We start from the raw sequence: 53,965 nt of genomic DNA on the forward strand, positions 1-53,965 counted from the left end.
GGAGATTTATGCGCCCCAGCTGGCCATGCTGGCCGAGCAGGTGGAGCTGGGCTCTGTGCCGACGTTCCGCTTCCATGAACATGACGCGATGAGCCCGCTGCCGCGCGCCTATCAGTGGGCGGACGGCTCTGCCTATATCAATCATGTCGAACTCGTCCGCGCGGCGCGGGGCGACAAGGTGCCCGAGAGTTTCTATTCCGATCCGCTGATGTATCAGGGCGGCTCCGATGGCTTCCTCGGCCCGCGCGACGCTATTCCTCTCAAAGACGTAGCCTGGGGCTGCGATATGGAAGGGGAGATCGCCGTCATCACCGATGATGTGCCCATGGGCGTCAGCGAGGCAGACGCGGCCAAACTCATCCGCCTCGTGATGATCTGTAATGATGTCTCCCTGCGCGGCCTCATCCCGGGTGAACTCGCCAAGGGCTTCGGCTTCTTCCAGGCAAAGCCCGCCAGCGCCTTTTCTCCCGTCGCTGTCACGCCCGATGAGCTGGGCGATGCTTGGAGGGATGGCCTCGTCCATCTCCCCCTGCGGGTGGACCTGAACGGCAAGCCCTTCGGCCGGGCGAATGCGGGTGTGGACGCCACGTTCAGCCTGCCGCGCCTTGTCGCCCATGCCGCGAAAACCCGCGCGCTGGTTGCCGGCTCGATCATCGGGTCGGGCACGGTATCGAACAAGGGCGCCGACGGCGGGGCGGGGAGGCCCGTGGCAGAGGGCGGGCTGGGCTATTCCTGCATCGCGGAAATCCGCATGATCGAGACCATCGCGGACGGAGCGGCGAAAACGCCGTTTATGAAGCCGGGAGACACCGTGCGTATCGAGATGTGCGACACGAGCGGGCATTCGATCTTCGGGGCGATCGAGCAGACGGTTGAAGCGGTCTGATCCGCTTTTCAACAGGTGTTGAAATTTGGCGCGGCCTGAGGCATTCAGGGCGCCGGAAATCATGATAGGGTTTGGCAGCGCCGGGGCATTCCCCCGCGCGGGCAGGCACAAGGGAGTGACGGGCCGGATGGCAAACAAGGTTTACAATTCGGCAGCCGAGGCCCTGGACGGCCTGCTGCATGACGGGATGCTGATCGCGGCGGGCGGCTTTGGCCTCTGCGGGATTCCCGAGCTTTGCATCGCGGCGATCCGCGACAGCGGCGTGAAGAACCTGACCGTCGCCTCCAACAATGCCGGCGTCGATGGCTTTGGCCTTGGCGTGCTGCTGGAGAGCCGGCAGGTGAAGAAGATGATGAGCTCATATGTGGGCGAGAATGCCGAGTTCATGCGGCAGTATCTTTCCGGCGAGCTGGAGCTGGAGTTCAACCCGCAGGGGACGCTTGCCGAGCGGATGCGGGCAGGGGGCGCGGGCATTCCGGGCTTCTACACCAAGACTGGCGTGGGCACCGTGATTGCCGAGGGCAAGGAACACAAGGAGTTCGGCGGGCAGACCTACATCCTCGAAGAGGGGATCTTCGCTGACCTTGCGATCGTGAAAGCCTGGAAGGCGGACACAACGGGCAACGCGATCTTCCGCAAGACGGCACGCAACTTCAACCTGCCGGCCGCGACCTGCGGGAAGGTGTGCGTGATGGAAGTGGAGGAGATCGTGGAGCCGGGGCAGCTTGATGCCGACGCGATCCACCTGCCGGGCATCTATGTGCACCGGCTGGTGCAGGGCAAACACGAGAAGCGGATTGAGCAGCGCACTGTGCGCAAGCGGGAGGCAAGCTGATGCCCTGGACACGCGATGATATGGCGGCGCGGGCCGCGCGGGAGCTGAAGGACGGGATGTATGTGAACCTCGGCATCGGGATTCCGACGCTGGTGGCGAACCATATTCCGGCTGGCGTGAATGTGACGCTTCAGTCCGAGAACGGCATGCTGGGCATGGGGCCGTTTCCCTTCGAGGGCGAGGAAGACCCCGACCTGATCAATGCCGGCAAGCAGACGATTACCGAGCTGCCGCAGACGGCCTATTTCGACAGCGCGACTTCCTTTGCGATGATCCGTGGCGGGAAGATTGCCATGGCGATCCTCGGCGCGATGGAAGTGGCCGAAAATGGCAACCTTGCCAATTGGATGATCCCCGGCAAGCTGGTCAAGGGCATGGGCGGGGCGATGGACCTGGTGGCGGGCGTTGGCCGCGTGGTGGTCGTGATGGACCACGCCAACAAGGCCGGCGAGAGCAAGGTGCTGAAAGAATGCACCCTGCCGCTGACGGGAAAGGGCGTGGTGGACCGGATCATCACCGATCTCTGCGTGATGGATGTGGTGCCGGGCGGGCTGAAGCTGCTCGAACTGGCGCCGGGCGTGACGGAAGACGAAGTTCGGGCGAAGACGGAGGCGACGCTGGTTTAATCGCTCGCGGCTGCTCGCAGGCTGAAGCCTGGGGCCGTCGTACTTTGGCTGTCCGCGTTAAGAAGAAGGCCGCCCGCGGGCGGCCTTTTGCTATTTGCCGCGATGGCCCCGCATCAGGCCGGCGAAGCGGTCGAACAGGTAGAAACTGTCTTGCGGGCCTGGCGAAGCTTCGGGGTGGTGCTGGACCGAGATGATCGGCTTGCCGGTGACCGAGAGGCCCGAATTGGTGCCGTCGAAGAGGGAGCGGTGGCTTTCTTCGACGCCAGCGGGCAGGGTCTCGGGGTCAACGGTGAAGCCGTGGTTCATCGAGACGATCTCGACCTTGCCGGTGGTGAGATCCTTCACGGGATGGTTTGCGCCGTGATGGCCCTGCGCCATTTTCTTGGTCTTCGCGCCGAGCGCCAGGCCGAGCAGCTGGTGGCCCAGGCAGATGCCGAGGATCGGCAGGCCGGAAGCGACGATGGCTCTGATCATCGTGCCGGAGCGCTCATAGGTCGCGGCCGGGTCGCCGGGGCCGTTGGAGAAAACGACGCCATCGGGTTTCAGGGCGAGGATTTGCTCGGCAGTCGCATCGCCATTGACGACCGTTGCGCGGGCGCCGGCATTGGCGAGGTTGCGCAGGATGTTCTTCTTCACGCCGAAATCGACCACGACGACATGGAACTCGGCATTGCTGAGCTTGTCGTGGCCGGTCTGCGGCTTCCAGAGGCCGTCGGTGTTTTCGTAGGCAGCGTCCTGGTCAACGACATCAGCAAGGTCTGCCCCGTCGAGGCCTTCCCAGCTTTTCGCCAGCTCCACGAGGGCGGCAAAGTCGATATTTCCATCTGGCTTGTGGCAGATGGCCGCCTTGGGCATGCCTTTTTCGCGGATGCGCTTGGTCAGCGCGCGCGTATCGACGCCGGAAAGGCCGATGATGCCGCGCTTTGCCAGCCAGCCGCCGAAATCATCGGTGGCGCGCCAGTTGGACGGCGCAGTGATCGGCTCGCGGAAGATGGCGCCGCGGGCCGCGTCGGCCGCAGCAGCGGTGGATTCTTCCTGATCGTCAGCATTTGCGCCGACATTTCCGATATGCGGGAAGGTGAAGAGGATGATCTGCGAGGCGTAGGAGGGGTCTGTCAGGATTTCCTGATACCCTGTAATCGCCGTGTTGAAGCACAGCTCCCCCACCTTGATACCCGTCGCCCCGGCCCCGAAACCCGCGAAAATCGTACCATCTTCAAGGGCCAAGGCACCGGTGGCTGAGTCCATATCTTGATTCCTGCTCATGGAAGATATACCTCTCGCCGCTGGCCTTGCTGGTTGACGCCGTTTTAACCGGTCTGGCTAAAACTCGGCCGCTTATTGGGGCTGACTCTCCGCACCGTCAAGCAAGGCGTTTGTCGCGGGGTGTAGAAAGGCATAGGACCGGCATGGGCCGTGAAGATATGACTGCCTGTATGGGACTCAAGTCCCGCATCCTTCAAGCACTCAAGGACGAATCTGCCCGGACGCAGAGCGAGATGCGGCTGAGTACGCTGCGCCTGGTGGAGTGCGCCATCCGGGACAGGGATGTCTGCGCGCGCGGGCGGGGCGAGGGCGAAGGCTGCCCGGACGCCGATGTGCAGCGCGTGCTGCTGACGATGGTGGCCCAGCGCGAGGAAGCCGCCAGCGAGCATGAAGAGGAAGGCCGCATCGCCGATGCTATCCGCGAACGCGAGGAAGTCGAGATCATCAAGGCTTTCCTGCCCCAGCCGCTGTCGGGCAAGGCGCTGGATATTGCCGTGCGGCAGGTGGTTGAGGATCTGGGCGCGGCCAAGCTGAAGGACCTGGGCCGCTGCGTGACTGAGCTGAAATCGCGCTATCCGGGCCAGATCGAGGCGGCCAGCGCGGGTAAGGCCGTGCGCACCGCGCTCAGCAAGGGCTGAGCGGCCGGCGAGGGCGGCCTCGCCCCATTTCCGCCCTGAGTCTGAAAAGTCGGCAATGTGGGGGAACAACTCTTCGCAGGGTCCGTTGGTGGGACATCTACCCCCATCGAAAGGACAAACCCATGAAGACCCTTCTTGCTACTGCCAGTGCCTCTGTCCTGCTGCTTGGCGCAGCCGCTTGTTCGCCGGCTGAAGGCCCGGCCGCCACCAATGGCTACGAAACCCGCGGTCCGCAGGTTGTCGAGTATGACGACCAGACCATGGACACCGCCAGCGTGAATGAGCGCACCGATCTGGATTCGGTTCGCGCAGAATACCGCCTTGCTCAGGGCGAGATGGAAGCTTCCGACCTGATCGGCGCATCGGTGCGCAATGGTGCTGACGAAGAAATCGCGACGGTTGCCGATGTTTACCTCGGTGAAGATGGGGCTTCGCCTGTGATCCTGATCCGTGATGGCGGCGTTGCCGGCGTCGGCGGTGAGCTGCGCCAGATCGCTTTCAACACCGCGACCGTGACGGCGCCGGCCGATCAGGAGCCTGAAGTGCTGGTCCAGATTGCCGAAGAAACCATCGAAACGCTTCCCGCCTTCGAACAGGACGGCATGAATGACTACCGCCTGGCTTCGGAAATCATGGGCGCCACGACCCCGGTTTCCTTCCGCGAGGATGATGTCCGCATCACCGACCTGATCCTCACCAACTCCGGTGAACTGCGCTATGCCGTGATTTCGCCGAGCCTGGCCTCCACCGACCAGTTCGTGGTGCCGGCCAACGCCATCCGCGTTGCTGAAGGTGACGGCGAAGGCGATGTGATCCTGGACATCGATCAGAGCGAGTTCGACGAAGCGCCGATGTATCGCTGGGAGTAAGATACGTCCTGCCCCGTTGAACCAGGAGGGCCCTGCCGCAAGGCGGGGCCCTTTTCTTTTGGGTGTTGTATTTTGTGGGCGGATGCCAATCTCCGGTGCCCGGCGACGAACAAAGATGGTATTCTGGCCTTTATGTCATCTGCTCCCCCCATTCGCATTCCTGATGGCTTCGTCGAGGAGCTGAAGGCCCGCATCCGGCCTTCGGATGTGATCGGGCGCAAGGTAAAGCTGACCAAGAAGGGCAAGGAGTGGGTGGGGCTGTCCCCGTTCACCGCCGAGAAGACGCCAAGCTTCTATGTCAACGACCAGAAGCGCATCTTCAAATGCTTCTCCTCCGGCATGGGCGGGGATGTGATCAATTTCGTGATGGAGACCGAGCGGCTCTCCTTCATGGAAGCGGTGGAGAAGCTGGCTGAAGAGGCGGGGATGGCGCTGCCCAAGGCGAGCCCGGCAGCGGCAGAGGAATATGACCACCGCAAGCGGCTGCAGGCGGCGTGCGAGGCGGCGGCGGAGTTTTTCGAGGAGCGGCTGCGTGCGCCTGAGGGCAGCGGCGCGCGCGCCTATCTGGAGGGCAGGGGACTCAGCGCTTCAAGCTGGAGCAAATACCGGCTGGGCTATGCCCCCGACGACTGGCGGCGGACACGGGCGCATCTGCACGAAAAGGGCTTTACAGACAGCGAGCTGCTGGAAGCGGGCATCATTAAGGAAAGCGACCGGGGCGGCGAGCCCTATGACATGTTCCGCGGGCGCCTGATGTTTCCCATTCCCGATGCGCGCGGCGGGATCATCGCCTTTGGCGGCCGTGCGCTGCAGCCCGATGCCAAGCCGAAATATCTCAATTCCGGCGACACCCCGCTCTTTCACAAATCGACCGTGCTCTATCGCTACAAGGCGGCGCGCGAGGCGCTTGGCCATGGCGAAGGCGGCGGGCTGATCGTGGCTGAGGGCTATATGGACGTTATCGCCCTCTGCGAGGCGGGGTTTGGCAATGCCGTTGCCCCGCTGGGCACGGCGCTGACCGAAGACCAGCTGCAGCTGATCTGGCGGGCAGGGCCCGAGCCGGTGATGTGTTTTGATGGCGACCGGGCAGGCCTTGGCGCCGCCTATCGCGCGCTCGACCGGGCGTTGCCCTTTGCCGAGCCGGGGCGGTCTGTGTTCTTCGTGCTGCTGCCGGACGGGATGGACCCTGACGATCTGATCCGCGCGAAGGGGGCGGGGGCAATGGCCGAGCAGCTTGCCGCGCGCCTGCCGATGTCGGAACTCCTGTGGCGGCGCGAGCGGGATGCCGAGCCGCTGGATACGCCCGAGCGGCAGGCGGGGCTGGAGGCGCGGCTGATGGCGGCGTGCGGGCATATTCGCCATGCGGGGGTGAAAGCGGCCTATGAGCGGGATCTGAAGTCGCGCCTGCGGGATTATCTCTGGCAGCTGCGCGAGGCCAAGCGCGCGGCGAATTACCAGAAACGCCCCGGAAAGCCGGGACGGCCCGGTTCGGCACAGATTCTCTCCGAAGGCGAGCCCGCCCAGGAAGTGCTCAAGCAGGGCGCGCGGGAGAAGATTGGCGGGCTGAGCCTGGTGCTTCGCGCCATCGATAATCCGGGCCTTCTGGCCATTGGGGCGGAGATGCTTGCCCAATGTGCATTCGCCGATGCGGATGTCGTTCGCCTGCGCGATGCAGTTCTTGACCTGGCAAATGACGGAATCCCCATTGACCGCGGGACAATCACCGCCCATCTAGCGAATTCTGGGAACATACGTGCTGCCGGCTTGCTCAAAGATTATCCCGTAACGCCTCAGATAGCGACCAATGGGTCCGAGGCTCGGGAATGGCTAATCGCTCTGGAGCAATATGTGGCGATGCGGCGTTCCAGCGACCAGGAGACGGGCTTTGGCACGGATAGTGCGAGCGCGGACCCTACGCTGTCCCCGCAAGAATGGCGGAGGCAGCTACAAAAGGTTGCTGAACGACAGGCTCTAAAGGTCCGCATGAACGAGGCATCCAGTAAACGCAGCGATAGCTGAGCGGTAAGGCGAGAGGCACTGGCATGGCGGCCCTGCAGAGGCTGCCGGACCGGACGGGAGATAGCTGAGATATGGCGACAGCCACCAAGAAGAAAAAGAACACTGCCGGCGACGGCGAGGGCGAAGATGACAAGGACAACGAAAGTGGTCTGGTCGATTTTAACGCCACAGACGTCAAAAAGGTTCTGAAGCGCGCCCAGAAGCGCGGCTTCATCACCCATGACGAGATCAACCAGCTGCTGCCGGACTCTGACATGAGCTCTGACCAGATCGAGGACGTGATGTCCCAGATCTCGGAAATGGGCATCGCGGTCGTCGAGACCGAGGAAGAGGCCGAGGAGCAGGGCAAGGCGCTCACCAAGATCGAGGACAAGAAAGTCGTCGCCAAGAAGGGCAATGCCCGTGGCAGCGACCGGACCGACGACCCCGTGCGGATGTATTTGCGCGAGATGGGCGCGGTGGAGCTTCTCTCCCGTGAGGGCGAGATTGCGATTGCCAAGCGCATCGAGGCCGGCCGCGACGCCATGATCCGCGGCCTCTGCGAAAGCCCGCTGACCTTTGAGGCCATGATGGTGTGGCGCGATGAGCTCATGAATGAGCGCATCCTGCTGCGGGACCTGATTGACCTGGAAGCGACCTATGGCGCGGAAAATCCGCCGCCCGAGCCCAAGGTGATCGAGGAAAAGGCGCCCGAGCCGGTTCCCGCCAAGGGCAAGCGCCGCTCTGCCGAAGAGGTGGACGAGGTTGAGGCCGAGCGTCTGCGCCAGCAGCAGCAGGAAGAGGAAGAAGAAGACGACGCGGTTGCGATGTCTATGTCGGCGATGGAAGGGGAGTTGCGCGAAGGCGTGCTCGCCAAGCTCGACGAGATCGCCGAAGCCTTTAGCCGTTTCCGCAAGCTTCAGGACCGCCTGCTGACCCGCCGGATAGAAGGCAAGGACCTGACGCCCAAGGCGCAGCTCGAATATGACGAGCTGTCACTGGCGATCGTGGAAAATCTCAAGACGATCCACATCAACAATGCCCGTATCGAAGCCCTCGTCGAACAGCTCTACGCCATCAACAAGAAGCTGATGGGCCTGGAAGGCAAGCTGATGCGTCTGGCCGATGCACACGGTGTTCCGCGTAAGGAGTTCCTGCAGAACTATATCGGCAGCGAGCTTGAGCCGGACTGGGCCGAGCGTGTGCGCGAGATTTCGGCGAAGTGGAAACGCCTCGTCGATGGCAAGGGCGAAGAAGTCCAGGAAGTGCGCGACGAGATTTCCGAAATCGCGCAGGAGATCGGTATTCCGATCGACGACTTCCGCCGCATCGTGCAGACCGTGCAGAAGGGCGAACGCGAGGCCCGCATCGCGAAGAAGGAGATGGTGGAAGCCAACCTCCGTCTCGTGATCTCGATTGCCAAGAAATATACCAATCGTGGCCTTCAGTTCCTGGATCTGATCCAGGAGGGCAATATCGGTCTGATGAAAGCGGTCGACAAGTTCGAATACCGGCGCGGCTACAAATTCTCGACCTATGCCACCTGGTGGATCCGTCAGGCCATTACCCGCTCCATTGCGGACCAGGCCCGGACAATCCGTATCCCGGTGCACATGATCGAGACGATCAACAAGATCATCCGCACCCAGCGCCAGATGCTGCACGAGATCGGCCGCGAGCCGACCCCGGAAGAACTGGCCGAAAAGCTGGGCCTGCCGCTGGAGAAGATCCGTAAGGTTCTGAAGATCGCGAAAGAGCCGATTTCGCTGGAGACCCCGATCGGGGACGACGAGGATTCAAACCTCGGCGACTTCATCGAGGACAAGATGGCGCTGCTTCCGGTGGACGCGGCCATCCAGTCGAACCTGCGCGAGACGACGACCCGCGTGCTCGCCTCGCTCACTCCGCGTGAGGAGCGTGTTCTGCGGATGCGCTTCGGCATCGGCATGAATACCGACCACACGCTGGAAGAAGTCGGCCAGCAGTTCAGCGTGACCCGCGAACGTATCCGCCAGATCGAGGCGAAGGCTTTGCGGAAGCTGAAGCATCCGAGCCGGTCGAGGAAGCTGCGAAGCTTCCTGGATACCTGATCTGAAATAAAAAGGGCGGCCCCACGGCCGCCCTTTTTGATTCCCGCCCTCTATCTTGTTTTTGGCAAAGTTTGCCATTAACTTAGCTGCACGCCAAGAGGAGCCCCGCCATGGCCACGATGAACATTTCTCTGCCTGATCAGATGAAAGCCTGGGTCGAGGCGCAATCTGCCGATGGCAAATACGCCAATTCCTCCGACTTGATCCGCGACCTCATCCGCCGCGAGCAGATCAAGCAGGAGAAGATCGCGGCGCTGAACGAGAGGATTGAGGAGGCGTATGCGAGCGGCTTCTCAGGCAAGTCCATTGACCAAGTGATGCAGGATGCCTGGAAAGCCGCCCAGTCTTGAACATCGATTTCTCCCGGGAGGCGGAGGCTGATATCGCGGCCATAAACCGTAATGGCATCCGTCTGTTTGGTGTGCAACAAGCTCAGAAGTATGCCACAGAAATGGCGGAAGCATTCCGTTTTATTGCCGAATATCCGCTCGCCAGCCCTGTCAGAAATGAGCTTGATCGTCCGGTCCGCGTTCGGCTATTTGGATCACATGTGATCCTTTATGAGATCAGGGAAGAAGTGGCGTTGATCCTGCGCATCCGCCATGGTCACGAAGATTGGTCTGCGGACTAGTAGGATAGCAGGAGAGCTCCATGCCCCATCCCATTCGTGCCGGTATTGGCGGGTGGAATTATGAGCCCTGGCGGGAGACATTCTATCCGCCGGAGGTGAAGAAGGCGGGAGAGCTCGCCTATGCGAGCAGGCAGGTAACGGCCATTGAGATCAATTCGACCTTTTATCGCGGCCAGAGCGAGGCGACATTTGCAAAGTGGGCGGAAGAAGTGCCCGAAGATTTCCGCTTCACCGTGAAGGCGCACCGGGCGACCACGATCCGCAAGACTGTGGAGGACATGCGCAGCTCGGTCGGCATGTTCATTGAGGGCGGTGTGACGGCGATGGGCGAGAAGCTCGGCGCGATCAACTGGCAGTTTCCCGAAACGCGCAAGTTTGACGACGACTATTTCGGGGCTTTCTGTTCCTGCCTGCCGCCTGAGCATAAAGGCGTGCGCCTGCGCCATGCCATCGAGGTGCGCAATGACACCTTCCGGAATGAGGCGTTTACGGATCTTATGCGCCAGCATGGCTGCGCCGTGGTATTCGCCGATGATCCGGACTGGCCGATGCCGGACATCGAAACGGCAGACTTCGCCTATGCCCGCCTGCAGCAGACGCGCAGCGAGCTTGAGACCGGCTACCCGCCTGCCGAACTGGACGCCTGGGCGAAGACACTCAAGGGCTGGGCGAAGAAGCGCGAGGTATTCGCTTTCTTCATTGCCGGAGCCAAGGAGCGCAACCCGGCAGCGGCCAAGGCACTGATCGAGCGGGTGGGGCGGCCCGGATAGGGCCGCCCTCCGCAAGAAGAAGCTCAGCCCGCTGCGTTCAGGGCTTGGTCAAGGTCTGCGATCAGGTCTTCGGTGCCTTCGATGCCGATGGATAGGCGAACCACATCCGGGGCGGCGCCGGCGGCGACCTTCTGTTCGTCTGTCAGCTGACGATGCGTGGTAGAGGCCGAGTGGATGACGAGGCTGCGCGCGTCGCCAAGGTTTGCCACATGGCTGAAGAGTTTCAGCGCCGCGACAAACTTCGTGCAGGCTTCGTAGCCGCCTTTCAGCTGAACCGTGAAGAGGGCGCCGGGGCCTTTGGGGGTGATGCGTTTGGCGCGCTCGCGATAAGGCGAGGAGGCAAGGCCCGGATAGGTGACGCTGGCAACGGCGGGGTGCTTTTCCAGCCATTCGGCGACCTTCTGGGCATTGGCGATATGCTTTTCCATCCGCAGCGAGAGGGTTTCGATGCCCATCAGAGTATAGTGGGCGCCCTGCGGGTTCATGGTCATGCCAAGATCGCGCAGGCCGATGGCGATGCCATGGAAGGTGAAGGCGGCCGGGCCAAAGGTCTCGTGGAATTTCAGGCCGTGATAGGCCGGCTCAGGCGACGAGAGGGAGGGGAATTTATCCGAGGCTGACCAGTTGAACTTGCCCGAGTCGATGATCGCCCCGCCGGTGACCGTGCCATTGCCGGTCATGTATTTCGTCAGCGAGTGAACGACGAGCGTGGCGCCGTGTTCGATGGGGCGGCAGAGGTAGGGTGTGGCGGTTGTGTTGTCGACGATCAGCGGAATGCCGGCGTCGTCTGCGATTTTCGCCAGCGCGTCGAGGTCGCTGATATAGCCGCCGGGATTGGCGATGGTTTCGCAGAAGATGGCGCGGGTGTTTTCGTCAATCGCGCCTTTGACGGCATCGAGATTTTCCGTGTCGATGAGTTTGGCTGACCAGCCGAAGCGTTTGAAGGTCTGGGTGAACTGGGTGATCGTGCCGCCATAGAGGCGGGAGGAGGCGACGATATTCTTGCCCGGCCCCATCAGCGGAAATAGAGCCATGATCTGGGCGGCATGGCCTGACGAGCAGCAGACCGCGCCCGCGCCGCCTTCCAGCGCGGCAAGCCGGCTCTGCAGCGCGCCGATGGTGGGGTTGGTGAGGCGGGAATAGATGTAGCCGACTTCCTGCAGGCCGAAGAGGGCAGCGGCATGATCTGCGTCGCGGAAGACATAGGCAGTGGTCTGATAGATCGGTACCTGACGCGCGCCGGTGGCGGGGTCTGGCGCTGTGCCGGCATGGATCTGGGCGGTGGCAAAATCTTTATAGGTGCCGTCAGTCATCGACGTACTCCCTTGATGGTTTCTCGTGGTTTAGTCTGATCCGTGGGGGATCAGTTGAATGTGTTGCAGGTGTTCGGATCGCCGCTGTCATAGCCCCGGCGCAGCCAGGTCATGCGTTGTTCGGCGGTGCCATGGGTGAAGTTTTCCGGCGTGACGCGGCCCTGCATGCGTTTCTGGATCATGTCGTCGCCGATGGCGTTGGCGGTTTTGAGGCCTTCTTCCAGGTCGCCGGGTTCGAGCGCGACGGCGCCGCCGGAGGCGCGGGCGGCATTGGCGGCCCAGAAGCCGGCATAGCAATCGGCCTGAAGTTCCAGGGCGATGGAATACTGGTTGGCCTCTTCCTGGCTGCGCGCCTGCTGCTGGGCCTGGCGCACCTGTTGGGAGGCGCCGGTCAGCGTCTGAACATGGTGGCCGAATTCATGCGCGATGACATAGGCGCGGGCAAACTCTGCGCCGGACGCGCCGAGCTGGGTTTCCATGTCCTGCCAGAAGGAGAGGTCGAGATAGACCGTCTGATCGGCGGGGCAGTAGAAAGGCCCCATGGCGGACTGGCCGAAGCCGCAGCCGGTACCCGTGCCCTGCTCATAGAGGACGACGCGGGGCGGGGTGTAGCCTTGCAGCGAGCCCTGCCACACATCGTTGATATTGGCGCCGATGACATCGACGAACTGGCCGGCTTCATCGGCGGGCGTGCCTTCGACGCCGGCCTGCTGCGTGGCGGTGCCCTGCTGCGAGCTGGCCATTTCGGCGATCTGCTGGGGCTCCATCCCGAAGACGAAATAGCCGATCAGCGCGAGGATGATGATGCCGATGCCACCGCCGCCAACGGCTGCGCCGGGGCTCATGCCGCGCCGGTCTTCAATATTGCCGCCCCTGCGTCCGCCTTGCCATTTCATCGTTGATGTCTCCTCGCGGGACTAGCCCCCGGCCTGTTGCCGCATACCCTATAGCCAGGGGGGGCTTCACGCCAGCGCCGGTGCAGCGGCCAGGCTTCAGCGCGGCGTATTTCTTTCCGCTCTGGTTCAGCCCGTTGCAACGAAATCGAGGGTTGCGCGCTTGATGAACTGAGCGCTGCCGGATCGGCGCTCATCCCGTTTCAGCATTTCAGGACGCTTTTCCATGCGCGTGAAGATAGACGCTTCGCTTGCCTATCACTTTGCCCAGCCTGCCGATGTGCTGCTCTCGCTCGAGGCCATCCGGGCCGGGGATCAGCAGATTGTATCTGACCGGTTGATCGTCACGCCGCCGTTCGCGCTGACGCGGGCGGAGGGACCGGAGGACCTTGGCCGCCGGCAATGGATGGCCGCGTCGGGGGATGTGACCATTGCCTATGAAGGGCTGGTGGAGGTGTCGCGCGGGCCGGTCAATCTCGCCGGGCTGCTGGTGCCACCCCGGCCGGAGTTGCCCTATGATGTGATCAGCTACCTGCTGCCGAGCCGGTATTGCGAATCCGACAAGCTGGCCCCGTTTGCCGAGACGACTTTCAGCGGCCTGGAGGGGGGTGACCTTGTGCTGGGCATGGCGGCCTGGATTTATGACAATTTCGAATATGCCCCCGGCGCCAGTAATGCGGCGACAACGGCGACTGATAGCTTTCTGATGCGGCGTGGGGTTTGCCGGGATTTTGCGCATACTCTCATCAGCCTTTGCAGGGCGATGGGCGTGCCCGCGCGGATGGTGTCGGCCTACGCGCCCGCAATCAAGCCGCCTGATTTTCATGCGGTGGTGGAGGTGTGGCTAGGTCATGGCTGGCACCTGATCGACCCGACGCGGCTCTCACGCGAGGAGGTACTGGTGCGCATTGCCATCGGCCGGGACGCGACCGATATCAGCTTCATGACAATCTTTGGCGCAGCTGAGCTGCGCGACCAGCGGGTGGCCGTCGAGCTAGTACCAGGCGAGGGCTGATGCGCCTTTGGCCGGACTGGCGGGTCCATCCGGGCTCGGAGCAGTTCTTGTGGCTCACGAATGGGCGTGGGAGGTGAGGGACTCAGCGCCCGGCGTTCAGGAAAGCGATGATTGCTTCGGAGAAAGCGGGGTCGGCGACGGCGGAGAGGTGAGTGCCGCTGAGTTGCACATAGTCTGCTCCCGGAATGATCTCTGCGAGCTTCGGGCCGGAGCCGTTGTCGAGGTCCTGGTCGCCGGTGAGGACGAGGGTGGGGAGGGCGAAGGTTTCGAGCAGGTCGCGGCCGGTATAGAGGCGGGCGGCAAGGGCGGCGCGGAAGCCTTCGAGGGTACCGCCGGTGGCCTTGGCGCGGGCCTTCATCGCTTTGGCGGCGGGCGTGTCCTCGCCGGCGATGGCCGCATCGAGCGCGGCGCGGAAGGCGGTGTTGCGATCGGTGTTGGCCTCATCGGCCGCCGCGTCTCCGATGCCGCCGAGGATGAGGCGTTCCCCATCACGCGAGAGGAGATGATAGCGCAGGGCGCTGAGCGCGCCCATCGAATAGCCCACCACGCCATAGGGCTTTTGCCCCAGGTGTTTCGCCAGTGCGATCTGGTCGCGGGCGATGGCATCGCGCGGCCAGGGGGCGTCTGGATCTGCCACCGGCGAGGCGCCATGGCCGCGCAGGTCCGGCGCAATCACCATGTATCCGGCGGCGGTGATCTTCTGGGCGATGCCGGGGCCGAACCAGTTCACCTCGGCATTGCCGCTGAAGCCGTGGAGGAGGAGAACGGGCGGGCCTTCGCCGAGCGTCTGGTAGCTGATGACCGTGCCGTCGAACGAGGTGAAAGTGTGGACGGCGGGTTGGGGCATGGACATTTCGGCCTCTGTTTGTGGCGACGCATAGGCTGGTGCAATCAGCGTGGCCGTCAATGCCAGGCTGAGCGCTGCGGCCTTGAGCATGCCGGGCATGTCAACGCTCTTTCGGGTCGAGCGCGTCGCGCAGGCCGTCGCCGATGAAGTTGAGGCAGAGGAGGGCAACCGACATGACGCCCGCCGGGATGAGCAACATCCAGGGCTTGTCTTCCATCATCCGCGCGCCATCGGAAATGAGCACGCCAAGGGAGGTCAGCGGCTCGTTCACGCCGAGGCCGAGGAAGGAGAGGAAGCTCTCTGCCAGGATGACCACGGGGATGGTGAGCGTGACATAGACAGCCACCGGGCCGATGACGTTGGGCAGGATGTGGCGGAAGATGATGCCGCGCCGGGAGACGCCGGCGGCGCGGGCGGCCTCGATGAACTCCTTGCCCTTGATGGCGAGCGTCTGCCCCCGGACGATGCGGCTCATCGTCAGCCATTCGATGGCGCCGATGGCGGCAAAGATCAGCACGATGTTGCGCTCGAACACGGTGAGCAGGAGGATGACGAAGAAGATGAAGGGCAGGGCGTAGAGCACATCGACGAAGCGCATCATCAGATTGTCGATGCGCCCGCCCAGATAGCCTGCCGTGGCGCCCCAGGTGACGCCGATGACGAGGGAGACGGCGGTGGCGACGACACCGACGAGCAGCGAGATGCGCAGGCCGATCATGGTGCGCGCGAAGAGATCGCGGCCCTGAAGGTCTGTGCCGAAGATGTGCCAGTTCTCGAAGGTGGGGTTGATGGTGCGCAGGTCTGAAATCGTGCGGTAGTCATGCACCCAGACCATCGGGCCGAAGATGGCGACGAGGACCAGGAAACCGAGAATCCACATCGAAACAACAGCGGCGCGATTGCGCAGGAGGCGGGCGCGGGCGTCATCCCAGAGGGAGCGGCCCCCGGCAATGGCGGTCTTGACGGCCTCGACGCGGCCGGTCGGGTCAAGGATCGGATCGATATGCGCCATCAGTCGTATTTCACTTTCGGATCGAGCATCGCGTAGAGGATGTCTGCGACGAGGTTGAGTACGATGATCAGGGCGGCGTAGACGATGATCGCGCCCATCACGAGCGTATAGTCGCGATTGAGGGCGCCATCGACGAAATAGCTGCCGAGGCCGGGCAGGCTGAAGATCTTCTCGATCACCACGGAGCCGGTCATGACCCCGGCCATCGCCGGGCCAGCATAGGAGACGAGCGGCAGCAGCGCGGAGGGCAGGGCGTGGCGCACGATTACGTCGCGTTCGGCGAGGCCCTTGGCGCGCGCGGTGCGGATATGGTTGGCGCGCATCGTCTCGATCATCGAGGCGCGCATCAGGCGCGAGATGATGGCGATCTGGGGGAGGGCGAGGGTCAGCACCGGCAGGGTCATATTATGCCAGCTCATCCCAATATTTGGCCAGGTGCCGAGACCCCCGACGGCGAAGATGCCCGCGCCGAGGGAAAGAAGCAGGATCAGGATCGGGCCGGTGACGAAGGTGGGCACCGAGATGCCGAACATGGCAAAGCCCATGACGCCGTAATCGGCCGCCGTGTTCTGCCGGAGGCCCGCGAAGATGCCCAGCGTGGTGCCAACGATCAGGGCGAAGACCATGGTGAGGGCGCCGATGGTCATCGAGATGGGCAGGCCATCGGAGATGAGATCGTTCACGCTCTTGCCGAGGGTTTTGTAAGAGGGGCCGAAATCGCCCTGAAGCACGCCGCCGACATAGCTGAAATATTGCTCGTGAAGCGGCTTATCGAGGCCGAATTTTGCGGCGATGGCGGCCTCGGTGGCCGGAGGCAGCTTGCGCTCCCCGTCGAAGGGGCCGCCCGGCGCGGCCCGCATCATGAGGAAAGCCACCGTGATGATCGCAAGCATCGTAGGGATTGCGATCAGCAGGCGCCGGAGCGTATAGCCCCACGGGATACGTCCAAAGGCGCGCTGAAGCATCGTCACAAGTAAAAAAGCCTCTTGTCACAGTGGGTTGATAAGGCTCAGGCCATCAGCCAGCTTGGCAGGGCCCCCAACACTCCTTAGCTTGTCGGGCAGACCGATCAAGCGATGGCTGCAGGAGCAGGAGAATTTAGAGTATGGCTGACATCCGCCGGGTCACTCCCGACTTTGCCGTTGCGCCGCAGATTTCCGAGGCGGACGTGGAAGAAATTGCCGCTGCCGGCTTCAAGACGATCATCGCCAATCGCCCCGATGGTGAAGGCGGGGTGGACCAGCCGCGCATGGGCCCAATTCGCGTCAAAGCCGAATCTCTGGGGCTGACATTCGCCGCCCTGCCGTTTTCCGGTGCGCCGACGCCAGAAATCGTGGAGCGGATGGCGCAGATCCTCAACGAAGCGCCTCAGCCGGTGCTGGCCTATTGCCGGACGGGCACCCGCTGCGTCACGGCCTGGGCCCTGGTTCATTCCGGGCAGGGCGCGGGGGAGGATATCATTGAGGCCGCCGCCGGGGCGGGCTATGATCTCTCCAGCCTGCGGGAACTGCTGTAATTGCAGGCAGGATCACACTTGTGCCGCAAACCGGGTGTTGATGCCGGGCGTGAGCCGTGCAAGGGCTCTCACCGTTGAGAATCCGCCTGAGAGGCGTGTCAGGAGTAGAGCGTATGTCAGGTCGCCTCTGGACCGATGATTTCAAGCTCGAAGAGGGCGCCATACTCGTCAAGAAGACGGGGCACCGGATTGTTCCTGACCTGGCGCTGGCGCACAGCATCTTTACCTGGTTCTGCTTCTATTTCTTCGTCCAGAACTGGCGCACCTGGCGCCTCCTTACCGGCCATAAACGCCCAACCATGGCGTTCTATCCCGACAAGCCGCGCCCCTGGTATTTCATCTGGTCGGTGATGCATGTGTCCGGCGCCAGGCTGGTGGACGACATCTCTACTGCCGACATTGTGATGCAGTTTGACGATTCCACCGAGACGGCCAATGACGTGCCGGCGGTAAAACCGGGCGCACATGTGCTCAACTTCGGCTGCACCGACATTTCCAAATCCCGCGTATCGGCCGCGTTCGAGAAGGCCAGCGGCGAGTCGCTGGCCGTGAACCCGACGACCTTTGCGGGCCGGATGGTCGAGAAATCTGAATTGAATGCCGCCCATGACGGCCGCATCCTGGAAGGGCCGCTGGACGCGCCGGTGGAAGGCAAGACGTATCAGCGTCTGATCGACAACGAGATTCCCGGCGGGCTGGTGGAAGACCTGCGCTGCTGCCTTGTGGGCGGCAGCCCGGTGATCGTGTTCCGCAAGCGCCGCCCGCTGGAGCGCCGCTTCCTCAACGAGAATGTGCAGGTGCTGCTGGACGAGCCGCGCAACTGCTACTCTCAGGAAGAGATCAAGATGATCGAACGCTTCGCCGCCGAGATCGGTCTCGATTGGGGCGGGGTGGATGTGCTGCGTGACCGCGCGAGCGGCAAGATTTTCATCGTGGACGCGAACAAGACCGATATGGGCCCACCCGTGGCACTGAAGCTGGGCGCCAAGCTGTGCGCCACCCGCCGCATGGCCCGCGCCTTTGCCGAGAAGTTTGCCTCCAAGAAGCGCTGATCCGACCCCAGACCTTTCTGCCGGAGGCCGACATGCCCATTCCTTTCGTCCGTGAGATCAAGTTCGAATACGGACGTGTGGATCAGGTGTCTCCGTTGGTGCGCCGCGTGATCGCGAACAATCCCGGCCCGTTCACCTATACCGGCACGGGCGTATTCATCATTGGCAGAGGCGACGTAGCGGTGATTGATCCGGGGCCGGATCTTGCCGAGCATTTCGAAGCGCTGAAAGCCGCCCTTGAAGGCGAGACGGTTACACATGTGCTCGTCACACATGGCCATTCCGACCACGCCCCGCTTGCCCGCCCGCTGGCGCAGTGGGCCGGCTGCAAGACCTACGCAAAACACCGCGGCATCGAAACTGCCGCTGATGAAGGCGGGGAGGGCGGGGCCGCCTTCGTGCCTGATGTGGAACTGGCGGACGGCGATGTGATTTCTGGTCCCGGCTGGACGCTGGAGACAATCGAGACACCCGGCCACACGGCCAACCATATCTGCTTTGCCCTGCGCGAAGAGAACGCCTGCTTCACCGGCGACCATATCATGGGCTGGTCGACCACGGTGGTCTCCCCGCCCGATGGGGATATGGGCGCCTATATGGAGAGCCTGGAAAAGATCCGTACACGAGGCTTTGAAATGCTGTGGCCGACGCATGGTGAGGGCGTTCGCGGCAAGGCGTTCGTGGACACGTTCATCGGCGAATATGCCGCCCACCGCCGGGCGCGGGAGGCCGCGATCCTCGGCCAGATGAAGGCCGGGCAGACCAGCATTCCGGATATTGTCTCGGTGCTCTATGCCGAGGTGGATAAGCGCCTGCATCCGGCCGCCGCGCTGAGCGTGCTGGGCCATATGATCGACCTGGTGCGCCGCGGCGCCGTCACCACGCCCGACAGCGCCCCGACCACGCGGTCCCGCTTCGAGCTTGTCTGAAAAGCAGTAATTTGCGCGCCTGCCCGTCCTGCAGGGCATGAATAGTGCTGATGCGGGAAAGCTGCGCAGCGCAAATCAAGGCTGCGTGTTCTCTGCCGGTAGGACTTTGCATTTTCGCCTGGGTCTGGCACCAAACCTGACAAGTTCGACAGATTGTCGATGATCAGGTGTTTGAGGAGGTGCCGATGAAAATGAAATCCCTGCTGGCTGGCGCGGCCAGTGCGATCATGGTGGCGGCGCTGGCCGCCTGTGGTGGTGGCGGATCGGGCAGCGATGTGCCGACGCTGCGCCGGGGCATTTCGGCCAAGGTCGACACGCTGGACCCGCACAAATCCTCCGCCGCCTGGGAGAACATTATCATCGGCGACATGATGATCGGCCTGACGACGGATGACGCTGACGGCAAGCCGGTTCCGGGTATGGCGGAGAGCTGGGAGGTCGATGACACGGGCACCGTCTGGACCTTCAAGCTCGGCGACTACACCTGGTCGGACGGCACGCCGGTGACGGCAGAGGACTTTGTGTTTGCCTTCCGCCGCATCCAGGACCCGACGGTTGCTTCCCAATATGCCTCGATGCTGTGGCTGGTGAAGAATGCCGAGAAGGTGAACAATGGCGACCTGCCGCCCGAGGAAATGGGCGTGCGGGCGATCGACGAGAAGACCTTCGAGATCACCCTCGAATATCCCGCGCCCTATCTGCCGGGCCTGCTCTCTCATTACACGACCTTCCCGGTGCCGCGTCAGGCGGTGGAGACCTATGGCGATGCCTGGATCCAGCCGCAGAACATCGTGGTGAACGGCCCCTACAAGCTGGTTTACTGGCGTACGGGCGACCAGCTGGTGGCAGAGAAGAACCCCACCGGCTTTGGCGCGGCTGAGGCCTGCTTTGACCGCGTGGTGTATTTCGAGATCGAGAATGAGGCGGCCTATGAGAACAAGATCTCGGCCGGTGAACTCGACATCAACAATGCCTTCTCCGGCCCGCGCCAGAGCGAGATCGAGGCGAAGTTTCCAGGCTGGGTGCGCACCGGGCCGGGCCTGCTGACCACCTATTGGAGCTATAACCAGCAGCGCGCCCCCTTCAACGATGTGCGCGTGCGCAAGGCGCTCTCCATGGCGCTCGACCGTGAGTTCATGGTGCGCAATGTGATGACGCCCGGCTTCCAGGCGGCCTATTCCTTCGTGCCGCCAGAAATGAGCAATTATGATGTGCCGCGTCCGCATGTTTCCTGGGAGAGCATGCCGCGCGCCGAGCGTCTGGAAGAAGCGCGCCGCCTGCTGCAGGAAGCTGGTTTCGGCCCGTCCAACCCGCTGCGCTTTGAATTCACTCACCGCTCGACCGGTGACAATCCGAAAGTCGCCCCGGTAGCCCAGCAGAACTGGGCGGAGATTGGCGACTGGGTACAGCCCACCATTGTGCGCCAGGATACCAAGGTGCTCTATGCCCGCCTGCGCCAGAATGACTTCCAGGTGTCGGATGGTGCCTGGCTGGCGGACTTCGATGATCCGATCAACTTCCTCTACCTGCTGCAATCGACTACCGGCCAGCAGAACTATGGCCGCTATGCCAATGCCGAATATGACGCGCTGCTGAACCAGTCGAACCTGGAGCTGGACCTGCAGAAGCGCGCAGAAATCTTCGCCCGGGCCGAGGCGCTGATGCTGGAGGAGTATCCGATCACGCCGATGTGGGTGCAGGTGACGCAAAATCTGGTCGACCCCGCCCTGACCGGCTGGGAAGACAACGCCAAAGACATCCACCGCTCGCGCTTCCTCTGCCGCGACGGACTGAAAGCTGACTGATGCCGGGGAGGGGGCCTTGGGGCCCCCTCGCTCATCCGCTTCAAGCCGGGCCTTTCCGGTGAGTGACGTGACCGTCCATGCAACCAACTCTTGCGAACCTGACCGAGGAAGCCCAGCGCCTGAAAGCGGCGGGGCGGATAGACGAGGCGATCAACGCCTATCGCCGCGCCGTTTCACTCTATCCGGGCAACGGGGTGGCGCTGCACAATCTGGCCGGCGCGCTCGGTGATGTGGCCGCCCATGCAGAGGCGGAGACGATGGCCGCTTCCGCCCTGAAGACGGGGCTCGACGCGCCGGAGACCTGGCTGGTACTGGCACGGGCGCAGCTTGGACAGGGAAAGCTGGAGCCTTCCCGTAAAAGCTATGCCGAGGTAATCCGGCGGCGGCCGGACATGCTGCCGGCGCAATTCGAGATGGCGCAGCTGGTGTGGATGTCGACCGGTGACCGGGAGGCGGCCCTGGCGGATATCCGCGCGGCTGCGGCCCGGCCCGGCGCGCCGGTGATGCTGCGGTTTCTCGAAGCGCAGGCTCTGGAGTTCATGGAAGAGCCCGCCGGCGCCCGCGCAGCGCTGGAGCCGGCGCTTCAGCACGCAGACTGCCCTTCCGAGATATTGGCGCTTGCAGCGGACATCGAGGCACGTCTCGGGCGCCCGGACTTGGCGGTCGGGCTGGCGGAGCGCGCTTTTGCCATGGCGGCGGGCCACCCTGGCGCTCTGGAAGCCTTGATCCGGGCGCGGCTTGCGGCGGGAGATGGTGAGGGCGCCTCAGCGGCGGCGGCGGACCTGACCCGCCGGCAGCCCGGCAATCAGCACGCGCTTGCCTTGCAGGCGACTGCCTGGCGGATGCTGGGCGATAGCCGCTACCGCGACCTCTACGATTATGGACGATTCGTATCTGTCGACCCTCTTGATGTGCCCAAAGGTTGGGCAGACCTGGACGCGTATGTCCTGGACCTCGCCGCGGAGCTGAAACAGGCTCACCCCTTCCGGACCCACCCTTTCGGGCATTCTGTGAGGTATGGGAGCCAACGCCCGCATATCCTGATGCTGCAGACCCCGGCGATTGCCGCCTTTCTTGAGGCGCTGCAGGGGCCGCTGAGCCGGCATCTGCAGCGGATAGGGCAGGGGAGCGATGTTCTGACCCGCCGGAATACCGGCCGCGTGGGGATGATCGGCAACTGGTCGGTCTGGCTGCGGCCGGGGGGATATCATGTCGACCATGTGCATCAGGAAGGGTGGCTGTCTTCGGCCTGCTATATTGAGTTGCCCCCGGCGGTGAATGCGGGCGGCAAGGAAGGCTGGCTGCGGTTTGGGCGGCCCGGCATTCCCGTTGCCGGCGGGCCGGAAGCTGAACATTGGGTGCGGCCGGAGCCGGGCGTGGTGGCGCTTTTCCCATCCTACATGTGGCATGGCACCGAGGCTTTTACAGGCACGCAGCCGCGCCTGACGATCGCGTTTGATCTGGTGCCAATCTGAACGCTGCCTGAACAGGAATTTTGGCGGCATGCCCGCGACTATTTGCGAATTATTGCGCTGAAATGGCGAAAACGCCGTAAATCTTGCGCCAAACCGTGGTGCCCAAAAAGCACACAGGGGGAAGATGATGCCCCCACAGCATAAATTTCCGGATTGATTGTTTTGTAACAGAACTGCAATGTTGCCGTTCAGGGCGTTACCGTGAGCGCGTTTTACGCGTCAGCGGATCATTTTTGGTTTTAACGGGGAGTTATGGCGGACATGGCCAGAACCAATTACAATAGTTTTCTCTACCGCACGGCCGCCATCACGGCGCTGTGCTCCAGCCTCGTCTTCACGGCGGCGGCCCAAACGGCCGAAGAGGCTGAAGATGCACCGGTAACGACCACCCAGGCGCCGGCTGTTGAAGACGAAGCGCGTCAGGATGTTGTCCGGGTTACCGGTTCGCGCCTGAACAATCCCTATACGAGCATCGCCCCGCTCGACATCATCACGGCCGACTCGGCCAGCCTCAAAGGCATCTCTGACGTAGGTAAGCTGCTCCAGACGGCAACTGTTGCCGCCGGCGCGCCGCAGGTGACCGCAGCAACCTCTGCTGCCTTCGTCCAGAACGGCGGTATCGGTACGGAAACCGTCTCGCTGCGCGGCCTGGGCGCCAACCGCACGCTGACCCTGATCAACGGCCGCCGGGCCGGCCCCGCCGGTACGCGCGGCGGCGTTTCGGCATTCGACCTTAACGCCATTCCGCTCTCGGCTGTTCAGAACGTCGAGATCCTGAAAGACGGCGCCTCTTCGATCTACGGTTCTGACGCCGTTGCCGGTGTTGTGAACATCATCACGAAGAAAGACGCTGGCTCGGAAGTGAACTTCTTCTACAGCGGCCCGGAAGAGGGCGGCGGTGAAGAACTGCGTGCCAGCGGCACCTGGAGCGGCAAGGTGACCGATCGCGGCAACCTGCTGGTCTCGCTCGACTACTTCAAGCGTGAGGAGCTTGCACAAGGCGATCGCAGCTATTTCAGCTGTGGCCAGCCTTACATCTACAATCAGGACGGCTCCCGCGCCGATCTGATCGACCCCACCACCGGCACCTACAAGTGTCAGGACCTGCTCTGGGGCCATATCTGGATGTATGACTATCTCAGCCCCGGCGCCATTGGCCGTCCGTGGCAGGGCCGTCCGCAGCTTCTGCAGTATGACTATGATGGCACGCTGGCTGCCAACGGAGTTGCTCCCTGGGGGCCGAACTCCTTCGGTCTCGGCATGAATGCTCCCTGGTATCCGATGGGGCTTGGCGAACTGACGCTGCCGGGCGCGACGCCGGATCCGTTCTATGGTCCGACGGCACTGCTTTCCGAAGCTCTGCTGAACTATGACCATCCGTTCCAGGATCGGCAGACTATGGTTCCGGAAGTCGAGCGGATGACGTTCTACGCCAATGGCGATTATGAACTGACCGACTCAATGACGCTGTATGGCGAAGTGCTGGTCAACCGCCGCGAAACCAAAGTGAACGGCTACCGCCAGTTCTGGCAGTATGACTATGTGCTGAACCTTTTCGGCGACCTCTACAACTACTATTACGAGCAGTATGCTCCGGGTGCGGCACCTGGCGAAGCGCACGGCTTCCAGTATGCGACGGACGACGTGTATGTGATCGGGATGAGCCCCACGGCGATTACCGACCACAACAGGGACAAGATCACCGTCGACTACATCAACGCCGTTGTCGGGGCTAAAGGTGATTTCGCGGTTCCGGGCTGGAACTGGGATGCCTTCTTCCAGTTCTCGCGTTCGGATGGTGAATATCAGAATGACATCATCTTCAATGATGCCATTGCGCCGTATCGCTACTGGATCGGTACGCCTTGCGGACCGGGCGATGTGACCCCTGTGCGCGGCGTTGCCTGCCGCACGCCGGATTGGTACAGCCCTGAATTCCTGGCGGGCAATATCTCCCAGGCCGACCGGGACTTCCTCTTCGGGGTCGATACCGGCACGACGATCTACGAACAGTCGCAGCTCGAACTCTTCCTCGACGGTCCGCTGTTCACGCTGCCGGCTGGCGAAGTGCGCGGTGGTATCGGCTTCAGCCGTATCCATGAACGTATCAACGATATTCCGGGCGAAAACACCCGGATTGGCAACGCCTGGGGCACGTCGAGCGCCGGCATCACCCGTGGCCGCAAGATGACCCGCGCGGTCTTCGGTGAGGTCTCGATCCCGGTGGTGAAGGACCTTCCGCTTGCGGAAGCTGTTGACCTGTCGCTCTCGGCGCGTCTGACGGATGTGGACGTGTATGGTTCGGACACGACCTACAAGGCTGGCCTCGGCTGGCAGATCACGCCGACCGTACGGGCACGCACAAGCTATGGCACGTCGTTCCGCGCACCGGCCCTGTTCGAACTGTTCCTCGCTGGTCAGACGAGCTTCCTCCCGCAGCGTAACATCGACCCCTGTATCAACTGGGGTTCGGCTCTGGCTAACGGCAACATCTCCCAGCGCCTGGCAGACAACTGCGCCGCAGATGGTATCCTGCCGACGCACACGGGTTCGGGCTCTTCGGCCACGATCATCTCCTCGGGTAACGCCACTGGCAACCTGCAGGCCGAAACCTCGGACGCCTTCAACATCGGTCTCGTATGGGCACCGAACTTCGCAGATCTGCGGATGTCGATCGACTATTACGAGATCAAGGTTGATGGTCAGATCGACCAGCTTGGGCCTGCGACAATTGTTGCCGGGTGCTACAATTCTGACAATTTCGGAACGGACCCGCTCTGCCAGCTGTTCACCCGGAATACTCAGAACGACCTGATTGAGACGGTTACGGATAACTTCATCAACATCGCCAAACAGTCAGTGAATGGTGTCGACGTTGCCGCAACCTACAGCCGTGACTTCAGCTTCGGTACGCTGACGATCGACACCTCGCACACATTTACGCTCGAGAGCGAGTTCCAGCTGCTCCCGACCAGCGTTCCGCAGGACTACACCGGCGAAGCCGGCCGTCCTGAGTGGGTGGGTGAAGTTTCGTTCGCATTCGAACGCGGCCCGTGGTCGGCATTCTATGGCCTGGACTTTATCGGCAAGACGTCGAACGTTGCCAGCTATGGCGGCAATACGGGCACCTATTTCGGTGTGCCGGTTGTCTTCAAACTGGAAACCGAGCAGACGACCTACCACAATGCATCTCTCGGCCGGGAACTGCCCTACGACATCAACGTGCGGGTGGGTGTGGCCAACATCTTCGACGAGCATCCGCCGGCGGTCACCACGCTGGGGCTGGGCGAATACAACACCGTGGGTACCTCGGCGTTCTACTCGCAGTATGACTGGATGGGTCGCCGCTTCTTCGTGAACCTGAGCAAAAAGTTCTAGACTTCACGCGGGAAAGAACCGAAAGCGGCGGGTGCCTCACCCGCCGCTTTCTTTTATGTGGCCCTGTGAATGGAAGGTTTTATCCATGCCGCGCATCACCATGAAGATGGACAATCTGAACGAACGGAATGCCGAGTTTACTCAGCAGCCCCTGCAGCATCCGGTTTTCCTCAACTCCGTTCCCAAATCCGGAACCCACCTCATTCGCAATATCATGCGCATGTTTGTGCCGGTGGAGCAGCAGTACCACGCAACCTTCCTTCAGATCCCCAATCTTCGGAACCATGCCGGGGCGGCGCTGAACCCGGCCAAGCCGATGCTGAGCTGGGGGCATCTTCTGTTTACGGATGATTCTGCCATCGCAACCCGCGCCGCGCGGCACATCCTGCTGGTGCGTGACCCCTATACCTGGGTTCTGGCGCGGGCGCGCTTCTTCGTGTCGGAGAACTTCGAGGCCAATCTCAGCCATCTGAAAGGGCCGGGGGTTTCAGCCGAAGCGCTGATGAATATGATGATCTTCGGCATCCACGGGAAAGCCCCGCCGATGGTGGACGTCTTCCAGTTCAACGCAGCGGCCTGGATGGGAACGGGCGCCAAGCTTTACCGGTATGAGGATATCGTCCGTGCTGTGAAGACGATCGACACACCGGAATCCGAAGTGTTTTTCCGCGCCTTGCTGGATGATTGCGGCATCGCCATGCCGGAGGACTGGCGGGCGCGTATCCGCATCGGCAGCGACCGGGAGCAGAGTGCAACGGCGCGTGAGAATTTGCGCGTCGACAATAGCACCATTCCGGAAGAGTTGCCGGATATCCAGAAGCGCCTCGTGGATGTGGCCATGCCGGGCATGCGCGCGCTGCTGGGCTACGCCTGACCGCGCGGGGAAGGGGGGCTGTCACCAGCCCCACAGGCTTAAACGAACTAAAAAAGGCGCGCCGGCCGGCGCGCCTTTTCCATTTGTCCTAGGGGTCGAGAGGGGGCTAGAGCCCGCAATCGTTGGTCAGGAACTTCTCGATTTCCGTCAGCGTCAGGCGTTGCTGATCCGGCGTCCAGGGCAGGCTGTGGGGCATGTCCGGAACGTTCAGATACTTCGCTTTCGTATGCTTGCGGATGGCATTGTAGAAGGCCTTGCCGAATGTATCCGGCACGCGCACGTCCCGGTCGCCATGATAGACCAGGATCGGGATTTCCGCCTGGGCGACGTCCTTGATGACATCCCGGCCAGAGAGACCTTTCCCAAAGGCCAGGCGGCTGAAACGTCCCCGGTCGATGCCGACATTGATCTTGGCCGATTCGGCATAGCCAGCGCCTGCGATCGCGCACTGATAGGGGCTGTTCTTGCGTGTGGCGGCAGCCATGGCAGCGTAGCCGCCATAAGAATATCCGAACATCGCCATCTTACCGGGCGCGGCATAGCCTTCGGAAACGAGCCATGCGGCGCCGTCATCCTTGTCGTCCTGCGCCTTGTAGCCGAACTCGCCATCGCCCGCGCGCCAGAGATCAAGCCCCCAGCCGACGCTGCCGCGATATTGAGGTTGCAGAACAGTGAACCCGCGTGAGGTCAGGAACGGCACCCAGCCGGACATGTCCCAGCCGCCGAAATCCCGTGCCCAGGGCCCGCCATGCGGCAGGATGATGGCCTTGCCGGGTGCGTCGCCTTCCTTCCAGCCCTGGCGGGGCGTCAGCAGGGCTGGGAGTTTGCGCCCATCGCGCGCATTGTAATAGACGAGTTCGGTTCGGGAGAGATCTGCCGTGTCAATCCAGGGGCGTTCCCCGCCCAATGCTTCCAGCTGGCTGCGGTCGCGCAGCAGGAAATAGCGTTCCGGCATCTGTGAGCCAGACGCGCTGAAGATGATCAGGCTGAAATCATCGTTGCGATAGAGGATGTTGACGCTTTCCGCGCCAAGCTGCTGTTCGAGCCCGAGGACGATGCCGCCGAACTCCGGGTCAATCCACTCCGTGCGCTGAATGTCTGCAGCATAGCGATAGCCGAGTACTTTGCCAAAATCATGCGCGGCCGTGGACGTTACAACGCCGGTGGCGTCAAAATCCGTGGCGAGGAAGACCGGCTCATCGCTGAGTTTCCGGGCTACCGGATCATAGGTGTAGATGGCTGACTTGTCCGAGAATTTGTTCGTCAGGATATAGTAGATCCCGGTCGCTTCATCCCGGTGGATGACCGAGAGCACCTGGCGGTTTACCGCGTCCACCGTCAGCGCATCATGCTGTTCGAAGGCGCCGCCCTTGGTGGTTTTCAGCTGGGTATACTGTTCGAAGGTGTTGCGCTTCTCATCCGTGCCAGCCTGGCTCATCACTTCGCCATCGCGGGGATCAATATAGTCTGCGCCCGTATCGCCCGAGGCGCGATAGGTGCTGCGGAAGGCGCCGGTGTTGACGTTCAGCAGCCCTATCTCCCGGGCAAAGGAAGTGCCCGAAATCCGGTTGATCAGAACATTGTCTGGATCCAGCGGCAGGGTTGAAACAACGCTGCCACGTGCGGTGATCCGCACGCAGTCCGCCGTCGACTTGCTGATGTTCCGGGTGCTGCCGAGATCGATGAAGGGCTCTTCGAAGCTCTTGAAGCTCGTATCGGTGAGAAGCACCTTGACCGACCATGTGCGGGTCGACCCAATGGCCGATCCCTCGGCGCAGCCCTGAAGGCGTCCGGTGAAGGGCTGGCGCACAACCGTCTGGATTTTCCCGTTCTTAAGGGCGGCAACACTGATGAACTCTGAATCCCGCCCATCGGGGGCAACGGTCACCGGCGGCTTGGAGAGATCGGTCAGATCCCATGCGGCGACAACCGCGCGGTCCTGATCATTGCCGGTAGACGGACCGACCAGGGCCACCATGGTTTTTCCGTCCGAAGATACCGACACGGAAGACATTGCCGGCAGTCTGGCCAGATCCTCGATGGGGATCGGCTTGGCCAGCGCGGCCGGGGTGGCAAGACTGGCCGCAAGCGCCAGAACCAGCCCGCGCACGGGCAGGGAACCTATCATGTTGATCACACTCCTGTAATTCTTGTGCTGTCGGCGCCGGTGGGCTGTCCCTCCGGCACAATATTGATCGCGGCCCTGATGCTTCAGGCCAGAGATTGCCAAACCTTAATGCCGGGGCACGTATCCTCCAAGTCAGGATATACGTTTGGCGCGGAAGCCGCTGGCGCCGTCTAGGCTCAGCATATAGCTGCCCAGTGCGGCTTTCCGGATCCGGGCTTCCTTCGCCTTCTTCACCGCAAAGGCGTTTGCCTTGACCGTATCGGTCTGCTCCCAGGTCTGGCCATTTTCGAGCACGACAACAACTTTGCCGGTGACCCCCTGGATCCGCGCCGATTTCACCGGGACGGTGATTTCGGAGACCGATTCCCGCGGAGCGGTATCACCTGCCTGACTACGGAAGAGGGAAGGGAGGCTGGGCAGGGAAAAGCCGAAGGCTTCCTTCTCGATGGACTCGATGGCCGCTACATCCACAGTCTGGACTTCGCCGGCGGTCTCCCGTGCCTTGAGCGTTGCGACCGCCTGATCGAAGCAGGCCAGCCGTTCGGCATCAGCCGGAATGGTCTGACAGGCATAGATGGGATCGATCGGGTTGGAAGGGGCCGTCTGTGCCGCCGCGACACACAAGAGCGTGGCGGACAGACAAGCGGCGGCGCTGAAGGCTGATTTGAGGACCACGATATTTCGCTCCATATCCAATAATTCTGGCACGATCATGCCCGCTAGCCGAGGCTGGTGCACCTATTGAGTTCGCGTTTCGCGTAATTCCGGGTGGAGATTCACATAAACCTGAAGCCAAATAGTCACACTCGGGGAATTTGTCGAAGGTTTTGCGACACTGTGGTTGACTGTCAAATTCTTGACTTCATTACTCACCGTTAAGGTCCGGGGAGTCGGACCCAACACTCAAACTCAAGCTGAGTGCCGCTATAGCGCGCATGCGCGCTACATTATTTTTGGAGGGTAAGTTGAACGAACCTACTTGGAAAAAGCGACTGTTCACCACATCGCTGTTTGCCGGTGCGCTGTTTGCTGCCACCAGCCCGTTTGTGGCTGTTGCGCAAGAAGCAGATGAACCTGTTGTTGAAACCACTGCTGCTCAGGGCGACGAAGCCGAAGCACGCCAGCAGCGCATCACCGTCACCGGCTCGCGCCTGGTGCGCCGTGACGAAGTTGCTGAAAGCCCGATCCTCACCGTTGGTCAGGACGCGCTGGTCACCTCGGGTCTCACCACGGTCGAGCAGTACCTGAACACGCTGCCGCAGATCACGCCGAACCTGTCGTCCCAGTCGAACAACCCGAGCTCCAACGGCCGCGCCGTTCTCGACCTTCGCGGTCTGGGTTCGGGCCGTAACCTCGTGCTCGTCAACGGCCGCCGTGGCATGCCGTCCTTCGCCGGTGGCGCAGTCGACATCAACACGATCCCTTCGGCACTCGTTGAGCGCGTTGAAATCATCACCGGTGGTGCAGCTTCGACCTACGGCGCCGACGCTGTGGCAGGTGTCGCCAACTTCATCATGCGCGACAACTTCGAAGGCGTTGAAGTCGACGGCCAGTACCGCGCTGCGATGGAAAACGGCGACGCTGTCGAGTGGGGTTCGGGCATCACCATGGGCAGCAACTTTGCTGACGGCCGTGGTAACGCTGTTCTCTCCATGAACTACTTCACCCGTGAAGTGCTCGGCAAAGGCGCTCGCGACTTCTCCGCTCAAGCGTCCAGCACCACCTCGATCTTCCCGGATGGCTCCTGGAACACGGGCACCGCGACGCCGAGCCAGGCTGCCGTTGACGCGATCTTCGGACCGGGTCTCTGCGCCACGAACGGCGGCGGTGGCGGCTTCGGCTTCAACCCCGATGGTTCGCTGTTCTGTACCGGTGTTGCCGGTAACCCGAACCGCAATATCGTTGGCTACACCGGCCCGGAATCGGCCATCGCAACCGCGTTTGCTCCGGACCTGTTCTCCTACAACTTCGAGCCGGACAACAACCTGATCCTGCCGCTCAACCGCTGGAACGTCTATTCCTCGGTTGATTACGACATCAACGACTATGTCCGTGCCTACGGCCAGTTCATCTTCACGAACTACAACGCCGAGCAGGAGCTTGCTCCGACCCCGGCAGGCGGCACCACGGGCTTCACCATTCCGGTCACGAACCCCTTCATCGCCGGTAACGCTCCGCTGCAGGCCCTGCTTGCTTCGCGCGCCAACCCGACGGCACCGTTCGCGATCTCTAAGCGTTTCAACGCGCTCGGCGGCCGTGTTGGTTCCACGACGCACGACGTCTGGCAGATGACCATGGGCTTCGATGGCAAGCTGATGGGCACCGAGACCTGGACCTATGACGTGTACATGTCGCAGGGCCGTTCCACGCTGAACGAAATCCAGACGGGTAACGTTCGCCGTGACCGCGTCCAGACGCTGCTCGATGCTGCTGATGGCGGTGCTTCGCTTTGCGCCGGTGGCCTGAACCTGCTCGGCAATGCCCCGATCAGCCAGTCCTGCATCGACTACATCTCGCTGACGGCGAAAAACCTCACCGAGATCGAACAGAAGATCATCGAAGGCTCTATCCAGGGCGAGATGTTCCAGCTTCCCGCTGGTCCGATCCAGACCGCTTTTGGTATCCAGTACCGCGAGCTGGACTATGACTTCCAGCCCGACTCCGGCCTGCAGCCGGGTATCGTTGCCGGCTTCAACCAGCAGCTCCCGACCTCTGGCTATCTTGACTGGTACGACCTCTACACCGAGGCTCTGATCCCGGTCGTGAAAGACATGCCTTTCGCTGAAGAAGTGACGCTGACCGCTGGTTACCGCGTGACGGATAACAGCCGTTCGGGCACCTCGGACTCCTGGAAGATCAATGGTGACTGGAAAGTCAACGACTACCTCCGCTTCCGCGGTGGTTATCAGAAGGCTATCCGTTCGCCGTCCATCACCGAGCTCTTCGCTCCGGTGCTGAACAACTTCCCGACCTTCACCAACCAGGACCCCTGCAACACCTCCGTCGGTTCGACCACGAACCCTGAGTACGGTCGTGCTGGCGCCAATGGCGCACAGGTGCAGGCACTCTGCGCGATCCAGTCGGGTCTTGCTGGCGGCGCCACGTTCAACCAGCCCTCGGGCCAGGCAACGGGTCTCACCGGTGGTAACGTCAACCTGTCGCCGGAAGAATCCGACTCCTATACCATCGGCTTCGTCCTCTCCTCGCCGTTCACGGGCAATTCCTTCGTGGAAAGCCTTGGCCTGACGGTCGACTACTGGTCCATCGAATTGGACAAGCAAATCGGTGCCTTTGCCGCGACCACCATCGTTCAGCGCTGCTTCAACCGCGATGGTGCAAACCCGACCTATGATCCGGCCAACGCCTGGTGTCAGCTCTTCGAGCGTGACCCGAGCAATGGCGGCGTCATCAACCTGTCGCAAACCAACACCAATGACCTCGCTCTGGAAACCTCTGGCGTGGACATCACGGGCCGTTGGGGTGTTGATCTCGACACCTATGGCGCTCTGAACTGGAACCTGGTTGCGACCTGGATCGAGGCCTACAAGTCGGGCACCACCGTGACCGCAACCGACCCGATGTACGAATATGTCGGCACCATCGGTTCGCTGACGGGTTCGGCTGTTCCGGAATGGAAGTTCACCCTGAACTCCACCTACACCTACGACGATCTGCGTCTGACGCTCGCAACGCGTTACATTCAGAACATGTCGCACGCAAACCGCGTGACCGGTGGCAGTGCAGCGTCGAACACCAACGTTCCGGAAACCTGGTACTTCGACCTCAACGGCTCGTACAACCTGACCGACTACGTCACGCTCCGCGCTGGTGTGAACAACCTGTTCGACCAAGAGCCGCGTCTGTACACGCCGAACGTTCAGGCCAACACCGACCCGTCCCAGTATGACGTGGTTGGCCGCTCGGCCTTCGTGGGTGTCAACCTGCGCTTCTAATCGGGACTGGCCGGCGCAATCCGGCCATTCTTTCTCGACTACAGGAACGGCGGTCCTTCGGGGCCGCCGTTTTCTTTTTCTGCTGGTTCCGTATCGGCCTCTTTGGGGTCTGACAGGAGCGGGGCTCAGGGCTGTGCCAGCCCCCCTGTTGAGGGGGATTACAGGGGGGCTTGGTCTGGCATTCTGGGATCATCCATCACATGGGAGATCGACATGACCCTCAACCGACCTTTGAAGATGCTGGCGGGGCTTGCCGTGGCGGGCCTCGTTGCGGCGTGTGCCAGTGCGCCGCCTCCGCCCGCGCCAGCGCCACTTGCAGCGGTTCCGGACCTGCCGGCGCCGGAATGGCGCAAGATCATCCAGCAGGACGAGCGTTTTGCCGTCTTTATCGCCCAGCCGGCCGTGCCCGAGGGAGACCTTGCCTATTTCCGGATGGTGTATGTCTACAGGCCGGACGAAGTGTCCTTCGATGGCCGGTATGTGGCCTGGCAGGAATATCCGTATGCGACGCTCAACTGCGCGCGGGATAGTGTGAGGATGGGCCAGCGCACGCGCTATGACTTTGAGGGCAACGCCTTCGGGCAGGACGAAGACACGGCCTTCTACCCGATCATCGGGCATGCGGTGGCGCGCGCCCGCGATGTCATCTGCAAGAATGAGCCCTGGCAGGGGATGGAAGTCGTCTCCGGCGGAAAAGGCTGGGTCGAGCGCGAGCGGGCGAGAATCCCGGGCAGCAAGGCCCTCTAGGGCCGGCAACGGGGCAGGGTGGCCTCAGGCCGCCCGCCACCGCGCATAAAGCGCAGTCGGCAGCAGGCGGTCTGAGCCCTGCTGGGGCAGGGCCATTTCGCCCATTTCCATGACGCCCACATAGGGTTTCAGCCGGTCGCCGAGGGCCTGGGCCACGGCGAGATAGGAGAGGCGCACGGCATAGGCGGTCGCGATGACGAAGCGCGGTTCCTCGCTGAGGAGGTCGCGCACGCCGTCGAGCAGTTCGGGCAGGCTCTCTTCGAAGCGCCAGGTTTCGTTCTTGGGGCCGCGGCCAAATTTCGGCGGGTCGAGCACGATGCCGTCATACTTGCTGCCGCGGCGGATTTCCCGGGCGACGAACTTCATCGCGTCATCGGCAATCCAGCGGATGGTGCGGTCATCAAGGCCGGAGAGGGACTGGTTGTCCTTGCCATAGCCGTTGGATTTCGGGCTGGCATCGAGATGGACGACTTCGGCGCCGGCCGCCGCGCAGGCGAGCGACATCATGCCGGTATAACCAAAGAGGTTCAGCACTTTCAGTGGGCGTTTTACGGCGCGGATCTGGTCCTGCGCAAACCGCCAGTGGACGGAGTGTTCCTGGAACACGCCCATATGGCGGAAGGCGGTGCGGCGCGCGGTGAAGGTGAGGCCGTTCCAGCGCATCGGCCAGCTTTCGGCGGCGCGTGGGGAGAGCGCTTCCCATTGCCCCGCGCCGTCTTCATCCTGCGCCTTGGTGACGAACCGGGCGTCTGCCTTCCAGCTCTGCACCGGCCGGGCCGGTTCCCAGAAGGCCTGCGGATCGGGCCGGATTACGGTCTGGCTGCCGAAGCGTTCCAGCTTTTGCAGGTGACCTGAATCGAGCAGGGCATAGTCTTCCCAGTCATCGGCAATCAGCAGGCGGGTTTCGGTCTTCATGGTCATGCATAGCCCCGCTGGCGCCAGGCCTCATAGATCATGACGGCGCTGGCCTGGGCAAGGTTGAGGCTGTCGGCCCCGCCGCGCATGGGGATGAGGCAGAGCGTGTCGCAGGCTGCTTCCGCCCAGCCGGGCAGGCCGGCCTGTTCATTGCCCATCAGGATGATGGATCCGCCGGTGAAATCAGCCCCGTCATGACGCACGGTCCCGTTTACAGATGCAGCGCTGAGGCGCATGCCCGCGCCTTTGCGCCAGGTGTTGAGACTATCGAAATCTGCATGGGCAAAGGGCACGTCAAACACCGATCCCATGGACGCGCGCACGGCCTCGAAACTGTAAGGATCACAGCAGGTTCCCACCAGGATCACGCCGCTCACCCCGGCGCAGTCTGCTGTGCGCAGGATGGTGCCGAGATTGCCGGGATCGCGCACTTCATAGAGGGCGATGTAGAGGGGGGCGGTCTTGGGCGCGGGCAGGTTCGCAAGGCTGAGATGGCGCTGGCGGAAGGCGGCGACCACGCTCTGGGCGTTGTCCTTCTGGGTGATCTTGCTCATCAGCCGCTCAGGCGCCATCACCACGCGGGCGCCGGCCTTTGCCGCGTCGCGCGCCAGGTCACGGATCTGTGGCCGTTCTGCCATATCGGCGGCAATAATCACGGTTTCCGGCTGCCAGCCGCGGGCCAGGCCCTCGCTGACAATCCGGGCACCTTCGGCCAGGAAGAGGCCGGTTTCGGCGCGCTCCTTCTTGCGTTCAAGGCCTTTCAAGGTCTTGATCAGCGGATTGGAGGGGCTGGTGATCAGTTCGAGGGGCTGTTTCATCGCCGGGTTGGGCCTGACTGGTTCATCTTGCGATCAGTTAAGGGTTAGGGCATGCCTCGCCCGAGAGAGTGCTGTGGGGGTACTGGTTTTGGGAGGTCAGCGACGTCATGCGCCTGCTTGACTACCTTATTGGGGGGCTCGCCCTCCTGGCCCTGCCTTTCCTTATGTGGTGGGGCATCTACCAATCCCCACAGAGCGCTGTAAACCTCCAAGCGCGGCTTGAGGCGCGGGCCAAGGCGGCGCTTGCCGAAGGCGGGGCCGATTGGGCCAGCGTTCGCATCGATGGCCAGCGGGCCGTCATCACCGGCGCGGCGCCCTCCCATGATGCGGTGACTGAAGCGGCGCGCTTCGTGCGGCGCAGCAGCGGCCCCGGCGGCGTGATATTTGGCGGCGTGACCCTGGTGGAAAACCGGGCCGACGCGGCCCCGCCGGTTTCCCCCTATGTGTGGCGGGCCACGAAGACGCAGGAAGGGCGGATCGTGCTGTCCGGCCTTGTGCCCTCCAAGGCGATCCAGGCGACGCTGGTGGAGGACGCCCGCCTTGTGGGCCGCGCCGCGGTGGATAACGAGATGCAGCTGGCCGCCGGCGCGCCGGCAGGCAACTTCCAGGGGATGGCCCGGCTGGCGCTGAAACAGCTTGCGCAAATGGACCAAGGGGAGGTGATCCTCACCGATCACCGTCTGGTGCTGCGCGGCGAGGTGGCTGATCCGGCCCTTCGGGCGGAGATCGCCAGGGCGGTGTCGGGCGTGGCCGCGCCCTTCCGCGGAGAGCCGCTTCTGACCGGCGACATTCGCTGGCGCGCGCGCGTTAAGGACAATGTCCTGACGCTGTCTGGCACCATCTCCGATGAGGGCGAGCGGGGCCAATTGCTGGCGGCGGCCGAGGAGAGCTTTGCCGGCGAGATCCGTGACGAGATGACGGCTGGCGCGGGGATGCCTGAAGGCTGGCTCACCGGCGCGTTGGCCGGGTTGCCGGAATTTGCGAAGTTCCGCGCCGGTGAGATGGCGTTTGATGCGGCGGGCGGCGTGTTCATTTTCGACGGCGAGGCGCGGCCCAGCACACTCTATTACCTGAAGGACGACATGGCGCGCGTCGCAGGCCGCTGGAAGACGGCGATTGGCGCCCACATGTCCGAAAGTGTCCAGGAAATGTCCGGAAATGTCTTGCCGATGTCTGCAGAGGACGCGGGAATGGACTGCCAGGGAGAGCTTCGCGCGGCGCTTGCCGCCGGACAGATCCGCTTCATCCATGGCGGCGCGGCCATTGCCCGCGAAAGCGGCCCGCAGCTCGACCAGGTTGCCGGGATCATCCGCCGCTGTGGCGCGTCTGAGCGGTTCGAGGTTGTCGCGGCCGGAAATGTGCAGGCGTCCGAACTGGTGGATTTCCTTGTCTCGGCAGGGGTGCCCCGCGCGCAGCTGGCTGCTATCAGCTATAGTCGCCCCGGCGGCGAGGCGGCTAATCAGGAAGCTGACGCGGACACGGCAGCGGCCCGGCCGGTAGACATCAGAGTTTTGGAACGGAGCGGAGAATGACCTGGCTTGTGGCGCATATGTGGATCGCACTGGCCGGGGCAGCGCTCGTGGCACTGCTGCTGGGCTGGTCGCTCCGCGGCATGTTGCTGACCGGGCGTCTGCGCCGGGCGGAAGTCGACCGCGATGTGACGAAAGTGGAGCTCAGCGAAGCGCGTGACGAGATCGAGCGCCTGTTTGCCGCCCAGCGCAAGCTGCTGGCGGGGCAGGGCGGGGCGCAGGCCTTCGAGGCAGCGCAGGTCTCGCCCCAGGCTGACCCGGCGCTGGAACAGCGGCTTGCCGAAACCCTCTCGGCCCTGCGCGCGGCGCGGGACGAACTCGACGCGCTGAAGGCCGCGCCGCCCGTGCTGGCGCCAGCGCCGGAAATGGCAGCCGTGCCCGCGATTGATGGGGCTGCAATGCTGCGCACCCAGGAGCTTGAAGATCAGGTTGCCGGGCTTGAAGCAGAGCTGGCCGAAGCCCGCCGGGCGCTGACGGACGCGGAAGTGGCGCGCGCAGAGGCCGTTGCGGCAGCGGCGCCCGTGCCTGCGCCTGTTCAGGCTGAAGCGCCCCCGGCCGCGGAGGCAGACCCCAAGCTGGCATGGAGAGTTTCTTATCTGGCGCTACGCGTGAAGGCGCTGGAAAACGAAGTGGCTGCCCAGCCAGCCCCGGCGGCGCCCGCGCCAGAAGTGAAAGAAGCGGCGCCGGTGGCCGCAGCGATCCTCCCCGCCGAGCCGAAGGCTGATGAGGAGTCGCCCGAGGAAGAACTGGCCCGTCTGCGCTGGCGCAACCGCTATCTGGAAGGCCGCCTTGCCTATCTTGAAGGGGACCAGGAAAGCGTCGCCGACGAGATCGCTGCGCAGGACGAGGAGACCGCCGGCGAGGCGTTCGAGGCGGAGACCGAATACGAGGCCGAGGAAGCGCCGGATGCGGCCCATGACATTGATGAAGCCTATGACGAGCTGGAAGACATCGCCGGGGATGAAGGCGGCGATGATGATGGTTTCGAAGACGAGGACGAAGAAGAAGATGAGGGCGCGTTTGCCGCGGAAACCATCCTCGGCCGGCTTGAGGAAGAAGATGCGCTAGCCGATGCCGGAGAGGCGGCCGATGTGGCGCCCGCCCGCCCGCTGGCGCTGGAGCGGCCGGTGGAAGGCGCGCCGGACGACCTGACCCTGATCGGCGGGATCGGTCCACGTATTCAGGAAGTGCTGAACTCGCTGGGCATCTATCATTTCGATCAGATTGCCGACTGGAGCCCGGAGAACATCGCTTGGATCGACGATTATCTGCACTTCAATGGCCGCGTGAAGCGCGAAGGCTGGGTGGAGCAGGCGGCCATTCTGGTGGGCGAGGGCGCCGAGCCCTGAGGCCGTTCACATTCAGCAGCGGTTCACGGGCAGGGGCCTAGGGATCGCAGGCTGGAATTGCAATTTACCGCCGGGGGGTTAACCTTCCCATGGCCGGTTTCAGGGAGAGAAAAATGGTCGAACGCATTGATTTTGACGGCGAGATTCTTGCTGGCGCGCCCAGGATCCGGATGTCGCGCCGCGCGATCATCACCGGCATCGCGGCCGGCACGGTGCTGCCTTTCGTGTCGAGCTGCACGACCAATCCGGAGACCGGCCGCAGCCAGTTCCTGCTAATGGGCGACGCGGAAGTGGCGAGCATGGCGACGGCCGCCTGGTCTGACATGAAAAGCCAGGTGCCGCAGACTTCCAATTCGGCCCTGCGCAACCGCGTGCTGAATGTCTGGAACCGCACCGCAAAAGGCGCCAAGCGCGATCATGAACAGTGGGATGTGGCGGTGTTCGACACCGATGATGTCAACGCGTTCGTGATGCCGGGCAACCGGGTGGGCGTCTATCGCGGGATTACCGAACTGACGGAGAATGACGACCAGCTGTCGTCTGTGCTGGGCCATGAGGCAGGCCATGTGACGGGCCGCCATGCGGCAGAGCGGATGTCCGTGACCATGGCGGCGCAGGCCGGCATGATGGTCGGCCAGATCGCCGTGGCGTCTTCCGAGGAGCTCAGCAAGTATGGCTCGGCCATCGGCGCGCTCGGCGGGGCGGCGGTGCAGTTCGGCGTCATTCTGCCCTACAGTCGCAATCATGAGCTGGAGGCCGACCGCCTCGGCGTCGATTACATGTATAATGCGGGCTATGACGTGAAACAGTCTGTCCGCCTGTGGGAGCTGATGGATGCCCAGTCCAAGGGCCAGCGCCCGGCGGAATTCATGTCGACCCACCCGGATCCGGTCCGCCGCGCCCAGGAGCTGCGCCAGTATATCAATGCGCGCGGCTATGCGATGATGTAGGGAAGGGGGCAGCCCCTCTCTGCGAAAGGCCCGGACGCCAGGCGCTCCGGGCTTTTTCATGCCTGCAGCTTGACCGGGCAGAGGCTTTCGGCCATACGCCCCGCTTCTGCGGGAGGCTGCCAGCCGAACCGCGGAGCCTCGTATTCAACCGGGCGGATCGAAAGACCACCGCCCCTTCGCCAAAGTTGTGAGGACAAAATGGCTAAGAAACTTCTGGGGCAGATCAAGCTCCAGATCCCGGCCGGCAAGGCCAACCCGTCGCCGCCAGTGGGCCCCGCCCTCGGTCAGCGCGGTATCAACATCATGGAATTCTGCAAAGCCTTCAACGCCCGTACCCAGGGTATGGAAGAAGGCCTGCCGACCCCTGTTGTGATCCAGTATTATCAGGACAAGTCGTTCACCTTCGTCACCAAGACGCCGCCGGCAACCGTTCTGCTGAAGAAGGCCGCTGGCCTGAAACTCGGCAAGAAGCCTGCTTCTGGCGCGAAAAAGCCCGGTTATGACACCGTCGGCAAGGTGACCATGGACCAGGTCCGCGAGATCGCGAAGGTCAAGATGGAAGACCTGAACGCCAATGACCTTGACGCAGCCACCAAGATCATCGCCGGCTCTGCCCGCGCGATGGGTCTGCAGATCGTGGAGTAAGCGACATGGCGACCAAAGGTAAACGCACCCGCGCAATCGAGCAGACCGTCGACAAGACGAAAGCTTACACGATCTCCGAGGCTGTGAAGCTCGTGAAATCGAACGCCAAGGCGAAGTTCGACGAGTCGATCGAAATCGCCATCAATCTCGGCGTTGACCCCAAATATGCTGACCAGCAGGTCCGCTCGGTGGTGAACCTGCCGGCAGGCACCGGGAAGGACGTCCGCGTGGCCGTGTTCGCAAAGGACAAGAAGGCTGAGGAAGCCCTGGCGGCTGGCGCAGACATCGTCGGCGCAGAAGACCTGTTCGAAAAGGTCAATGGCGGCTTCATGGACTTTGACCGCGTGATCGCGACGCCGGACATGATGGGCCTCGTCGGCCGTCTCGGTAAGGTGCTCGGCCCCCGCGGCCTGATGCCGAACCCGAAAGTCGGCACCGTGACCCCGAACGTCACCCAGGCCGTCAAGGACGCCAAGGGCGGCGCCGTCGAGTTCAAGGTCGAGAAGGCCGGTATCGTTCATGCCGGCGTTGGCAAAGCCAGCTTCACCGACGCCGACATCGAGAAGAACGTTCAGGCGTTCATCTCCGCTGTCGTGAAAGCTCGCCCGTCGGGCGCAAAGGGCACGTTCGTGCGCAAGGTCACCCTGTCGTCCACGATGGGCGCCGGCGTCATGATCGACCTGGCCGAAGCCAAAGGCTGATCTTCGTCCCTTCGGGACTGAAATTGGGAGAAGCCCGGAGCGCCTTGCTGCTCCGGGCTTTTTTCTGCCCCTGTGAAAAAATGAGGGAAGGGGCTTGCGAACCTCTGGAAAAAGCGTTAATGCCCCCCGCTTGACGGGAGTTCTCCGATATGCATCGGCGGCCTCCCGTTTTCCTGTCCTAGACCATAGGTCATACCCTTCGGGGTTGCTAAGGGCCATCTGGCCGCCTGTGCAGACGGGGTGAGGCGTTGATACGGTTCGGAATCTTCTGGAATTTTCCAGGGGGTGCAAGCCGGGCAGGCCAATCCCTGGGCAGGCGCTGAGGCTCTTTCGGGAGTCTTGGCGATCACCAGGGCGGCCGGATGGTCCGGACGCCTCAATGGAGACCCGCAATGGATAAAGCTGGAAAAAGCGCGGCTCTTGAGAACCTCAAAGGGGTTTTCGAAGGGGCGGGCGTGGTCGTCGTGACCCACTATACCGGTCTTACCGTGGCGGAAATGACGAAGCTGCGTGGCCTGCTCCGCAAGGACGGCGCGCACTTCAAAGTGGTCAAGAACCGCCTCGCGAAAATCGCGCTGGGCGGGGCAGGTGGCGACAAGGCACAGGAGCTCTTCCAGGGCCCCGTGGCAATCGCCTACTCGCCGGATCCGGTGTCGGCTGCAAAAGCGGCCGATGAGTTCTCGAAGGAAAATTCGAAACTCGTCATCATCGGCGCCGTGATGGGTGAGCAGGTCCTCGATGCCAAAGGCGTCGAAGCCCTCGCGAAACTGCCGTCCCTCGACCAACTGCGTGGCAAGCTCATCGGCCTCATCCAGGCACCGGCAACGAAAGTTGCAGGCGTCATTCAGGCACCGGCTTCGCAACTTGCCCGCGTGGTGTCCGCGTATGCGTCGAAAGACGCCGCATAAGACACCCGTTTTCGCAACACCAAGACCTTAACAACCGAACCAAACAGGAATTGAAACCATGGCAAATCTCGAAAAGATTGTCGAAGATCTCTCGGCTCTGACCGTTCTGGAAGCCGCTGAGCTCGCAAAGATGCTCGAAGAAAAGTGGGGCGTTTCTGCTGCTGCTCCGGTGGCTGTCGCTGCTGCTGGCGGCGGCGCTGCTCCGGCTGCTGCTGTTGAAGAGAAGACCGAATTCGATGTCGTGCTGACCGACGCTGGCGCGAAGAAAATCGAAGTCATCAAACTCGTCCGCGAAGTCGTTCCGGCCCTCGGCCTGAAAGAAGCCAAAGACCTCGTCGAAGGCGCTCCGAAGACCGTCAAGGAAGGCGTTGCCAAAGCTGACGCTGAAGAGATGAAGAAGAAATTCGAAGCTGCAGGCGCAAAAGTCGAGCTGAAGTAAGCTCTGCGGTTTCGCATCCGGGCGGCGTTCGCGCGAGGCGTCACCCGTTCAAGGATCTGCGCGGCGGTCTCCATTGGGGATCGCCGCGTACTCGCGTTCTAATCACAGGCTGTCTGCGCGCGTGCGGACAAGCCGAAAGACTGGGAACCTGGGATGGCACTCTCCTTCACGGAAAAGAAACGTATCCGCAAAAACTTCGGCCGCATTCCCGAAGCCATCGAAATGCCAAACCTGATCGAGGTCCAGCGCGAGTCCTACGAAGCCTTCCTCCAGATGAACACGCCGCGCGAAAAGCGCACGGACGATGGCCTGGGCGGTGTCTTCAAATCGGTTTTCCCGATCACGGACTTCTCTGAGCGCGCGACCCTCGAATACGTCTCCTACGAGTTCGAACAGCCTAAGTTCGACGTTGAAGAGTGCGTCCAGCGCGACCTGACATTCCAGGCGCCGCTGAAGGTTCGCCTCCAGCTCGTGGTGTTCGACGTTGATGAAGACACCGGCGCCCGCTCGGTCAAGGAAGTGAAAGAGCAGGAATGCTATCTCGGCGACATCCCGCTGATGACCGAGAAGGGCACTTTCGTCGTCAACGGCACCGAGCGCGTGATCGTCTCGCAGATGCACCGTTCGCCGGGCGTATTCTTTGACCATGACAAGGGCAAGACCCACGCTTCGGGCAAGCTGCTGTTTGCCGCCCGCATCATTCCGTATCGCGGCTCCTGGCTCGATTTCGAGTTCGACGCGAAAGACATCCTGAACATCCGGATCGACCGCAAGCGCAAGCTGCCGGCGACGACGATGCTCTATGCGCTCGGCTATGACACCGAGCAGATCCTCGACCAGTTCTACACCCGCTCCATCTACCGCCTCGACAAGAAGGGCTGGGTCACCAGCTTCCGCGCCGATGCCTGGAAGGGTGTGAAGCCGGAATTCGACCTGATCGACGCCAAGACCGGCAAGGTCGTGGCCGAGGCCGGCAAGAAGATCACCGCGCTCAAGGCAAAGCGTACGGCTGAAAGCGGCACAGACGAGATCCTCGTCACCTCCGAAGCCCTCGTCGGCAAGTTCCTGGCCCGCGATGTCGTCAATCTGGAAACCGGGGAAATCTTCGGGGAAGCCGGCGACGCGCTGGAAGAGGCGACCATCGCCGAAATGCGCGATTACGGCATCGACCTGATCGAAGTGCTGGACATCGACGCTGGTGGCCGTGGCCCCTGGCTGCGCAACACGCTGAAAGCCGACAAGAACGAGACCCGCTTCGAGGCCCTCTCGGACATCTACCGCGTCATGCGCCCCGGCGAGCCGCCGACGCAGGAAGCGGCAGAAGCCCTCTTCGGCCAGCTGTTCTTCGATGCTGAACGCTATGACCTCTCGGCCGTTGGCCGCGTGAAGATGAACATGCGTCTCTCGGTGGCCGTGCGCGAGTACGAGTCGGCTGAAGACAACATGCGCACCCTGCGCAACGAAGACATCATCGGCGTCATGAAGGTCATCCTCGACCTGAAGGACGGCAAGGGCGAAGTCGACGACATCGACAACCTCGGCAACCGGCGTGTCCGCTCGGTCGGCGAGCTGATGGAAAACAACTACCGCATCGGTCTCGTGCGCATGGAGCGCGCGATCAAGGAACGTATGGGCGCGGTCGATATCGACACCGTGATGCCGCACGACCTGATCAATGCCAAACCGGTTGTGGCCGCTGTCCGCGAATTCTTCGGCTCCTCGCAGCTGTCGCAGTTCATGGACCAGACCAACCCGCTCTCCGAGATCACCCACAAGCGCCGTCTTTCGGCCCTTGGCCCGGGCGGTCTGACGCGCGAGCGTGCCGGCTTCGAGGTCCGCGACGTTCACCCGACCCATTATGGCCGTATCTGCCCGATCGAGACGCCGGAAGGCCCGAACATCGGTCTGATCAACAGCCTCGCGACCCATGCGCGCGTCAACAAGTACGGCTTCATCGAGAGCCCGTACCGCCGCGTGCTGAACGGCAAGCTGACTGAAGAGGTCGTGTACCTCTCCGCGATGGAAGAGAGCATCTATTCGATTGCTCAGGCCAACGCGACGGTCAACGAGAAGGGCGAACTCGTGAACGAGTTCGTCAACGCCCGTGTGGCTGGCGAAGCGACCATGGTTGCCCGCGAAGAAGTTCAGTACATGGACGTTTCGCCCAAGCAGGTCGTCTCGGTGGCTGCCTCGCTTATTCCGTTCCTCGAGAATGACGATGCCAACCGCGCGCTGATGGGCTCGAACATGCAGCGTCAGGCGGTGCCGCTTGTGAAGTCAGAAGCTCCGTTCGTCGGTACCGGCATGGAGGCGGTCGTTGCCCGCGACAGCCGCGCTGCCATCGTTGCCCGCCGGGCAGGGGTGGTCGAGCAGGTCGATGCGATGCGTATCGTTGTGCGCGCCACCGACGAGCTGGAAGGCTCCAAGTCGGGCGTCGACATCTACCGCCTCGCCAAGTTCCGCCGCTCGAACCAGAACTCGTGCATCAACCAACGCCCGATCGTGAAGGTTGGCGACGTTGTGTCGAAGAACGACATCATCGCCGACGGTCCGTCCACGGATCTTGGTGAGCTGGCGCTCGGCCGGAACGTGCTCGTCGCGTTCATGCCCTGGAACGGCTACAACTTCGAAGACTCCATCCTGATCTCCGAGCGCATCGTGCGCGACGACGTGTTCACCTCGATCCACATCGAGGAATTCGAAGTTGCCGCCCGCGATACCAAGCTCGGCCCGGAAGAGATCACCCGCGACATTCCCAACGTCGGTGAGGAAGCGCTCCGCAACCTCGACGAAGCCGGGATCGTGGCGGTTGGCGCCGAAGTGAAGGCCGGGGACATCCTCGTCGGCAAGGTCACGCCGAAGGGCGAAAGCCCGATGACGCCGGAGGAGAAACTCCTGCGCGCCATCTTCGGCGAAAAAGCCTCTGACGTGCGCGACACGTCGCTGCGCGTGCCGCCGGGCGACGCCGGTACGGTTGTGGATGTCCGCATCTTCAACCGCCACGGCATCGACAAGGACCAGCGCGCGCTGCAGATCGAGCGTGAGCAGATCGAGAAGCTGCAGGAAGACAAGGAAGACGAACAGTCGATCCTTGAGCGGAACACCTATTCGCGCCTGCACGACATTCTCGTAGGCAAGGAAGCGGCTGCGGGTCCGAAAGGCTTCAAGGCCGGCAAGATCGCCGAAGCGGCTCTCGAAGAGCTGAACCAGCGTCAGTGGTGGGATATCGAGCTGAAGTCTGAAAAGGCTCAGGCCGAACTCCAGGCTCTGCGCGAACAGTTCGACGCGTCGATCCGCGAGCTTGATGCCCGCTTCAACGACAAGGTCGAGAAGGTCCAGCGCGGCGATGATCTGCCTCCGGGCGTGATGAAGGTCGTGAAGGTCTTCCTGGCTGTGAAGCGCAAGCTGCAACCGGGCGACAAGATGGCCGGCCGTCACGGCAACAAGGGGGTTATCTCCAAGATCAACCCGCTCGAAGACATGCCCTTCCTGGAAGACGGCACGCCGGTCGACATCGTTCTCAACCCGCTGGGCGTGCCTTCGCGGATGAACGTTGGTCAGATCCTCGAGACCCACTCTGGCTGGGCCTGCCGCGGCCTTGGCCACATCATCGACAAGGCACTGGAAGAGTTCCACCAGAAGCATGACATCAAGGCGCTGAAAGCCTCGCTGACCCATGCGTATGGCGAAAGCCAGGATCTGCCGGAGGGCGATGAGGAGATCATCGAGCTGGCCGGCAACCTCCGGAACGGCGTTCCGATTGCCACCCCGGTCTTCGATGGCGCCCGCGAGGACGACATCAACGACCTGCTGGTTCGCGCCGGTCTCGACTCGTCGGGTCAGGTCCGCCTGTTCGACGGCCGCACCGGTGTGGCGTTCACGCGCCCGGTCACGGTTGGCTACAAGTACCTTCTGAAGCTGCACCACCTGGTCGACGAGAAGATCCACGCCCGTTCCACCGGTCCGTACTCGCTCGTCACGCAGCAGCCGCTGGGCGGCAAGGCTCAGTTCGGCGGTCAGCGCTTCGGCGAGATGGAGGTCTGGGCTCTGGAAGCCTATGGCGCTGCCTACACGCTGCAGGAAATGCTGACGGTGAAGTCGGACGATACGGCCGGCCGCGCCAAGGTCTACGAAGCGATCGTCCGCGGGGACGACACCTTCGAGGCCGGCATTCCGGAGAGCTTCAACGTGCTTATCAAGGAGATGCGTTCGCTCGGTCTCAACGTCGAGCTGCTCGAGGAAAATGGCCTGGAGCGCGATGCAACGGATGAGGCCCCGGTGGCCGCCGAGTAGACTTCTGCAAAATAGGGCCCCGCTTACCGGCGGGGCCTCGCCGACCCGGATTTATTCAGGGCAGGGGAGAGAGACCTCCTCATAAACGCCCGCCCCAAGGAGCAGACACCCTATGCGCCAGGACGTCGCCAATATGTTCAACACCAATACGCCCGCCCCGAGCTTCGAGGCGATCCGTATTTCGATTGCGAGCCCGGAGAAGATCCGCTCGTGGTCGTCTGGTGAAATCAAGAAGCCCGAAACCATCAACTACCGCACGTTCAAGCCGGAGCGCGACGGCCTGTTCTGTGCACGGATCTTCGGCCCGACGAAGGACTATGAGTGCCTTTGCGGCAAGTATAAGCGCATCAAGTATCGCGGCATCGTCTGCGAGAAGTGCGGCGTGGAAGTGACCCTGGCGCGCGTCCGGCGCGAGCGCATGGGCCATATCGATCTGGCCGCTCCGGTGGCCCACATCTGGTTCCTGAAGTCGCTGCCGTCCCGCATCGCGACGCTGGTGGACATGCCGCTGAAAGACGTGGAGCGTGTGCTCTACTTCGAAAGCTATGTGGTCATCGAGCCCGGCCTGACCGAGCTTGAGCCGCTGCAGCTGCTAACCGAAGAAGAATACATGGACGCGCAGGACCGCCTGGGCGAAGATGCATTCACCGCGATGATCGGCGCCGAAGCGATCCGCGAGATCCTCAAGAGCCTCGACCTGCCGACGCTGGCCGAGACGCTGCGCGAGGAGCTGCGCGAGTCCAGTTCGGAACTGAAGACGAAGAAGTATTCCAAGCGCCTGAAGGTGGTGGATTCCTTCATCCAGTCGAAAGCGAAACCGGAATGGATGATCCTGACGGTCATCCCGGTTATCCCGCCGGACCTGCGCCCGCTGGTTCCGCTGGATGGCGGCCGTTTCGCTACCTCCGATCTCAACGATCTCTATCGCCGTGTGATCAACCGGAACAACCGCCTGAAGCGCCTGATGGAGCTTCGTGCGCCGGACATCATCATCCGTAACGAAAAGCGGATGCTGCAGGAGTCGGTGGACGCCCTGTTCGACAACGGCCGCCGCGGCCGCACGATCACGGGCACCAACAAGCGCCCGCTGAAGTCGATCTCCGACATGCTGAAAGGCAAGCAGGGCCGCTTCCGCCAGAACCTGCTCGGCAAGCGCGTCGACTATTCTGGCCGTTCGGTCATCGTGGTCGGCCCGAACCTCAAGCTGCATGAGTGCGGCCTGCCGAAAAAGATGGCGCTGGAGCTGTTCAAGCCGTTCATCTATGCGCGCCTCGACGCCAAGGGTCTCGCCGGCACGGTGAAGGCTGCGAAGAAGCTCGTGGAGAAAGAGAAGCCGGAAGTGTGGGATATCCTCGACGAGGTTATCCGTGAGCACCCGGTTCTCCTGAACCGCGCGCCGACGCTTCACCGCCTTGGCATCCAGGCGTTCGAGCCGAAACTGATCGAAGGCAAGGCCATCCAGCTGCACCCGCTCGTCTGCGCTGCGTTCAACGCAGACTTCGACGGCGACCAGATGGCAGTCCACGTTCCGCTGAGCCTTGAGGCCCAGCTGGAATGCCGCGTGCTGATGATGTCGACCAACAACATCCTCTCGCCCGCTAACGGCAAACCGATCATCGTTCCGTCTCAGGACATCATCCTCGGCCTCTACTACCTCTCGCTCGACCGTAAGGGCGAGCCGGGGGAGGGCATGGTCTTCGCAGACCTCGCCGAGATCGAACACGCCCTCGACGCCGGCCTGATTACCGTGCATTCGAAGATCAAGGCGCTGTATGATGGCGTCAATTCGGAAGGCAAACCGGAGCGCCGCATCATCGACACGACGCCGGGCCGCTACATGGTGGCGAACATCCTGCCGCGTTCGAAAGCGATCGGTCCGGAACTCGTCAACACCGTGCTTTCCAAGAAAGCCATCGGCAAGATCATTGACGAAGTCTACCGCCTCTGCGGTCAGAAGGCGACGGTGATCTTCTGTGACAAGATGATGGAGCTCGGCTTCCGTGAAGCCTGCAAGGCCGGCATCTCCTTCGGCAAGGATGACATGGTCATTCCGGAAGCGAAGAAGAAACTGGTCGACGCGACCAAGGATCTCGTGTCCGACTATGAGCGTCAGTATGCTGACGGTCTCATCACGCGCGGCGAGAAATACAACAAGGTCGTTGATGCCTGGTCGAGCTGCACCGACAAGGTGGCTGACGCCATGATGGAGTCTGCCTCCAAGGTCCAGATCAAGAAGGGCAAGGAACAGATCAACTCGATCTTCATGATGGCCGACTCCGGCGCGCGTGGTTCGAAGAACCAGATGAAGCAGCTCGCCGGTATGCGCGGCCTTATGGCCAAGCCGTCGGGCGAGATCATCGAGACGCCGATCATCTCGAACTTCAAGGAAGGTCTCACCGTTCTCGAGTACTTCAACTCGACCCACGGTGCCCGTAAGGGTCTGGCCGATACCGCTCTGAAGACGGCAAACTCCGGTTACCTGACCCGCCGCCTCGTCGATGTGGCCCAGGACTGCATCATCAATGAAGATGATTGCGGCACCGAGAAGGGCATCGACATCACGGCCGTGATGGAAGGCGCTGACGTTGTGGTCTCGCTGAACGAGCGTATCCTCGGCCGCGTGATCGCCGAAGACATCAAGGGCGCCGACGGCAAGCTTGTTGTTCCGGCCAACACCTATGTGGACGAGGACGTGGCCGCCCAGATCGACGCTGCCTCTGTCGACCGCGTGAAAGTGCGTTCGCCGCTGACCTGCGAAACCAAGAACGGCATCTGTGCCCAGTGCTATGGCCGCGACCTGGCGCGCGGTACGCTGGTCAACCGGGGTGAGGCTGTCGGCGTGATTGCTGCCCAGTCCATCGGTGAGCCGGGTACCCAGCTGACGATGCGTACCTTCCACATCGGCGGCGCGGCCCAGGTGGCCGACCAGTCATCGCTGGAAGCCAGCTTCGAAGGCACCGTGCGCTTTACCGATGCCGAGATCGTTACCCGCAAGGACAAGACGATCGTGGTTGTCGGCCGCCGTATGCAGGTCGAGATCGTGGACGCCGACGGCCGCACGCGCCAGTCGTTCCGCCCGGCCTATGGTACGCGCCTGATGATCAAGGATGGCGACAAGGTTGCCCCCGGCAAGCTGCTTGCCGATTGGGACCCCTTCGCCCAACCGATCGTGTCCGAAGTTGGCGGTGAAGCTCGCTTCATCGACCTGGTGGATGGCCAGACGGTTCGTGAAGAGACTGACGAAGCGACCGGTATCTCGGCGCGCGTGGTCGTTGACCCGCGGACGAGTTCCAAGTCTGCTGACCTCAAGCCGACGATCCAGATCGTGGACGCCAATGGCAAACCGGTGAAACTGCCCAACGGTTCGCCGGCAAGCTATGTCCTCTCCGTGGGCGCGATCCTCTCGGTCTCCGATGGTGACCGGATCGAGCCGGGTGACACGCTTTCCCGCGTCGCAACGGGCGGTGCCAAGACGAAGGACATCACGGGCGGTCTGCCGCGCGTGGCCGAACTCTTCGAAGCCCGCCGTCCCAAGGACCATGCGATCATCGCGGAAGTCGATGGCCGCGTCGAATACGGCCGCGACTACAAGAACAAGCGCAAGGTCACGATCGTACCGACCGAGGAAGGGCGCGAGCCGATCGACTATCTGGTGCCGAAGGGCAAGCACCTTGCGGTGCAGGATGGCGACTTCATCAAGCGCGGCGAGTATCTGATGGACGGTAACCCCGCGCCTCAGGACATTCTCTCGACGCTGGGCGTGGAAGCGCTCGCCAACTACCTCACCGAGGAAGTGCAGAAGGTTTACCGTCTGCAGGGCGTGCCGATCAACGACAAGCACATCGAGGTGATCGTTCGCCAGATGCTGCAGAAGGTCGAGATCACCGAGGGCGGCGATACGCCGTTTATCACCGGCGAGCACATCGATGCGATCGAGTTCGAGGAGGCCAATGAGGCCATCCGCCGCTCGCGCAAGAAAGACCTGCGCGAAGCCACGGCGACTCCGCTGCTGCTGGGCATCACCAAAGCCTCGCTGCAGACCAAGAGCTTCATCTCGGCCGCCTCCTTCCAGGAGACGACCCGCGTGCTCACCGAGGCAGCGATCCAGGGCAAGGTCGACACGCTCGACGGCCTCAAGGAGAACGTCATCGTGGGCCGCCTGATCCCGGCCGGTACGGGTGGTGGTATCCGCCAGTATCGCCGTGTGGCTGCCGAACGCGACCAGAAGCTGAAGGCAAAGCGCGCCGCCGCTATGGCCAAGGCGGAGGAGGGGATCACCCTCGTCAGCCTGCCGGCCCCCGAGAAGGACACGGCCGGCGAATAAGCCAGGCTGACTTGAACCAAACGGAAAAGCCTGCCAGCAATGGCAGGCTTTTTCACTTTCGGGCATGGATCATGAGGGCAGGGCGGACTGAGATTGCGGGCATACTCTGCGCGATTGCTGCTGTCGGGCTGATTGCCTGGATGTGCTTTGAAAGCTGGGGCGGCCTGTCTCCGTTCTGATTCGATACAAGAACGACATGCCGCCATGCGGAAAGCCGCGCCAGCGCCCTTGACGCGCCGCGCGCGCGAGTCTACACGCCCCGGATCGTCAGAGAGGCAAATGGGCTTTTCGTCCAGTGCCGCACCGAAACAGCAATGTTCCGGCGAAGCTGACCCCCAATTTCCGCTCGTCCCGGAAGCCCGATTGAGGGCCTTCGGGGCACACGTCATTATAGGCCCCCGGGCCGCAACGTACGAAGAGACAGTAGGCCCGAATGCCCACGATTCAGCAGCTGATCCGCAATCCGCGCGAGCCAAAGCGCACCCGTACCAAGACCCCCGCCCTGAAGGCTTGCCCTCAGCGCCGCGGTGTCTGCACCCGTGTTTACACCACGACCCCGAAGAAGCCGAACTCGGCACTCCGGAAAGTGGCCAAGGTGCGCATGACCTCCGGATTTGAATCGCTGTGCTACATCCCCGGTGAAGGCCACAACCTTCAGGAGCACTCCGTTGTGCTCATCCGCGGCGGCCGCGTGAAAGACCTTCCGGGTGTGCGCTACCACATCGTGCGCGGCGCGCTCGACACCCAGCCCGTCAAGAACCGTAAACAGCGCCGCTCGCATTACGGCGCGAAGAAACCGAAGTAAGAGGCTAGAGGCTCATGTCCCGTCGTCACAGTGCCGAGAAGCGCCAGGTCCTGCCGGATCCGAAGTTCAAGGACATCGTCGTTACCAAATTCATGAACCAGATCATGCGCGACGGCAAAAAGTCCGTCGCCGAGCGCATCGTGTACGGTGCCTTCGATCTGGTCGAAACCCGTTCGAAAAAGAACCCGGTCGAAGTCTTCCACAATGCGCTCGAAGCTGTCGCTCCGGCCGTTGAAGTGCGCTCGCGCCGCGTCGGTGGTGCCACCTACCAGGTTCCGGTTGAAGTCCGCACCGAGCGCCGTCAGGCGCTGGCGATCCGCTGGCTGGCATCTGCCGCTGCCGGCCGCAACGAGAACACGATGCGTGAGCGTCTTGCCGGCGAACTGATGGATGCAAGCCAAGGCCGCGGCAACGCGGTCAAGAAGCGCGAAGACACCCACCGCATGGCGGATGCGAACAAGGCGTTCGCCCACTACCGCTGGTAACAAGTACAATCGCCGGGCGGCAGGGTTACCTCGCCCGGCGAGTGACCCACCCTTCCTTCCGGGAAGCAGAAACGAAGGTTTGATCTCATGGCCCGCGAATATCCGCTGGAGCGATACCGCAACTTCGGCATCATGGCCCACATTGATGCCGGCAAAACCACGACCACAGAGCGTATCCTCTACTACACCGGCAAGTCGCACAAGATCGGTGAAGTGCATGACGGCGCGGCCACCATGGACTGGATGGTCCAGGAGCAGGAGCGCGGCATCACCATCACGTCGGCTGCCACGACCACCTTCTGGGAACGCACCGAAGACGGCTCCACGGCGCTGTCGCCGAAATACCGTTTCAACATCATCGACACCCCCGGGCACGTTGACTTCACCATTGAAGTCGAGCGCTCGCTGGCCGTTCTCGATGGCGCAGTCTGCGTGCTGGACGCCAACGCCGGCGTTGAGCCGCAAACCGAAACTGTCTGGCGCCAGGCTGACCGTTACAAGGTTCCGCGCATCGTTTTCGTCAACAAGATGGACAAGATCGGCGCTGACTTCTTCAACTGCGTTCGCATGATCAAGGATCGCACCGGCGCAACGCCGGCGCCGATCCAGCTGCCGATCGGTTCGGAAAACCAGCTCGAAGGCCATATCGACCTCATCACCATGAAAGAATGGGTGTGGGCCGGTGAAGACCTCGGCGCGACTTGGGAAGTGCGCGAAATCCGCGACAGCCTGCGGCCTCTGGCCGAAGAATGGCGCGGCAAGCTCATCGAGATCGCTGTCGAAATGGACGACGCGGCTATGGAAGGCTACCTCGAAGGTAAAGAGCCGGACATGGATACGCTGCGCAAGCTGATCCGGAAGGGCGTGCTGACGCTGTCCTTCATGCCGGTCCTGTGCGGCTCTGCGTTCAAGAACAAGGGCGTCCAGCCGATGCTGAACGCTGTGGTCGACTTCCTGCCGAGCCCGCTCGATGTGCCGCCCTACATGGGCTTTGCCCCGGGCGACGAGACCGAGACGCGGAATATCGAGCGGTCTGCCGATGATGCGCAGCCTTTCTCGGGCCTGGCGTTCAAAATCATGAACGACCCCTATATGGGCACGCTGACCTTCACCCGGATCTATTCGGGTACGCTGTCGAAGGGTGACTCCTTCCTCAACTCGACCAAAGGCAAGCGCGAGCGCGTGGGCCGGATGGTCATGATGCACGCCAACAAGCAGGACGAGATCACGGAAGCCTTCGCTGGCGATATCGTGGCGCTCGCCGGTCTCAAGGAAACCACGACCGGCGATACGGTCTGCGATCCCAACAAGCCGGTCGTCCTCGAAACCATGACCTTCCCCGATCCGGTTATCGAGATCGCGGTTGAGCCGAAATCGAAGGCTGACCAGGAAAAGATGTCGGTTGGTCTGCAGCGTCTGGCTGCCGAAGACCCGTCCTTCCGCGTCGAAACCAATTTCGAGTCCGGCCAGACGATCATGAAAGGCATGGGCGAGCTTCACCTCGACATCCTGATCGACCGTCTCCGCCGCGAGTTCAAAGTCGAAGCCAATATCGGTCAGCCGCAGGTGGCTTACCGTGAGAAGATCGGCCGCGCGGCCGAGATCGACTTCACGCACAAGAAACAGTCCGGTGGTACCGGCCAGTTTGCCCGCATCAAACTGACCTTCGAGCCGCTTGAAGCCGGCTCGGGCTTCCAGTTCGTCAGCGCGATCGTTGGCGGCGCGGTTCCGAAGGAATATATCCCCGGCGTTCAGAAGGGCCTGGAAATGGCCAAGGAGAACGGTCTCCTGGCTGGCTATCCAGTTACCGACTTCAAGGCCACGCTGACAGACGGCGCGTTCCACGATGTCGACTCCAGCGTTCTCGCCTTCGAGATTGCGGCCCGCGGCGCGTTCCGCGAGCTGAAAGGGAAGGGTGATCCGCGCCTGATGGAGCCGATCATGAAAGTGGAAGTCGTCACGCCGGAAGACTATATGGGCGACGTGATTGGCGACCTGAACTCCCGCCGTGGCCAGATCCAGGGCTCTGAAGCCCGCGGTAACGCCACTGCGATCACGGCGATGGTGCCGCTGGTGAACATGTTCGGTTATGTGTCCACGCTGCGTGGCATGTCTCAGGGCCGCGCTCAGTTCACCATGCTCTTCGATCACTATGACGAAGTTCCGCGCGCTGAAGCACAGAAGATCATTCAGGAAGTCTCGGGCTCCTAATCGGGCCCCTTGTACAAGAACTAGAGGAGAGGCCCGATGGGCAAGGC

The 53,965-nt window shown here is 62.5% G+C and carries 42 protein-coding genes (1 of these 42 only partly in view); 32 read left to right on the forward strand and 10 right to left on the reverse strand.

The features are described 5' to 3' along the window. The 3 genes from HPO_RS02700 to HPO_RS02710 form a co-directional block, all read left to right on the forward strand. On the forward strand, positions 1–886 hold the 3' portion of the coding sequence (locus HPO_RS02700) for a fumarylacetoacetate hydrolase family protein (RefSeq protein WP_035594108.1). It extends 125 nt beyond the left edge of the window; 886 of the gene's 1,011 nt are visible here — the last part of the coding sequence; its start codon lies beyond the left edge, outside the window; it ends in the stop codon at positions 884–886. A 127-nt stretch (positions 887–1,013) separates the two neighbouring features. Continuing rightward, on the forward strand, positions 1,014–1,721 hold the full coding sequence (locus HPO_RS02705; RefSeq protein ID WP_035594110.1) for a CoA transferase subunit A: 708 nt from the start codon (positions 1,014–1,016) through the stop codon (positions 1,719–1,721). Beyond that, positions 1,721–2,347, forward strand: coding sequence for a CoA transferase subunit B (locus HPO_RS02710; protein WP_035594112.1), 627 nt, complete (start codon positions 1,721–1,723; stop codon positions 2,345–2,347). Before HPO_RS02705 ends, HPO_RS02710 begins: the two co-directional genes overlap by 1 nt. A gap of 90 nt (positions 2,348–2,437) precedes the next feature. On the opposite strand, the gene carA is transcribed toward HPO_RS02710, so the two are convergent. After that, entirely contained in the window at positions 2,438–3,595 is a 1,158-nt protein-coding gene (gene carA / locus HPO_RS02715) for a glutamine-hydrolyzing carbamoyl-phosphate synthase small subunit (RefSeq protein ID WP_084324112.1), read from the reverse strand. A 188-nt stretch (positions 3,596–3,783) separates the two neighbouring features. Here carA and HPO_RS02720 point away from each other — a divergent pair, with 188 nt between their 5' ends. The 7 genes from HPO_RS02720 to HPO_RS02750 all read left to right on the forward strand — a co-directional run bounded on the left by HPO_RS02720 (position 3,784) and on the right by HPO_RS02750 (position 10,609). Further along, entirely contained in the window at positions 3,784–4,251 is a 468-nt protein-coding gene (locus HPO_RS02720; protein WP_035594278.1) for a GatB/YqeY domain-containing protein, read from the forward strand. Between the two features lie 122 nt (positions 4,252–4,373). Continuing rightward, positions 4,374–5,120 (forward strand): PRC-barrel domain-containing protein, encoded by a 747-nt coding sequence (locus HPO_RS19530; RefSeq protein ID WP_051612197.1) that lies wholly within the window; start codon positions 4,374–4,376, stop codon positions 5,118–5,120. A gap of 132 nt (positions 5,121–5,252) precedes the next feature. Further along, positions 5,253–7,139, forward strand: a complete 1,887-nt coding sequence (dnaG, locus tag HPO_RS02730) for a DNA primase (protein WP_051612213.1) — start codon at positions 5,253–5,255, stop codon at positions 7,137–7,139. A 71-nt stretch (positions 7,140–7,210) separates the two neighbouring features. Beyond that, complete coding sequence (rpoD, locus tag HPO_RS02735) at positions 7,211–9,208, forward strand: RNA polymerase sigma factor RpoD (RefSeq protein ID WP_035594118.1); 1,998 nt, start codon at positions 7,211–7,213, stop codon at positions 9,206–9,208. Between the two features lie 110 nt (positions 9,209–9,318). Then, the gene (locus tag HPO_RS02740; RefSeq protein WP_035594120.1) at positions 9,319–9,558 is read left to right on the forward strand and encodes a type II toxin-antitoxin system ParD family antitoxin; all 240 of its coding nucleotides are present in this window, start codon (positions 9,319–9,321) and stop codon (positions 9,556–9,558) included. After that, positions 9,555–9,839, forward strand: coding sequence for a type II toxin-antitoxin system RelE/ParE family toxin (locus tag HPO_RS02745; RefSeq protein ID WP_035594123.1), 285 nt, complete (start codon positions 9,555–9,557; stop codon positions 9,837–9,839). The genes HPO_RS02740 and HPO_RS02745 overlap by 4 nt, the downstream gene beginning before the upstream one ends. 20 nt (positions 9,840–9,859) lie before the next feature. Beyond that, positions 9,860–10,609, forward strand: coding sequence for a DUF72 domain-containing protein (locus HPO_RS02750; RefSeq protein ID WP_035594125.1), 750 nt, complete (start codon positions 9,860–9,862; stop codon positions 10,607–10,609). 23 nt (positions 10,610–10,632) lie between these two features. On the opposite strand, the gene HPO_RS02755 is transcribed toward HPO_RS02750, so the two are convergent. Together HPO_RS02755 and ypfJ are read right to left on the reverse strand one after the other, a co-directional pair. Beyond that, entirely contained in the window at positions 10,633–11,922 is a 1,290-nt protein-coding gene (locus HPO_RS02755; RefSeq protein WP_035594128.1) for an O-acetylhomoserine aminocarboxypropyltransferase/cysteine synthase family protein, read from the reverse strand. A 50-nt stretch (positions 11,923–11,972) separates the two neighbouring features. Beyond that, positions 11,973–12,818, reverse strand: a complete 846-nt coding sequence (gene ypfJ, locus HPO_RS02760; protein WP_035594131.1) for a KPN_02809 family neutral zinc metallopeptidase — start codon at positions 12,816–12,818, stop codon at positions 11,973–11,975. A gap of 223 nt (positions 12,819–13,041) precedes the next feature. On the opposite strand from ypfJ, the gene HPO_RS02765 reads away from it, so the two are divergent. Next, positions 13,042–13,830: a transglutaminase-like domain-containing protein gene (locus HPO_RS02765; protein ID WP_035594133.1), complete on the forward strand. Its 789-nt coding sequence runs from the start codon at positions 13,042–13,044 to the stop codon at positions 13,828–13,830. Between the two features lie 82 nt (positions 13,831–13,912). On the opposite strand, the gene HPO_RS02770 is transcribed toward HPO_RS02765, so the two are convergent. Genes HPO_RS02770 through HPO_RS02780 form a run of 3 tightly spaced genes read right to left on the reverse strand, consistent with a single transcriptional unit; the run spans position 13,913 to position 16,654 of the window. Further along, positions 13,913–14,776 (reverse strand): alpha/beta fold hydrolase, encoded by an 864-nt coding sequence (locus HPO_RS02770; RefSeq protein WP_051612198.1) that lies wholly within the window; start codon positions 14,774–14,776, stop codon positions 13,913–13,915. Position 14,777: 1 nt separating this feature from the next. Next, a complete protein-coding gene (locus tag HPO_RS02775) occupies positions 14,778–15,689 on the reverse strand; it encodes an ABC transporter permease (protein WP_035594135.1) in 912 nt (303 codons plus the stop codon). After that, entirely contained in the window at positions 15,689–16,654 is a 966-nt protein-coding gene (locus HPO_RS02780) for an ABC transporter permease (protein ID WP_051612199.1), read from the reverse strand. The genes HPO_RS02775 and HPO_RS02780 overlap by 1 nt, the downstream gene beginning before the upstream one ends. A 140-nt stretch (positions 16,655–16,794) precedes the next feature. Here HPO_RS02780 and HPO_RS02785 point away from each other — a divergent pair, with 140 nt between their 5' ends. From HPO_RS02785 to HPO_RS02815, 7 genes are all read left to right on the forward strand, one after another. Further along, positions 16,795–17,205, forward strand: coding sequence for a protein tyrosine phosphatase family protein (locus HPO_RS02785; protein WP_035594137.1), 411 nt, complete (start codon positions 16,795–16,797; stop codon positions 17,203–17,205). A gap of 113 nt (positions 17,206–17,318) precedes the next feature. Continuing rightward, positions 17,319–18,257 carry an ATP-grasp domain-containing protein gene (locus HPO_RS02790; RefSeq protein WP_035594139.1) on the forward strand — a complete coding sequence of 313 codons (939 nt, stop codon included), beginning with the start codon at positions 17,319–17,321 and terminating at the stop codon, positions 18,255–18,257. Positions 18,258–18,289: 32 nt separating this feature from the next. After that, a complete protein-coding gene (locus tag HPO_RS02795; RefSeq protein ID WP_035594142.1) occupies positions 18,290–19,186 on the forward strand; it encodes an MBL fold metallo-hydrolase in 897 nt (298 codons plus the stop codon). A gap of 185 nt (positions 19,187–19,371) precedes the next feature. Then, positions 19,372–20,991, forward strand: coding sequence for a peptide ABC transporter substrate-binding protein (locus HPO_RS02800; protein ID WP_035594145.1), 1,620 nt, complete (start codon positions 19,372–19,374; stop codon positions 20,989–20,991). A 77-nt stretch (positions 20,992–21,068) separates the two neighbouring features. Then, the gene (locus HPO_RS02805; protein WP_051612200.1) at positions 21,069–22,466 is read left to right on the forward strand and encodes a 2OG-Fe(II) oxygenase family protein; all 1,398 of its coding nucleotides are present in this window, start codon (positions 21,069–21,071) and stop codon (positions 22,464–22,466) included. A gap of 261 nt (positions 22,467–22,727) precedes the next feature. After that, the gene (locus tag HPO_RS02810; protein ID WP_084324121.1) at positions 22,728–25,844 is read left to right on the forward strand and encodes a TonB-dependent receptor domain-containing protein; all 3,117 of its coding nucleotides are present in this window, start codon (positions 22,728–22,730) and stop codon (positions 25,842–25,844) included. A gap of 85 nt (positions 25,845–25,929) precedes the next feature. Beyond that, positions 25,930–26,718, forward strand: coding sequence for a hypothetical protein (locus tag HPO_RS02815; RefSeq protein ID WP_035594147.1), 789 nt, complete (start codon positions 25,930–25,932; stop codon positions 26,716–26,718). A gap of 106 nt (positions 26,719–26,824) precedes the next feature. On the opposite strand, the gene HPO_RS02820 is transcribed toward HPO_RS02815, so the two are convergent. Then, positions 26,825–28,846, reverse strand: a complete 2,022-nt coding sequence (locus tag HPO_RS02820; protein WP_051612202.1) for an alpha/beta hydrolase family protein — start codon at positions 28,844–28,846, stop codon at positions 26,825–26,827. 132 nt (positions 28,847–28,978) lie between these two features. Beyond that, the gene (locus HPO_RS02825; protein WP_157532639.1) at positions 28,979–29,521 is read right to left on the reverse strand and encodes a hypothetical protein; all 543 of its coding nucleotides are present in this window, start codon (positions 29,519–29,521) and stop codon (positions 28,979–28,981) included. Positions 29,522–29,811: 290 nt separating this feature from the next. Between HPO_RS02825 and HPO_RS02830 the strand changes: the two genes are divergently transcribed. Together HPO_RS02830 and HPO_RS02835 are read left to right on the forward strand one after the other, a co-directional pair. Further along, the gene (locus HPO_RS02830; protein WP_035594151.1) at positions 29,812–32,799 is read left to right on the forward strand and encodes a TonB-dependent receptor domain-containing protein; all 2,988 of its coding nucleotides are present in this window, start codon (positions 29,812–29,814) and stop codon (positions 32,797–32,799) included. Between the two features lie 213 nt (positions 32,800–33,012). Beyond that, entirely contained in the window at positions 33,013–33,546 is a 534-nt protein-coding gene (locus tag HPO_RS02835; RefSeq protein ID WP_035594153.1) for a hypothetical protein, read from the forward strand. A gap of 24 nt (positions 33,547–33,570) precedes the next feature. Here HPO_RS02835 and HPO_RS02840 read toward each other — a convergent pair whose 3' ends face one another. Both HPO_RS02840 and HPO_RS02845 read right to left on the reverse strand, forming a co-directional pair. Then, a complete protein-coding gene (locus HPO_RS02840; protein WP_051612203.1) occupies positions 33,571–34,467 on the reverse strand; it encodes a class I SAM-dependent methyltransferase in 897 nt (298 codons plus the stop codon). Further along, positions 34,464–35,279 carry a TrmH family RNA methyltransferase gene (locus HPO_RS02845; protein WP_035594155.1) on the reverse strand — a complete coding sequence of 272 codons (816 nt, stop codon included), beginning with the start codon at positions 35,277–35,279 and terminating at the stop codon, positions 34,464–34,466. The genes HPO_RS02840 and HPO_RS02845 overlap by 4 nt, the downstream gene beginning before the upstream one ends. Before the next feature lie 107 nt (positions 35,280–35,386). Here HPO_RS02845 and HPO_RS02850 point away from each other — a divergent pair, with 107 nt between their 5' ends. The 12 genes from HPO_RS02850 to fusA all read left to right on the forward strand — a co-directional run bounded on the left by HPO_RS02850 (position 35,387) and on the right by fusA (position 53,918). Then, positions 35,387–36,811 (forward strand): OmpA family protein, encoded by a 1,425-nt coding sequence (locus HPO_RS02850; RefSeq protein WP_035594158.1) that lies wholly within the window; start codon positions 35,387–35,389, stop codon positions 36,809–36,811. Beyond that, on the forward strand, positions 36,808–38,157 hold the full coding sequence (locus HPO_RS02855) for a hypothetical protein (RefSeq protein WP_035594160.1): 1,350 nt from the start codon (positions 36,808–36,810) through the stop codon (positions 38,155–38,157). The genes HPO_RS02850 and HPO_RS02855 overlap by 4 nt, the downstream gene beginning before the upstream one ends. A gap of 113 nt (positions 38,158–38,270) precedes the next feature. Continuing rightward, positions 38,271–39,107 (forward strand): M48 family metallopeptidase, encoded by an 837-nt coding sequence (locus tag HPO_RS02860; protein WP_051612204.1) that lies wholly within the window; start codon positions 38,271–38,273, stop codon positions 39,105–39,107. A gap of 198 nt (positions 39,108–39,305) precedes the next feature. After that, positions 39,306–39,752: a 50S ribosomal protein L11 gene (rplK, locus tag HPO_RS02865; RefSeq protein ID WP_035594161.1), complete on the forward strand. Its 447-nt coding sequence runs from the start codon at positions 39,306–39,308 to the stop codon at positions 39,750–39,752. Between the two features lie 5 nt (positions 39,753–39,757). Beyond that, complete coding sequence (gene rplA / locus HPO_RS02870) at positions 39,758–40,453, forward strand: 50S ribosomal protein L1 (RefSeq protein WP_035594162.1); 696 nt, start codon at positions 39,758–39,760, stop codon at positions 40,451–40,453. Between the two features lie 392 nt (positions 40,454–40,845). Continuing rightward, on the forward strand, positions 40,846–41,361 hold the full coding sequence (gene rplJ / locus HPO_RS02875) for a 50S ribosomal protein L10 (protein ID WP_035594165.1): 516 nt from the start codon (positions 40,846–40,848) through the stop codon (positions 41,359–41,361). A 58-nt stretch (positions 41,362–41,419) separates the two neighbouring features. Next, positions 41,420–41,800, forward strand: a complete 381-nt coding sequence (gene rplL / locus HPO_RS02880) for a 50S ribosomal protein L7/L12 (RefSeq protein ID WP_035594168.1) — start codon at positions 41,420–41,422, stop codon at positions 41,798–41,800. 153 nt (positions 41,801–41,953) lie between these two features. Beyond that, positions 41,954–46,093, forward strand: coding sequence for a DNA-directed RNA polymerase subunit beta (gene rpoB / locus HPO_RS02885; RefSeq protein WP_035594169.1), 4,140 nt, complete (start codon positions 41,954–41,956; stop codon positions 46,091–46,093). Positions 46,094–46,205: 112 nt separating this feature from the next. Continuing rightward, positions 46,206–50,417 carry a DNA-directed RNA polymerase subunit beta' gene (gene rpoC, locus HPO_RS02890; protein ID WP_035594171.1) on the forward strand — a complete coding sequence of 1,404 codons (4,212 nt, stop codon included), beginning with the start codon at positions 46,206–46,208 and terminating at the stop codon, positions 50,415–50,417. A 433-nt stretch (positions 50,418–50,850) separates the two neighbouring features. After that, positions 50,851–51,222: a 30S ribosomal protein S12 gene (gene rpsL / locus HPO_RS02895; RefSeq protein WP_011647831.1), complete on the forward strand. Its 372-nt coding sequence runs from the start codon at positions 50,851–50,853 to the stop codon at positions 51,220–51,222. Between the two features lie 14 nt (positions 51,223–51,236). Continuing rightward, positions 51,237–51,707 carry a 30S ribosomal protein S7 gene (gene rpsG / locus HPO_RS02900; RefSeq protein ID WP_035594174.1) on the forward strand — a complete coding sequence of 157 codons (471 nt, stop codon included), beginning with the start codon at positions 51,237–51,239 and terminating at the stop codon, positions 51,705–51,707. An 87-nt stretch (positions 51,708–51,794) separates the two neighbouring features. Beyond that, positions 51,795–53,918, forward strand: a complete 2,124-nt coding sequence (gene fusA / locus HPO_RS02905) for an elongation factor G (RefSeq protein ID WP_035594175.1) — start codon at positions 51,795–51,797, stop codon at positions 53,916–53,918. The last annotated feature ends 47 nt before the right edge of the window (positions 53,919–53,965 follow it).

Source organism: Hyphomonas polymorpha PS728, assembly GCF_000685315.1.
Taxonomy (GTDB): Bacteria; Pseudomonadota; Alphaproteobacteria; order Caulobacterales; family Hyphomonadaceae; genus Hyphomonas; species Hyphomonas polymorpha.

Excerpts from the sequence above, each read along its gene's own strand:
- HPO_RS02705 (WP_035594110.1), top strand. The coding sequence starts at position 1,014 with ATGGCAAACAAGGTTTACAATTCGGCAGCCGAGGCCCTGGACGGCCTG.
- HPO_RS02710 (WP_035594112.1), top strand. The coding sequence starts at position 1,721 with ATGCCCTGGACACGCGATGATATGGCGGCGCGGGCCGCGCGGGAGCTG.
- carA (WP_084324112.1), bottom strand. The coding sequence starts at position 3,595 with ATGGACTCAGCCACCGGTGCCTTGGCCCTTGAAGATGGTACGATTTTC.
- HPO_RS02720 (WP_035594278.1), top strand. The coding sequence starts at position 3,784 with ATGGGACTCAAGTCCCGCATCCTTCAAGCACTCAAGGACGAATCTGCC.
- HPO_RS19530 (WP_051612197.1), top strand. The coding sequence starts at position 4,374 with ATGAAGACCCTTCTTGCTACTGCCAGTGCCTCTGTCCTGCTGCTTGGC.
- dnaG (WP_051612213.1), top strand. The coding sequence starts at position 5,253 with ATGTCATCTGCTCCCCCCATTCGCATTCCTGATGGCTTCGTCGAGGAG.
- rpoD (WP_035594118.1), top strand. The coding sequence starts at position 7,211 with ATGGCGACAGCCACCAAGAAGAAAAAGAACACTGCCGGCGACGGCGAG.
- HPO_RS02740 (WP_035594120.1), top strand. The coding sequence starts at position 9,319 with ATGGCCACGATGAACATTTCTCTGCCTGATCAGATGAAAGCCTGGGTC.
- HPO_RS02750 (WP_035594125.1), top strand. The coding sequence starts at position 9,860 with ATGCCCCATCCCATTCGTGCCGGTATTGGCGGGTGGAATTATGAGCCC.
- HPO_RS02755 (WP_035594128.1), bottom strand. The coding sequence starts at position 11,922 with ATGACTGACGGCACCTATAAAGATTTTGCCACCGCCCAGATCCATGCC.
- ypfJ (WP_035594131.1), bottom strand. The coding sequence starts at position 12,818 with ATGAAATGGCAAGGCGGACGCAGGGGCGGCAATATTGAAGACCGGCGC.
- HPO_RS02765 (WP_035594133.1), top strand. The coding sequence starts at position 13,042 with ATGCGCGTGAAGATAGACGCTTCGCTTGCCTATCACTTTGCCCAGCCT.
- HPO_RS02770 (WP_051612198.1), bottom strand. The coding sequence starts at position 14,776 with ATGCCCGGCATGCTCAAGGCCGCAGCGCTCAGCCTGGCATTGACGGCC.
- HPO_RS02775 (WP_035594135.1), bottom strand. The coding sequence starts at position 15,689 with ATGGCGCATATCGATCCGATCCTTGACCCGACCGGCCGCGTCGAGGCC.
- HPO_RS02780 (WP_051612199.1), bottom strand. The coding sequence starts at position 16,654 with ATGCTTCAGCGCGCCTTTGGACGTATCCCGTGGGGCTATACGCTCCGG.
- HPO_RS02785 (WP_035594137.1), top strand. The coding sequence starts at position 16,795 with ATGGCTGACATCCGCCGGGTCACTCCCGACTTTGCCGTTGCGCCGCAG.
- HPO_RS02790 (WP_035594139.1), top strand. The coding sequence starts at position 17,319 with ATGTCAGGTCGCCTCTGGACCGATGATTTCAAGCTCGAAGAGGGCGCC.
- HPO_RS02795 (WP_035594142.1), top strand. The coding sequence starts at position 18,290 with ATGCCCATTCCTTTCGTCCGTGAGATCAAGTTCGAATACGGACGTGTG.
- HPO_RS02800 (WP_035594145.1), top strand. The coding sequence starts at position 19,372 with ATGAAAATGAAATCCCTGCTGGCTGGCGCGGCCAGTGCGATCATGGTG.
- HPO_RS02805 (WP_051612200.1), top strand. The coding sequence starts at position 21,069 with ATGCAACCAACTCTTGCGAACCTGACCGAGGAAGCCCAGCGCCTGAAA.
- HPO_RS02810 (WP_084324121.1), top strand. The coding sequence starts at position 22,728 with ATGGCCAGAACCAATTACAATAGTTTTCTCTACCGCACGGCCGCCATC.
- HPO_RS02815 (WP_035594147.1), top strand. The coding sequence starts at position 25,930 with ATGCCGCGCATCACCATGAAGATGGACAATCTGAACGAACGGAATGCC.
- HPO_RS02820 (WP_051612202.1), bottom strand. The coding sequence starts at position 28,846 with ATGATAGGTTCCCTGCCCGTGCGCGGGCTGGTTCTGGCGCTTGCGGCC.
- HPO_RS02835 (WP_035594153.1), top strand. The coding sequence starts at position 33,013 with ATGACCCTCAACCGACCTTTGAAGATGCTGGCGGGGCTTGCCGTGGCG.
- HPO_RS02840 (WP_051612203.1), bottom strand. The coding sequence starts at position 34,467 with ATGACCATGAAGACCGAAACCCGCCTGCTGATTGCCGATGACTGGGAA.
- HPO_RS02845 (WP_035594155.1), bottom strand. The coding sequence starts at position 35,279 with ATGAAACAGCCCCTCGAACTGATCACCAGCCCCTCCAATCCGCTGATC.
- HPO_RS02850 (WP_035594158.1), top strand. The coding sequence starts at position 35,387 with ATGCGCCTGCTTGACTACCTTATTGGGGGGCTCGCCCTCCTGGCCCTG.
- HPO_RS02855 (WP_035594160.1), top strand. The coding sequence starts at position 36,808 with ATGACCTGGCTTGTGGCGCATATGTGGATCGCACTGGCCGGGGCAGCG.
- HPO_RS02860 (WP_051612204.1), top strand. The coding sequence starts at position 38,271 with ATGGTCGAACGCATTGATTTTGACGGCGAGATTCTTGCTGGCGCGCCC.
- rplK (WP_035594161.1), top strand. The coding sequence starts at position 39,306 with ATGGCTAAGAAACTTCTGGGGCAGATCAAGCTCCAGATCCCGGCCGGC.
- rplA (WP_035594162.1), top strand. The coding sequence starts at position 39,758 with ATGGCGACCAAAGGTAAACGCACCCGCGCAATCGAGCAGACCGTCGAC.
- rplJ (WP_035594165.1), top strand. The coding sequence starts at position 40,846 with ATGGATAAAGCTGGAAAAAGCGCGGCTCTTGAGAACCTCAAAGGGGTT.
- rplL (WP_035594168.1), top strand. The coding sequence starts at position 41,420 with ATGGCAAATCTCGAAAAGATTGTCGAAGATCTCTCGGCTCTGACCGTT.
- rpoB (WP_035594169.1), top strand. The coding sequence starts at position 41,954 with ATGGCACTCTCCTTCACGGAAAAGAAACGTATCCGCAAAAACTTCGGC.
- rpoC (WP_035594171.1), top strand. The coding sequence starts at position 46,206 with ATGCGCCAGGACGTCGCCAATATGTTCAACACCAATACGCCCGCCCCG.
- rpsL (WP_011647831.1), top strand. The coding sequence starts at position 50,851 with ATGCCCACGATTCAGCAGCTGATCCGCAATCCGCGCGAGCCAAAGCGC.
- rpsG (WP_035594174.1), top strand. The coding sequence starts at position 51,237 with ATGTCCCGTCGTCACAGTGCCGAGAAGCGCCAGGTCCTGCCGGATCCG.
- fusA (WP_035594175.1), top strand. The coding sequence starts at position 51,795 with ATGGCCCGCGAATATCCGCTGGAGCGATACCGCAACTTCGGCATCATG.